Genomic DNA, 56,419 nt, shown 5'->3' with positions numbered 1-56,419 from the left:
TGCAGATGAACTTGTCCACCAAGCTGTTGACTCAGATAAACTTCAAGGTCATTTTTGTACGATGCTACGTCTGTTAAGACAAACCGTACACCAACGACTAATACCGCAAGGACAGCTATGCTGACCGTAAAAAGCCATAGCAGGGAATGCCCAAATAAGCGTACTTTACTCATTAGTTATTGCCCTAACACTACACCAGTACGACATCATATTGTTCTTGGGTATATTGGTTCTCCGCTCTAAATCGAATACGAATACCGACGAAGGACTCTAAATCAGCCAGTGTCGTAGACTCTTCATCGAGCAGCATTTCAACGACTTCATTGGACGCCAGCACTAATAGTTCTTTTGCCTCATATTGACGGGCATCGCGTATGATTTCTCGGAAAATTTCATAACATGTCGTTTCAGGTGTTCGCACCATGCCCCCCCCAGAACAAATAGAACATGGTTCACACATCACCCGCTCCAAACTTTCCCTAGTCCGCTTACGCGTCATTTCAACCAAGCCTAATTCAGAAACGCTACTAATCGTATATTTCGCATGATCGTTATTCATGGCCTTTTCTAACGCATTCAACACCGATTCTTTATGACCTTCATCCTGCATATCTATAAAGTCGATAATGATAATACCACCCAAGTTCCTCAGCCGTAACTGACGCGCCGTCGCTTGAGCCGCTTCCATATTGGTCTTAAAAACTGTTTGCTCTTGGTTGCTACGGCCCAAATAACTACCCGTATTCACATCAACGGTCGTCATTGCTTCTGTTTGATCGAACACCAAATGCCCACCGGACTTTAAGCTTACTTTTCTTTCTAACGCTGCTTTAATATCACTTTCAATGTTGTACATATCAAAAAGTGGCCGACCACCCTTATACAGTTCCAACAATGCTTCAACTTCTGGCATGAATTTCGTCGAAAAATCTATCATTCGATCAAAATTTGTTTTCGAATCAATCACTATTTTAGTCACCGAGGATTGATACCAATCCCTCAATATCCTTAACGCAAGCGGTAGATCTTCATAAATAAGCCCCAGCGGCACCTCCTTTATTTGCAGGCTTATCACGTCCCAAAGCTTATTAAGAAACAACATGTCGGCACGGATGCTATCTTCGCTAACGCCTTCTGAAGCCGTTCTTGCAATATACCCACCTGCATAACCTTGCTCTTTAAAAACCTCCATACACGCTAGTAGCCTTTCGCGTTCTGTCTCATCTTCTAATTGTTGAGATAGCGCGAGTTTTTCAGAGTAGGGTAAAAATACTTGGTAGCGAGAAGGAATAGAAATACTCATTGTTAATCGAGGCCCCTTGGTACCAATGGGTGCCTTTAATACCTGCACAACAACCTGCTGGCCCTGTTGTAAAAAACGTTCAATTCCTTTTTCATCGGATGGCGTTTCACCATTAATTAGGACGTCAGAGGCGTGTAAAAAGCCCGCTCTATCCATGCCAATCTCTACAAAAGCCGCTTGAATACCCGGCATCACACGACAGACTTCACCGCGGTATAAATTCCCAACAATATCGCGTTTACGTTGGCGCTCAATAATCAGCTCCTGCAATACGCCATTTTCCAAAATGGCCACCCTTGTTTCCGGCGGCGTAATGTTAATCAGAATTTCATCGCTCATTTTATTTCCAAACTATCCGTTATTTAGTTATGATAAATTAACTTTTTATCACGTAGATCACTCTACTATGAAAACACTTTTACCTGCTGCGATTTTACTCTTATTGCAAGGCTGTATTTATCAATCTGTTGATGAAATAGACATTAAAATTGCTAATGAGAAGTGCAAAAATAACCAAGGTGTTGCCAGTATCAATATCTATGCTGGGGTCAGTACCTCCGTGCTTTGCAAAGATGGCATCAACCAAAGTTTTTCGCCAATAGCCAAAGATCTTTATATAAAAAACAAAGTCGAGAATTTAGCTCCTCAAAAGTAAATACAGAAAACCATTCAAATTTACACCCAAAGGGCATAAGTCTCATGGAATCCGTAGGCTTAATTCGACTTTATACCCAAAGGGCATAAGTCTCATGGAATCCGTAGGCTTAATTCGACTTTAAAGTGTGAAAAAACCATGTTGCTGAAGCATTTGCCTTGTTTCATACAAAGGCAGGCCCATAACACCTGAAAAACTACCCTCTAGGCGACTGATAAATACTGCCGCGTTGCCCTGTATCGCGTAGGCACCCGCCTTATCTTTCGGCTCACCCGTTGCCCAATACCATTCGAGCTCTTGTTCACTAATGTTTGCAAACCTCACCTCACTTTCGCTCACAGTACAGAGCTCCTGCTGACCTAGAATCGCAACCGATGTCAGCACCTTATGGCACTTCCCCGATAATTTTTTTAGCATCGTAAAAGCGTGTTCTTTACTATCTGGTTTCCCTAAGATTTCTCCATCCAGTACAACCGTCGTGTCAGAACCCAAGATCAAAACATCACTTTGCGGATAAAACACTTTTGCCGTTCTCGCTTTCTCAATAGCTAAACGTTTGACATAGTCATATGCCAGTTCGCCAGCTAAAGGAGTTTCGTCTATGTCGACTGATTTTGTATCAAACTCAACACCTATTTGGTGAAGTAATTCTGCCCGTCGAGGTGAAGCAGAGGCCAGTATTAACCGCATAATCAACTCTACTCTCTGTGATAAGGGTGGTTATTCATTAAACTCCACCCTCTATATAACTGTTCGGCCAAAACAACCCTCACCAAGGGGTGAGGGAATGTTAATAACGATAAACACCACTGTTCATTTGCTCTTTTTAGACAGGCCTCAGATAAACCATCTGGGCCACCGATGATAAAAACAATGGATGGGTGGATACCTTGCCAACTGGCAAGCTTCTTCGCTACATCTCCAGTTGACCATTGCTTCCCTTTCACCTCTAGTGCAACCACATGATCAGTATCTTTTATCGACGATAAAATTTTCTTACCTTCATCTTCCACTACTTTCAGCAGATTGCTTTGTTTGGTTCTTTTAGCCGGGGCTATTTCAATCAGCTCAAGTGAACATTCACGGGGCATACGCTTCGCGTACTCTTGATAACCAGTACTCACCCAGCTCGGCATTTTTAACCCTACCGCTAAGATCTTCAGCTTCATTTAAATCCTTTTTTATAAAAAAGGCGACTCAATTGAGTCGCCTTTAATGTTGTTTTTAGTTACAGCAACGGTGGTTTATTCCGCTTGTTATAAGCCTCATTAATCGAAACTCTATAACCTATCGATGTCAGTCAGCGTTATCTAACATTGATCGGTGTTAAGGTTATTTCAACACGTCTGTTTTGTGCGCGCCCCTCTTTCGTTGCATTGCTTGCAACTGGGCTTTGCTCACCATAACCCATCGTATTAAAACGTTGGCCAGCCACACCTTGTGAACGTAAATATCCAGCAACACTTTGCGCCCGTTGCTCAGACAGCCCTTGGTTATACATCGCATCGCCAACACTATCGGTATGCCCAACAACCGTCACCGTGGTGTCTGAGTACTCTTTAAGAATAATAGCCACAGAGTCTAGCACTTGGTAGAAGCCCGCATTAATATTCGAACTAGCGGTCTTAAAAGTAACATTGCCAGGCATATTCAAAATCAGGTTATTGCCTACACGACTGACGCTAACCCCTGTTCCCCTGAGCCGTTGACGTAATTTCGCTTCTTGAACATCCATGTAGTAGCCAATGCCACCACCTGCTGCCGCACCCAATACCGCACCTTTCAACGCTGTTTTTCTATCACCTTTCATTGCACCAATGATCGCGCCCGTTACCGCACCAATACCTGCGCCTTTTGCGACATTGCTGGTTTGTTGCTCTTCCGTGTATGGGTTAATGGTTGTACAACCCGCTAATGTGAACAGTAAACCTGCTGTAATCCCAGTTACTAGTTTTCTATTATTCATCATATTCTCCCTGTTATTAGCCTTCACCGTCATTCAGTACCAAGCCGGTGAGCTTAATTATAAAATAATTTAAATCCAATCAATTTGTTTCACATCTTAAATGACTTAGATGAACAAACAATGAACTTATTAAGCCGTTAAACCTCCGCGTCAACAGCCCATAACTTTTCGAGCTGGTAAAACTCGCGAATGCTGGCTTGCATGACATGAACAACCGTATCACCCAAATCAATAAGCACCCACTCTCCGGCATCCATACCCTCAACACCCAACGGAATTAAGCCACTTCTTTTCGACAACATGGAGACTTCGTTCGCCAATGATTTAACATGTCGACTCGATGAACCTGTTGCAATCACAATGTGATCTGCAAACGAGCACTTATCTCGTACATCAATCACGTCAATGTGCTGAGCTTTTTTATCGTCAAGCGTTTCTGTGATCTTTGTTAGCAACTGCTCAGCCATATCTTTTATACCTTATGTTCTATTAAAATTTAATTATGTGTAATAACCGGATTTACTGATTGCATCCAAGCACTCATTCGTCAGCATATGCTTTACGGTTTTTTTAGCCTTAATCCGTTGCCTAATCTGGGTTGCAGAAATATCGACCGCGGTAACAGGCTGAATGTAGATTTTACCATGTGTTTGCTGCTTTAGCTGTGACTTATCCAAGGTTAAAAAAGGAGCCATGTAGTCAGCCACTTCTTGTTCAAAGCGATTATCAAACCCTGCGCGGTCGGTCACCACAATATGCGCGAGACCAATAATTTCTTGCCAGCGATACCATGATGGTAATCCATTAAAAGCCTCCATGCCTAAAATCAACACAAGCGAGCTAGTAGGGCTTCGCTGGCGAAAATCAAGCAAGGTATCTACCATATAGCTAGGGCCCTTTCTTGCCATTTCACAGTCATCCGCCACTAACGCATGAAAGTCATTAACCGCTAGTGCCAACAAGGAAAATCGCTCAGCCGCCGAAAGAGTCGGCACAGATCTATGCGGAGGGCTTGCGGACAACACCATTCTAACTTCATCCAAGCCGATTTTTTGCTGAACGTCGCTCGCAGCGGTTAAATGCCCAAGATGAATCGGATCAAACGTACCACCGTACAAGCCAACAAATTTTGCTTTCATTATCAGCTACATGCGAAAAATAATGGGGTCAGCGATTTGCCGCTATTGACGAATATGCCCTTCGCCTAACACAATGTATTTTTGTGTCGTCAAGCCGATCAAGCCAACAGGACCGCGGGCGTGTAACTTATTGGTACTGATACCAATTTCACCACCCAAACCATATTCAAAACCATCTGCAAAGCGTGTCGATGCATTCACCATAACAGAGCTGGAATCCACCTCACGCAAAAAACGCATGGCTTTTGAATAATCACTCGTTACAATCGACTCGGTGTGTCCAGAACCGTGATGATGGATGTGATCCATAGCTGCTTCCATATCATCAACAACACGAATTGATAAAATTGGCGCTAAGTATTCTTCATCCCAATCCGCATCTACCGCTTTAACGCAGTCAGGTAATATTTGGCAGGTTCTTGCACAGCCGCGCAACTCAACTTGTTTTGTGCCATATAATTCGGCCAGTTCTGGCAGAATATCCGCAGCAACCGCTTCAGCAACCAGCAATGTTTCCATCGTATTACAGGTTCCATAACGCTGTGTTTTAGCATTAAATGCAATTGATTTTGCCATTTCTTTATCGGCTAAATCATCGATATAAACGTGACAAACACCATGCAAATGCTTAATAACAGGAACACGCGCTTCTTTGCTGATGCGTTCAATTAAACCTTTGCCGCCCCGTGGAATAATGACATCCACAAAGCTTTCCATACGAATCAATTCACCCACTGCATTACGGTCGGTTGTTTCGATCACTTGCACCACCTCAGCAGGTAGGTTCGCTTCTTCTAAACCTTTAGTAATACAATCGGCAATCGCTTGATTAGAGTGCTTTGCTTCAGAACCACCACGCAGAATGCTTGCATTGCCGGATTTAAGGCACAAAGCCGCCGCATCAGCCGTTACATTAGGGCGAGATTCGTAAATGATCCCAATAACGCCTAAAGGAACCCGCATTTGACCAACTTTAATGCCCGATGGGCGTGAATTAATTTGACTGATTTCGCCAGCGGGGTCTGGTAAGGCCACTATCTGCCGCAACCCTTCAGCCATCGCAACGACCCGTTCTTCATTCAGTTCTAGACGGTCTAATAACGCTGCATCAAGACCGTTTTCACGACCCGCTTTCATATCCAGCTCATTCGCTTTCAAAATAGCCGCTTGCTGCGCTTCAATTTCTTCCGCTATCGCCTCTAGTGCTTTATTTTTAACGCCGGTATCAGCATTCGCAATAACACGAGCTGCACTTTTAGCGCGCTCACCCAAGCCTTGCATGTATTCGATTAATTCACTCATTCTCTTACCTGTAAAAAAGTCTATGTTTATAACGTTGCGTTAACCGGTGGCGTTCGTCTTCCGGTTCAATAAAGCTTATACCCAAGAGGTATAAATGGATTATACCGCGATCAAACCATATTGTTTTAATCGTCTTGGCTCACAAAAAGCCAAACAGATCTGCTCAATAATCAGTATTTCATTACCCGCTTCAACGCCTTTAGTAACCCGCTCTGCTTTCGCGCAAGCTTGTACCAACGCCTGCCATTGTTTCAAACTTCCACGAGAAAGCGCTTTTAAATAGGCACTTTTTTTTGAATCCCAAACTCGATGTTTCTTGAATGTCATCTCAGTTCGACCCGTTGTTTTTTTTTCAAAACTTAACCCAGCTAGAATGCGCAGTTCACGCATTAACGCCCACAAAAGAACGGGGGCTGCCAACTTCTCACCCACCAAGCCCTTCAATACGTGAACGGCTCTAGTTGAATTGCCAGCCAACAAGCTATCGGTCAGCTTGAAAACGTCATACCGCGCATTATCGGCGACAGCATTTAAAATATCATCCTCAGATAGCTCTACAGGGCCAAAAAGTATATGCAGCTTTTCAATCTCTTGATCGGCCGCCAGCAAGTTACCCTCTACGCTATCAGCCAACAACTTGATGCCTTGTTGACTACTACTTAAGCCTTTTCGTTGAAGGCGATGCTTTAACCACTGTAATAATTTTCCACCTAGCAGCGGCCAAACTTGCACCACAACGCCGTGTTGGTCTATCGACTTAAACCACTTTGTGTTTTTTGCCTTTGCGTCTAATTTGCCTGCAATAATAATCAGCACATTATCTTGCGACAACTGTGCAATCACTTTTTCAATCGCTTGAGAACCCTCCCGACCCGGCTTTGCCGTCGGTAGGTTTAGTTCTATTAAGTTCTTCTCGGCAAATAACGACTGACTTAAGCAAGCAGCAAACAACTGATTCCAATCGAACTGCCCTTCTACGTGGAAAACCTCCCGATTGAGGAAACCAGCATCTCGAGCTTGTTGACGAATTAAATCGACGGCCTCACCTTGCTGCAAAGGCTCATCGCCTGACACCAAATACACTGAAGCCAGTTCTTTCTCGATGGAGGAAGATAATTGTTGAGCGTCTAATTGCATGCGTTCCAGCTCTATACAAGCTAGCTATATTGAATTAATTGGCAGCGGGGCTTATTTTTAACGCTTGTATGCGTCTTAAAATTTGCTGTGCAGCGTCGCGCTTTAAGTCACGCGCAATAACCGCCGACTCGTTGGTACGACCAATAATGTCATTTTCATCATTGATAAAATCTCGAACAAGCAATAAGCCTTCTTGATCTAATAAAATTTCACCATCAGATGTGACTAAACTATAAACAACTGAATACTGCATCTCAGATTCACGAACTTTACCTCTAGAATCCACACTCAAGGTTCTGTCTTCCGACTCTTCCTTATTAATCATCAACACAGCATCAGCCTGCGAACGTTTGCTAACTAGATCGGCTGAGTAGGCGATAATTGCCTTCAACTCTTTCACCAAATCACTACCTTGTGAACCAGCAACATAGATTTTTTGCAATTGATCTGGCAGCTCCAATGAGCCGCGTAATTTAAAGCCACAAGCCGTCAATACAGCAGCCAGCAGACAAAGCATAGCTATTACGCGCAATCTAGCAAAAGAGTGATTTCGATTTTTTATCATGTTTAAATCCGTTAAATAACGATGTTAACCAGTTTTTTGGGAACAATAATAACCTTTCGGACAGTCTTACCGTCAATAAATTTACCCACATTCTCTTCTGATAGAGCCTGTTTTTCTATGCTTTCTTTATCTGCGTCTGCTGCTACGGTTATTTTAGACCTTAGTTTACCGTTCACTTGTATCACCATTTGGATTTCATCCAATACCAGTGCAGTCGCATCAAAGTCTGGCCAAGTTGCGTGTATAAGTTCTTCTTTATGGCCTAACGCTTGCCACATCTCGTCACAAACATGTGGAATTATCGGCGATAACATCAACACAATACTATCCAGGCACTCTTGCCGTAAACCTTTAGCTTGCTCTGTTTCCAACTTAAATTTAGACACTGCATTAAGCAATTCCATATTCGCTGCAATCGCTGTATTAAAGGTTAAGCGACGCCCAAAATCATCATTCACTTTACTCAGCGTTTCGTGAATTTGGCGTCGGAGCACTTTTTCTTCGCTTGATAATGCATCAATTGAATAACTACCCACCAAGCCTCCGTCCACATGCTCTTTAACCTGACGCCATAAACGACGAATAAACCGGAAAGAACCTTCCACTGCACTATCAGACCATTCTAATGATTGCTCAGGTGGCGCGGCAAACATAGTGAATAGGCGGACGGTGTCGGCGCCATATTTTTTTATCAAACCTTGCGGATCAACCGTATTGCCTTTTGATTTTGACATTTTTGTGCCGTCTTTTAGCACCATGCCTTGCGTTAACAAGTTTTTAAACGGCTCATCACACGTTAGCAAACCCACATCGCGCAGTAATTTAGTGTAAAACCGTGAATACAAAAGGTGCAAAATAGCGTGTTCAATGCCGCCCACGTACTGATCAACAGGCAACCAATAATTTGCCCGCTCATCGAGCATCGCTTGATCGTTATCTGCGCAGCAATAGCGCGCAAAATACCACGATGATTCCATAAACGTATCAAACGTATCGGTTTCTCTTTGTGCCTTGCCACCACAGCTTGGACAATCGGTATGAATGAATGCATCATGCCTCGCTAACGGCGAACCCACACCTTTTAATGACACGTCTTTCGGTAATATAACCGGTAACTGTTCATCCGGCACGGGTACTGTGCCACAACTGTCACAATAGATAACCGGCACTGGTGTACCCCAATAACGTTGTCGAGAAATACCCCAATCACGTAACCGGTAGTTAATTTTCTTCTCGCCTTTGCCTTTAGCATTCAATGCCTTCGCTATCGCATCAAAGGCAGGTTGAAACTCGAGCCCATCAAACTCAGCTGAGTTAATCAACTGACCCTTGCCGGTATAGGCGCGTTCAGCAATATTAATCTCGTCCTTGTCTGATGTGATGACCTGTCTAATATCCAGCCCATATTTTGTTGCAAACTCGAAGTCTCGTTGATCGTGAGCAGGCACCGACATCACCGCACCGGTTCCATAATGCATCAACACAAAGTTGGCTATCCATACCGGCACCACATCACCCGTTATCGGGTGGATCGCTTTAACACCAGAATCTACGCCTTTCTTTTCCATGGTTTCCATCGCGGCTTCAGATGTTTCCATGGTTTTACACTCATCTAAGAATGCTGCAATACCCGCATCGTTTTCGGCTGCTTGTATTGCCAACGGGTGTTCCGCAGCCACCGCGACATAAGTCGCACCCATCAAAGTATCAGGGCGAGTCGTGTAAACGGACAAGCTTGCATCATTGCCTTCTATATCAAACGATAGCTCCAAACCTTCAGAGCGACCAATCCAGTTTTGTTGCATGGTACGAACTTGCTCAGGCCAGCCTTCCAACTCTTTTAGTGACGTTAATAACTCCTCTGCATAATTCGTAATTCGCATAAACCACTGCGAAATTTCACGTTTTTCAACAACGTTATCGCAGCGCCAGCAACAGCCATCAATCACCTGTTCATTCGCCAGCACCGTATTACAATCTGGACACCAATTCAGTGGCGCTGTTTTTTTATACACCAGGTCTTTTTCGAGCAAACGCGTGAAAAACCATTGTTCCCAACGGTAATAGTCGTCATTACAGGTCGCTAATTCGCGTTTCCAGTCATACCCAAAGCCTAATTGCTTTAACTGGTCGCGCATATAATCAATATTATCAGCCGTCCAATTACCTGGGTGTACATCATGCTTCATCGCCGCATTTTCAGCCGGCAAGCCAAACGCGTCCCAACCCATTGGCTGCATCACATTTTTGCCTTTCATTCGCTGGTAACGGCTGATCACATCGCCGATAGTGTAGTTACGCACGTGCCCCATATGCAAGCGTCCGCTAGGATAGGGAAACATAGACAAGCAATAGTACTTTTCCTTAGTGGAATCTTCAGACACTTCAAAAGCACCTGTGGTTTGCCATTTTTCTTGAACACTCTTTTCAATAAGAGAAGGTTGATATTCTTCTTGCATTTTTCTACCGTCGGACACACTATTTGATAAGGTGGGTAGAATACCTTAGCTACCCCTAAATCTAAAGTTGAATTGAGAACAACAGGCCTTAACCCTTTTCCTCGAGACATTTATACTTTTTCGAGCAGACACAGGCTTTACGGAAGGAGATTAGATGAGCAACCCCATACAAGACAAATTATTGCACGCCTATGACACGATGGTTAAACGTCTTCATGACGCCGTGGAACGGGCTGAAAAGCTAGCCATTCCAACTATCGACGACAATCTAAAGCAGGCGCAAGAGAAGGCTATTGAATTAGGCGAACTCACACGTGAGGAAGCGAGCAAAGTCGCTGGCTATTTAAAGCGAGATTTAGAAGATGTCTCTGCTTATTTGCAAGAAACCCAAGAGGAATTCTCTGAATGGCTGTCATTTGAATCCGTCTTGGTAGAAGGGAAAATTGGCGACTGGATCAACTCGGTTGCCGACAAAACCAAATTAGAATGGGACAAGCTAAGCTTAGACGCTATCAAGAGCCAACTGTATCACTCCGGCGAGGTCACTGGGCCCGGAACGTTGGATTGCGTTAATTGTGAGCAAACATTACATTTTAAAAAGACTGGCCACATCCCTCCTTGCCCAAAATGTCACAAAACAGAATTTAAACGTCATAGTAAGAAGGCAACTAAAAAATGAATCGAGTTATTTTTAATAGAAAAGGCGGCGTGGGAAAATCTACTATTACCTGTAATTTAGCGGCTATTAGTGCCTCGAAAGGCAAAAAAACCTTAGTTATTGACCTTGATACGCAGGGTAATTCAACCCATTATTTATTAGGCTATCGAACAGATGAGCTCGAATCGACTCTGGCCGATTTTTACACCGACACACTCAGCGTTAGTTTATTCCCAAAGGACTTTAACGAATTCATTTACGAAACCGAGGTACCTAATTTATACGTGATGCCCTCTCACGCCGAGATGGACAACCTACATGCAAAGTTAGAATCGCGTTACAAAATCTACAAGTTAAAAGAAGCCATAGATGCCATGGATGATTTTGATAACATTTTCATAGACACGCCACCCGCTTTGAATTTCTACACACGATCGGCGCTGATAGCCGCAGATAAATGCATTATACCGTTTGATTGCGATATCTTCTCCAAGCAAGCCTTATACTCTTTGCTCGACACGGTCGATGAAGTAAAGGCTGACCATAATCCTGAGCTATCGATTGAAGGAATCGTCGTAAACCAATTCCAACAACGCGCGAAGTTACCAACACAACTCGTTGATGAACTCATCGACGATAAACTAAAACTCTTTAAAACGAAGATTTCATCGTCTGTGAAAATTAGAGAATCACACAGTGCTAGCCAACCAATGATCCAATATGCACCAACACACAAAGTCACAGAAGAATTCAAAAACCTTTATAAAGAATTAAAGACAACATAATTGCATTTATATATTAGACTAGGCTAATTCTTTTAATGGCATCAAGTTAGCTTGAAAGAAAAACTCGATAAACCGATAGCTAGCTAGACACTAAAATATTATATAAATCACCATGAAAAAACTATTTGGACTATTTGGCAAATCAAAGAAAGAGCCATTAACGGCGACGATTCAGCCAATAGGCACGTCATTTGAAGTTCCAAAAAACAATACTTTACTGCAAACTGCTCTAAGTGAAGGTGTTAACTTCCCTTATCATTGCACCGTCGGCACCTGCGGAAATTGTCGCTGCAAATTGGTAGAAGGTGACGTTAAAGCCATTATGGACTTTTCATATACCTTATCCGAATCAGAAATAGACGATGGCTACATCCTCGCTTGCCAAAGCTTGTTGAAATCAAACGTTGTCATTGAGCTTGAAGCCGATACAAACCAGCCGGATCACCCCGTCGATACCTTTAAAGGCACTATCACCGGTACCCATATGCACACGCACGACATTATGGAGGTTACCGTTGAGCTTGACCGCGCCATTACCTTTAGTGCCGGTCAATTTGCTGATATTGGCTTAGAAGGCTTTACCCGCCACCGTAGTTACTCATTTGCCAGCGCACCTAATACTGATGGCCAAAAGACGCTGAGTTTCCACGTGAGGAACGTACCCGGTGGTGATTACACGCAGTGGCTGTTTGAGAAAGACCGTGTAGGTGAAGCGTTTGAATTACACGGTCCCAGTGGCGCATTTTGGTTACGGACAGCCGACGCAGCAATTCTTGCTGTGGCCGGCGGTAGCGGCATGGCACCCCTTAAGTCCATTTTGGACGACGCGCTAGCTAAGGGCATTAATAGGCCTGTAACGTACTTATTTGGTGCTCGCGCCCAACGCGACTTATATTGCTTGGATGAAATGAAAACGCTTGAAGAAAAGTGGCCAAATATCTTTAAATTCGTCCCCGTGTTATCGGAAGAGCCGGAAGGCTCTGATTGGGTAGGGAAACGTGGTTTAGTGACCGATTACCTTAACGATGAAACAGCCGGCTTCTCTATTTCTGATAGCCATGCATATTTGTGCGGCCCACCAGGAATGATCGACGCGACGTTGCTAAAACTTGAAGAATCCAATATCAGCCTAGATAACATTCATTACGATAAATTTTTAGATTCTAGGCAACTAGATAACTAATTCCTACAGATCCCTTAACTGGTCAACATCGAAGTACTCATCCGTCACTTTATCGCCACGGTCTTCCCAGTCTGGGGTCACGGTTATGATATTCAGGCGTTTATTAAATTCATTGTGCACAGTAATGTGGTCCCATTGCGCATCCCCGTCAAAGGGTCGCCAAGCTCGGCTGTCATCCCATGTTCTATAGGGCTCACCACGTTTATCCGACATTTCCTGATATTGTGCATAATACATTTCTTGGTCGATATAAATTGTTCGCTTTTTATACTGATATAAGCCTTTTTTGTCCTCCACCTCGAGCACCCAGACCGGCCTTAGCTCCATTTCCATATTAAGCCAAGCACATTGGCTCTCATCCATGGTCGCCGATCGGTATATATAGCCTGTTTCTGGTGACGCCAATATTAATCGTTCACCCACCAAGCGATAGTCAAACGTTTCCAGATCCGTCTTAGCCCAATAAGCCCGCCAATCATCCCAGGTTACTTCTAAGCCATAATACATTGGGTCTTGCGCATCATTGCCTGATAGTATTCGCGTACGTCGCAAACTGGGAATAAAGACCTTAAAATCATCCCTATCATTACCTCTCGCGGCGCGCTGCCTAACCGCCGCTATGCCCGCCACATCAGCTGGTGAAACGACTAATAAAGAGCCTCCTTCAATAAACTTCTCTTTGTCGTCTAGGCTACCTAACGGTTTAATGGTTTGACGGCCATGAAATTTTTGCCACCAAATAAATCCTCTGTACTGCACGTCTAATCGACCCTCTCCGTCACAAGAATTCGAAATCATTGGGTCAAATATTAATGTTTCTGTGCCAACCCCGTTGGCGATAAAAGACCAATTCAACTCCAAGCCATTCTTAGGGTGAAGATAGGGGATGGCGCTTGCCGTTTCATCATTCAGTAAGGTGACGCTACCGTCTGGGTTAACCAAGGTACTATTCTCATCCGTCGTTGGGGTTAAATTCTTCCCTTGAATAGCCAGCGTGGCATTCAACACGCCCTCATTCATATAATAGGTATTAGTGGGCACAATGTTAATTTCTCGCACAAAGCCATTATCATCCTTTAGGCCATTAAGGTAGTCTCTAGGCAGGTACTCTTCTAACCAAGGGAATTGATCGATATTAGCTTTATTAATGACCAGCCCCGGTTTTAGCTCCTTGGGCAACTGGTATTTATCCAACACATCATAGGCATCAAAGCCGCGCAACTCTTTCCAACGTTTCGCTAGTGCAATAGCCCGTGGATCGCTAATAGCTTCCAACCATTTTTTATGTTCAACCTTCCCAGAACTTTCGGCAAACAGCGCCCAGTTCTCTATGCCGCGATTTGTCTCCGCATTTGCAAACACAGCGAAAAACAATAAAAACCCAACAATACACGCTCTTAAGCTGATCATTCCTCGCCTTTTCTTTTAACGTCACGTTTTAAAAAACTGATCAGCACCATAGTAAACGTCAAAACAAAGATCAGCCACCAGCCTCCTCGTACAAAAGGCGTTGCACCCGTTAAGGGTGTTATTTCACCGGTTAAAGAAAACCGTTTAAACATGGGGGCTATTCCAGTTATATGACCTTTCGGATCCACGATAGCAGTTAAACCGGTGTTAGTGGAACGCAGTAAGTAGCGACCACTTTCTAACGCTCTCATTCTAGCCATCTGAAGGTGTTGATACGGCGCAATGGTGTCGCCAAACCAAGTATCGTTACTCACATTCACCAAATAGGCAGCTTCCGGCAAACCATCTATGGACGTTTGCTGGAAGACATCTTCATAACAGATCGACGATGCAAACGGGTAACCCGCGCCTTTTAACAGCGGCTGTTCACCATCACCCGCTGAGAAGTCAGACATGGGGATCTTTAAAAAATCCAAAATAATAGTCGACATAGGCTTCAGCGGCAGATACTCACCCAAAGGCACTAAATGGCGTTTTAGGTAAAAGTCATTAGAATATCGAACACTGTGCAACCCATTATAATAATTGCTCTCTCCTTCCGGCATCACCGGCAAGCCAAGAACAACATCTATATGCCGAGTTTCCGCCTCGCGCTTTAACGCAGAGATTAGCGTGTTTTCCACCCGATGAAAAAAGGCAGGAACGGCTGTTTCAGGCCATACAACCAAATCGACATCACGTTGCTGTCTCGTCATTTGCATATAAATATCGTTATTCGTTTGGCGAAAGGACCTTAACCACTTTATCTCTTGCGGAACATTGCCTTGTAATAGGGCGACTTTAATCGTCTCGCCAATCGGTTTAGTCCAACTGACCTCAGCCAGCAATAAGGCGCTAGGCCAAACTAAAAGCATCACAACAGCTGCCAGTAATTTATGCTTTTTTTCTACGGCACTTATGAAGCATAAAATCGCCCCTGTCGTTAACACCACTAACCAAGAAACACCCAACACACCAACAATAGGTGCCCAACCCGCCAACCAAGTGTCTACCTGACTATAGCCCAGCGATAGCCAAGGGAACCCAGTAAATAATATACCCCGCAACGCTTCTAACCCGACCCACATACTAGGAAAAGCGAGCAAGTAGCGAACCGCAATATGTTGATTGAAAAACCGATTTAATAGGTATGCAAACAGCGCTACGTAAAGCGCAAGAATCGCCACCATACCGAGCATAATAATAATGGCTAACCATAAAGGCGCGTGACCAAAATGATGAATACTGAAATAAACCCAATACACACCATGGGCAAAATAGCCCCAACCAAACGCATAGCCAACGGCGGCGGCTCTTGGTGCGCTCAATGGACGCAGTATCAGTAGAAAAAGCGCCAGCGATAATAACGCTATAAAAGGTAAATCGTAAGGTGCAAATGCCAAGGGAAGAAGTGCACCTAGGAAACCCCCCAAGACAAGCGTTGTTACCGGCTGATACTTCTCGGCTGCCATTTGAAGGTGTAGCTACACAGACGTCTCTTCATAAGAAGCCGGAATTGTCATCCGAAGCAAGTGCACACGTCGCTTATCGGCTCTTAGCACCTCAAAAAGAAACTTGTCTATTTGTGTTTTTTCACCGTGCTGCGGCACGTGTCCAAAGCTTTTTACGACCAAACCGCCAACCGTATCGACCTCATCGCCCGAAAAACTTGTTTCAAAACGTTCGTTAAAGTCATCTATGTCGGTTAACGCTTTAATATTGTATTCGCGCTCATTACGTTGAAGAATAAACGCCTCTTCTTCAAAGTCATGCTCGTCTTCAATCTCGCCGACTATTTGTTCCAGCACGTCCTCAATCGTAATCAGGCCGGCAACAGAGCCATATTCATCAATCACAATGGCCATATGATTTCGGTTTGCACGAAACTCGTGCAGCATCACGTTTAAGCGTTTGCTTTCAGGTACAAAAATCGCCTGACGCATCACGTCTTTAACATCAAATTTGGGGCTTTTCTCCGCAACAACATAACTCAACAGGTCTTTAGCTAGCAAAATACCCGCTACTTGCGAGGTTTCTTCATCTTGGACCGGAAAGCGTGAGTGGGCCGACTGGGTGACACGCGGAAAGATATCTTTTAGCTCCGCATCTTTCGGGATAAAAACAATTTTCGAGCGAGGAATCATAATATCTCGCACCTGCAACTCCGATACCTGCAGCACGCCTTCAATCATCGCCAACGCATCATGCCCCAACAGGTCTCTTTTTTCGGCGTCTCGCATCAATTGCACAAGGTCTTCACGATCTTTTGGCTCGCCCATCAGCGCTTGGCCTAGTCGCTCTATCCACGAACGGTTTTCTACTTTATCAACGTGCGATGGAGTCATGTTAGTGCTTGTCCTTCATAAGGGTTATTAATCCCGATACTCTTCAATAGTTTTATCTCTAACGCTTCCATCACCTGTGCCTCTTGCGCCTCAATATGATCGTACCCTTGTAAATGCAAACAGCCGTGGATCACCATATGCGCCCAATGTGCCAAAGAGTCCTTACCTTGCTCGGCAGCTTCCTTTAGAACAACGGGGGCACAAATAACTAAATCACCTAAGGTATCAACCGATAACGCTTCTTCTGGCAAACCCTCCGGCATTTCAAACGGGAAACTCAATACATTCGTTGGCCCATTCTTTTTACGATACGTCTTATTTAATTCCGCAGATTCTGCTTCGTCAACCACCCTAATAACCACTTCAGCGCCTTCATGAGCCGACTCAATCGCCAGTTCAACCCACAAACTCAACGAGTTACTGTCGGGCAACTCAATACAATCTGTTGCAATTTGCACATCAAGCGTCATGATTTATCGTATTTCTCATACGCTGAAACGATTTTCTGCACAATTGGGTGCCGCACAACATCGCTTCCTGTGAAATGTGTAAAGCTTATATCTGGAATATTTTTTAGAATTTTTGTCACTAACTTCAATCCTGACTCGGTATGGCCGGGTAAATCTATCTGCGTGATATCACCGGTAACAACTACCGTTGAACCATAACCGATCCGTGTTAAGAACATTTTTATTTGTTCTGGCGTTGTATTCTGCGCTTCATCCAAAATGATAAAAGCCTCACTCAACGTTCTGCCTCGCATAAAAGCAAGCGGAGCAATCTCAATGATATTTTTCTCAATCAGTTTTTCTACCCGTTCAACACCCAACATTTCATACAGGGCATCGTACAAAGGCCGCAAATACGGATTGATTTTTTCACTCAAGTCACCGGGTAGAAAACCCAAACGCTCTCCGGCCTCAACGGCTGGTCGTGCCAAAATTATCCGCGCCACCTTTTCAGACTCTAACGCCTCTACCGCACAAGCCACCGCAAGATAGGTTTTACCCGTACCCGCCGGTCCTATACCAAAAACAATATCATTATCAGGAATGCTTTTAACATAAGCCTGCTGATTGCCACCTCTCGGTTTAATGATTTTTTTTCGCGTGTGAATAACAGCAAAATCTTCCATATCAACCGGTTGATTTACCTGCATTTGAGTCTCCTGCATTAATAGATGCACCTTTTCAGGCGTTAATTGATCACTTTCTGTGCTTTTATACAAATTTTTAAGCGCTGCAATCGCTGTAGTAACGCGATCACCTTCACCACTAACACTAAAGTGGTTGCCACGATTCTTTATCTCTACCTTTAAACGCCGCTCTAATTGCGCAAGGTGCTCGTTAAATTGGCCACACAAACTCGCCAAGCGCCTATTGTTGGCGGGTTCTAAACTAACATCAACGGTTATCATCAGACTACTCAATTTAGGAAACTGACTGCCTCACGTTAGGCGCTACAGCTGTCGCCAACTTTGCTTTGACCATTCGTCCACGCAGCGAGTACGGTAATGCTTCGGTAATTAACACATCAACGAATTGACCTGCTAAGCGTGATGGACCGGCAAAATTCACCACCCGGTTATTTTCAGTACGCCCGGTCATTTGCAAGGAGTTCTTCTTTGACTCACCTTCAACTAATAACCTTTGGGTAGTACCGACCATTTTTTCTGATATCTCGGCCGTTTGCTGGGTGATGATGTTTTGTAGCCGCTCGAGACGTCGTTTTTTAACCGCCATGTCGACATCATCTGCCATGTCTGCCGCTGGCGTTCCAGGTCGCGCACTAAAAATAAAACTAAATGAAAAGTCAAAGCCAATCTTTTCGATCAAGCCGATGGTCTCTTCAAATTCTTCATCGGTTTCTTGCGGAAAACCAATAATGAAATCCGATGAAAAACTCATATTTGGACGAATCTTTTTAAGTCGCGCCAGTTTTTCAATATACATATCAATCTCATGCCCGCGCTTCATTCTCGCCAGCACGCTATTACTGCCACTTTGTACTGGCAAATGCAGGTGGTCAACTAATTCAGGAATATCTTCATAGGCTTGAATCAAGCTTTCTGAAAACTCTTTTGGGTGCGATGTGGTGTAACGAATACGGTCAATACCGTCAATAGCCGCCACGTAATGCAGCAATAAAGCAAAATCTGCAACGTCTCCATCGGCCAGTTCACCACGATAGGCATTAACATTTTGGCCCAACAAGTTGACCTCTCGCACGCCCTGAGCCGCCAAACTTGACACCTCAGCGATCACATCGTCCAAAGGTCGACTGACTTCCTCTCCACGTGTGTACGGCACCACACAGAAAGTGCAATACTTACTGCACCCTTCCATTACCGAGACAAACGCTTTTGGCCCTTCGGCGCGAGGTTCTGGTAAATTATCGAATTTTTCAATCTCTGGAAAAGAGATATCCATCACCAATTTCTTTTTCGTTTGCGCCTCTTTCAACATCGCTGGTAGACGGTGCAATGTCTGCGGACCGAATACCACATCAACATACGGCGCTCTGCGGCGAATAACTTTACCTTCTTGACTGGCAACACAACCGCCCACGCCAATGAGCAGTTCGGGGTTCTTTTCTTTTAATGGACGCCAACGACCCAGCTGATGAAAAACGCGTTCTTGCGCTTTTTCACGAATCGAACAGGTGTTGAGCAGCAACACGTCCGCTTCCTTCTCATTATCGGTTAACTCTAGATCATGGGAGGCGGCAAGCACGTCAGCCATCTTCTCAGAATCATATTCATTCATCTGACAACCATGCGTGCGTATAAAAAGTTTCTTAGTCATATATCGCGTATTTTATACCCAAAGAGCACAAGTTTCATAAAACTGAAAGAAAACTCTTTCAACTTTAACGCACGGCGAGGGGTGTTGACTCAACTCGGCCCACCACCTTTTCTCACCATCATGCCTTTTGAAGGGTTATAGCCCCACACAGCAATCGCCATAAACACAATAAATGCCGCTAGCGTGTAAAGAAATGCGTATAAATTAAACTGCCCATACAGTGCAAAACGCAGTAGCTCCACCGCTTGTGAAAATGGGTTATAACTCGCTAAGTTATACAACAACTCACTTGATTCTTTGATTTTCCATAATGGATACAAGGCTGTAGACATAAAAAACATTGGAAAAATGACGAAGTTCATCACACCGGCAAAATTTTCTAACTGTTTAATAAACGACGATAACAGCATCCCTAACGCCCCCAGCATAAGCCCCGCCAATATTAATGCGGGGAATAATGTTACGTAACCCAACCACGGCGCTTGAATATCATAAAACCAGGCCACCAACAAAAACACGTACGCTTGGAGAATTGAAACAAACGTTCCCGCCATCAATTTACCCATCAATAAAAACCAACGCGGTAATGGGCTGACCAATAATGTTTTCATACTGCCCATTTCACGGTCGTACACCATCGATAAAGAGCTTTGCATGCCGTTAAATAATTGAATCATGCCAATCAAACCAGCGGCAATATACACTTCATACAAGATATACGTTTCGTACGGCGGAATTATCGCAATACCCAGTGTTGAGCGAAAACCTGCCGCAAATACAAATAGCCACACCAACGGCCTAACTAACGCCGCGACAAAACGCTCACGCTGAAGCAAAAAACGCCATAGTTCACGTTTTATAATGCCTTTCAACGCAATCGCCGCATGTGCTAGCTTCATGATGACTTGGCCTGAGTTAGTTGCTTAAAGGCTCTTGAAATATCATCTGCCGACTCGCCCCCACACACACTACTCACCGAGCCTTGCGCTTGGATCGCGCCTTGATGTAACACAAGTAACTTATCGTTCGGATGGATTTCATCGATAAGATGGGTCGCCCATAACACCGATAAATTATCGCTCTCACATAGAGAATGAACGTGATCCACTATGCCTTGGCGGCTCGGCACATCTAAGCCGACCGTTGGCTCATCCAACAGCAATAATGAGGGCTTATGCAGCAACGCTCTGGCTATTTCAACACGCCGGCGATGACCCCCATTGAGCTGACGTACCTTCTCATCTTTACGGGCCAACATACCTTGCCTTTCCAGCTCTTCTACAATACGAATTGACGCTTGCTTCCTCGTCATACCGTGTAAGGACGCGTGATAATGCAGGTTTTGCAAAACGCTTAAATCCATATCCAGTGTCGTTTGTTGAAACACAACGCCCAAGTTAGCTAACGACCGAAAAGGGTCTTTTTTAAGCTCTACGCCTTTGATCAATATTTCACCATCGCGGCTATCGTACAAGTGCGTAATCAACGAAAAAAGCGTCGATTTTCCCGCACCGTTAGGCCCTAGCAAGATCGTACATTCACCAGCTGCTATCGAAAAATTAATGTCCGTTAGCGCCGCTTTTTTGCCATACGCATAACTGAGTGCTTTAACCGTTAAAGAAAAATCGGATAACGGGTTCATTCCTTTACCGCTATGCCCCACGGATAATGACCCACGCGCACAGATTTTTTGACTTTTAGGTCGGCCACATCGATGATTGAAACATCATTGCTGACACCGTTAGTTGTATATAGTCGCGTCAAATCAGGTGAAAAGGCTAGGTTCCAAACACGCTGCCCAACCAATAAGTACTTTATGACTGTCATCGTTTCAATATCCACCACCGCCACTCGATTAGCAGGCCCTAGCGCGACAAATAGAATTTTATTATTCGGGTGAACTAATATGCCAACCGGTTGGATAAGTTCTTGACCAACCCCTGGTATTTTAAAACTCATCGTCGTTTCAATTTGTTTAGTTGCCGTGTCCAATCTGGATAAGGAACCTGCGATTTCTGACGTCACATACAAAGCACCTCCATCGGGGGAAAAAGCGGCGGCTCTGGGACGCGCACCCACTAACGTGTTGGCTTTGATTGTTTGAGTAACAGGGTCTATCCAATGCACCATATTCGTCGTTTCAGACGTATTCACCACCCACTTTCCATCACGGCTAATCGCAATACCCTCTGGCTCAACACCCACAGAAATCTTAGCAATCGCCTTTTTACTGTGTAAATCAACCACCGTCACTTCGTTGTCATCTTCGTTGGAGGCATATAACAGACGACCATTTGGGTGGATTCTAAACAACTCAGGGTCTTCACCTGATGGCAAGTTCCCTACTATCTCTAACGTTGCCACCTCTAGGATTTGGATCGTATCGTCATCACTGGCAGCAACATACAACAGTGTTTGATCTTTGTTTAACTCAATGCCTCTCGGGCGCTGACCCAGTGGCACGGTTTTCAAAAGCTTCCCTGTTTCTCCGTCAACGACGGCTAACGCATTATCTTTTTCTAACGTGATATACAACGTATCGGCCAAACTCGTTGTGGAAAAAGCCGTCAATAGCAGCAGTAAAAAGTATTTATTCATCATTTTAGTTGTCTATGTATTTGATTAAAACTGGCATTTAGATTCGGGCTTATCATACCCCAGCGTATCTAAATAAGTACGCGGATGTAGAAACTCTTTATGTGGCATCACCGACACAATAGACCGTGGCATTGCTAATAATATAGGCTGTCGTAACTGATGATTCCAGCCTCTAAACGTCAGCTTTACCCCTTTAAAACCCGCTAAACTAAATTCGTCGCCCAGCAAAAAAGCCTTCACCTCTTTTGGGGTTGTATTCTCCGTCCGTGTTACAGCTTCACCCACCGCGCGTACCGCGAGCCAAGACGAATAATCCACATCGTTCATCCAACGGCCGGCTTGCTCATAAAACCTATTTTGCATTTGCACAGCGCCCCAACGTTCGTGTGTTCTGTGCCACGCTCTCGGCACCAAGCCCTGCGTGCCAATAATAGGTCTCGGTAGCCAAGTGTTCATCGCCAAATACTCACCAAACAGCCCTTTCACATCTGCTACTACTAAAACATCATAATCGCTACCTTGGGTAAAAACCGGAATGTCTGCCTGAGCCGTTCGCCGAGCATCATGATCAAAATTCCAGACCTTTTCTTCTACAACGTTAATGCCAAAACGTTTTGCGGCTCGTTTAATAGCACGGGTAAAGTTGAGATCCTTTTCATCTTTTCCTCTCACCATGTACCACTTCTTCCAGCGTTTTTTGAACATAAATTGCGCGAGCGCATCAGCCTTCATCGCATCACTTGGAATCATATGAAAAGTATTTGCGCCACAACTGGCATTTCTCAGTTCAACGTCCGTAGATGACGCATTAAATAATAAGACCTTGTTCGCCAGTGCAATCGGCGATAACTTTTTCAACGTTGACGCCCGCACATCAGCAATCACGTATTGATAGCCCTCTCTTAGTAGTCGATCAAATGCCTGTAAGACATTTCCACCAACCGGCACCGATTCGTGCTTCAAATGATAGTCGTGCCCAGTAAACTGCCCTGTTCTATTGTTATCGCTAATGCCTAAAACAGCGCCCTGAATACCTTCATCGGTTAGAATTGAATCAAGATTAGATAGCGCAGGTGGCGTTGGTGTTTGCTCGGTTAAGAAACCCATTTTAACGCTAACGCTGTCCGCAAAAACACCGCTAGAGTAGCCTGTTATCAACCAACATGAGCACAAAACCAAACGTTGTACTATTAAAATACCTTTCATCTCTTAAACATACCCTCTAATCTATTAACTCATGATGAATCACATAAAAAAGATAACGCCCTTCAAAAGCTCATCTTAATTCATTTCTAATATTATTTAGATTAAAACACAGCCTTAAGTGAGTTTAGAGTTTAGAATACAAGGCAAAAAAAAGCGACCCATAAAGAGTCGCCAAGAGGAGGAGAACATTATTACATTGCGCAATAAACTGAGAACAGTATTGCAGTAACAATGAAACCACATGATATATTGCTCCGCACCATTTGTCAAGACTCATTCTAAAGATTTCAATCAACATCTATCCAACTCATTGAAATTAATAAAATAAAAATAATCCATTTAAAAGAGAAAATCAAAACAGCCAATGAAAATTAAATATTCAGCAGCCAACCCTGCACTAGAAGTCATCGAGCGACACCCTAATAAAGCAACTCGCAAGCCTATTTTATTTATTCATGGCGCCAATATGTCTGCTTGGTGCTGGAATGAATACTTTATGCCTTTCTTCGCTGACCTTGGGCACCCTACCTATGCCATTAACTTACGTGGGCATGGCCAAAGTGGCGGCAGCGCCATGCTTGCTTCAAACAGCATTGCTGACTATGTTACTGACATTCAACGAGTTATTGATGAAATTGGCGAACCACCTATTCTTGTCGGTCATTCATTGGGCGGGCTCATCATTCAAAAGTATATTGAAAATAAAACTGTCCCCGCATGCATACTCATGGCTAGCGTACCCGTTGATGGCCTGATCCCATCTATCATCGATTTGGCGTTAACCCCTACTTTTTATATGCAAATGAACCTGAGCGAACTCATGGGCACCTGGTTTTCACCCGTTGACGTTACTCGTAAATCTGTTTTTTCTGGCCATGTTAACGATGAAGTCGTCATTCGTTATTGCGCAGAAATGCAGCAAGGTTCGCCCAAAGCCTTGTTGGACACCCTGTGGCTTGGCCTACCCACTTACAAAAATCCTTTTGAGATTCCGATGTTGGCCCTCAGTGCGGATGAAGATACCTTCTTTAGACCGGCGCACATCAAAAAAACAGCCAAAGCTTATAACGCTGATTACATCAATATGAAAAAAACCGGCCACACGATGATGATTGACGCACATTGGCACGAAAGTGCCGACACTATTAATAACTGGCTTGAAGAACAGGCATTAACACCTAATTAGCCAAACGAAACCAATAAAAAGGGCGAGTTACTCGCCCTTTTTATTGGTATTTAAAGCACGCCTTAACTAATTTACGTCGCTTTACTCTTCTCCACAACCCTATGAAGTTCTTTCAAAATAACAGACAGCTGCTCAATCTCCATTTCATTTTCAGATTGGATCAACAAGACTAAACGCAAATAGCGGTCCACCTCAATGCGATTTTTATCGCACCAATCACTCACAAGATTGTCTGGCGTTGATTGATCACTTGATTGCTGAAGGATCAATGATAAAAGTTCCCGAACTTCCGCGTGCAAATCATCTCGCAAAGCTGCACGAGCCAATGACTGCCAATAATTCTTACGTGACAACTTGCTTATCCACTCATATAACCAGTTCAGTTTAAGCTCTTCGGTCACAGCAAAATACACCGGTAACACATCGTCCTTGCCTTGTTTCACGACACCGTGAACGGCAATAATATCAAGCCCGATAAACTCTTGCTCAAGGCTACTGATTTTTAATGCTAGCGCCTCACCTACACCGGCTGATTGAAACCTCAACCGACGCTCATTAATGCGCTCTTTTTCAGTAACCGATACAAAACGTAGCATTTGCTTGTTGATATAAACAAGGCTGCTAGAAAATTCGCTAATAACCTCTTCAATGGAGGTCATATGTGAGCGATTACGTTGTAACCAATACATTGTGCGTTCAATAAGTTTGCGCACACCCATCAACATGTCTCTTTGAATATCGGGTGACACTATATTATCCAACGCCTCGATTTCATCCCAAGTTGTCGCCGCATTAAAGATTTCACAGGCAATTTTATAGTTCTTTATCACCTCATCAATACTTGCCCCAGTCTCGTCCCTCATTCGAAATGCAAACGATGGGCCTACGCGGTTCACCATGCTGTTAACAATCTGGTTGATAATAATATCATCGCTTAACCGATGCTCTTCAATGGGTTTTACGAATTTACGATTCAGCGCAGATGGAAAGTAAGCTAACAAGTCTTGCTTAAAACCTTTGTCTTTAATAAGTGAGGAACCACTCATCAAATCCTTCAGCCGCAGTTTACTGTACGCAAAGACCACGGCTAACTCAGGTCTATACAAGCCAATCCCTTTGACTTTGCGTTCATCTATTTCTTCTTGACTAGGCAAAAACTCAACCACCCTGTCTAGGCGACCTTCTTGTTCGAGCTGGTTAATTAACCGTGCATGAACTTCTAGCATAGCGGCTGATTGACCCTCAACCATGGTAATGGCCTGTGTTTGTAAGTAGTTATTTCGAAGGACTAACTCACCCACTTCATTGGTCATTTCTGCTAACAGAGCATCTCGTTGCTTGTCTGTCATGTCGCCTTGCTCAACCAGTTTATTGAGCAAAATTTTGATATTTACCTCGTGATCAGAACAGTCCACACCCGCCGCATTGTCAATAGCATCTGTATTAATGCGCCCTTTCGCGGCATATTCAATTCGGCCTAATTGCGTAAAGCCCAAATTACCGCCCTCACCCATCACCTTACAACGTAAATCAACACTATTAATCCTCACCGAGTCGTTTGCCCTATCACCCACATCGGCATCCGTTTCACTATTCGACTTTACGTACGTTCCAATACCACCGTTCCAAAGCAAATCAACTGGCGCCTTTAACATCGCACGAATAAGTTCATTCGGTGTTAACGCTTCATCGGTGATATCTAGCATCTGCTGAACTTGAGACGTCAAGCTGATCGATTTGTCAGCCCTTGAGAAAATACCACCGCCTTTTGAAATAAGCTCCTTTTGATAATCACCCCAAGTTGAGCGAGGTAGATTAAATAATCGTTCACGCTCTTTAAATGATTTGTCTGTATCGGGGTTAGGATCTAAAAAGATGTGCATATGGTTGAATGCACCCACTAAACGAATCTTTTCAGATAACAGCATACCGTTGCCAAATACATCACCCGCCATATCGCCAATGCCCATCACATCGAAAGGAGTCGTTTGAGTATCAACGCCAATTTCCCTAAAGTGACGTTTAACCGACTCCCATGCACCTTTTGCGGTAATCCCCATTTTCTTATGGTCATAGCCCACTGAGCCGCCTGATGCAAATGCATCTCCTAACCAAAAACCGTGATCAATCGCAATGCCATTAGCAATATCAGAGAACGTTGCTGTCCCTTTATCCGCCGCCACTACCAAATAAGGGTCATCAGCGTCATAACGGACAACATTAGCTGGCGGAATGACTTTTTCAGCTTTTAAGTTATCCGTAATATCCAAGAGGGCACCAATAAAAATGCTATAGCATTCAATCACCTCTTCCATCATCTCATCACGAGACAAGCCTTCAAGAGAACGTTTCACAATGAAACCGCCTTTCGCTCCCGTTGGAACAATCACCGCATTTTTCGACATTTGCGCCTTCATTAAGCCCAAAATCTCTGTTCTGAAGTCTTCTTTTCGATCTGACCAGCGTAAACCACCACGCGCAACCGAGCCACCTCTTAAATGCACACCTTCAATACGAGGCGAATAAACAAAGATTTCAAACTTTGGTCTAGGCGAAGGAAGCCCTGTAATCTCCTCAGGATTTAGTTTAAAGGCCAGGTAAGGTATGCCTTTCGCATCAACGCTTGATTGGTAGTAATTGGTACGCAAAGTGGCTTGAATTAAATTTAAGTAGCGACGCAAAATTCGATCTTCGTCTAACGACACCACTTTCTCAATGCCTGCAATAATTTCTACTTCTTGCTGCGCCAACCGGGTTGTTTTCGCTTTAACAGATGGGTCAAATTTAAGTTCAAATAAACGCACCAATTGACCGACAATAATGGGGTTAGCTTGCAGCGTTTGTTCAACATACGTCTGGCTAAATGTTGCGCCCGCTTGACGCAAATATAGATAATAGGCACGAAGCAACATGATTTTCTTCCAATCAAGGTTTGCTTTTATGACGAGCTGATTAAAGCCATCATTTTCTACCTGCCCGAGCCATACTTTTTCAAACACCGATTGAAAATTTTCTTTAATGCTTTCAACGCCAGGCAGTTCGGCGTTATAAACCAAACCAAAATCATGAACCCAATACGTTGCACCTGATGCAGTGTCAGTTATTTCGAATGGGTGCTCATCAAAAACGGTGACCCCCATATTTTCTAATACTGGCAATGTTTGCGACAAAGGCGCTGGAACACATTTATTAATAAGCTTAAATTGCAAGCCTTTACCGTGTGACTCTAGGGGTTGATACAGCGACATCTGTATATCTTGCTCGACACTCGCTTTTAACAGCTCTGCCTTTTCTATATCCGCCACCGCAAATCTCGCCGGATAACTATCTTTGTAGGCCGCTGTAAAACCATCGCCATAGCAATTATATAACTCCGTCCCCGCTGCTTCTCCATACTGGTGAACTAAGGCCGACAATAAATCGTCTTTCCAGTCCCTAAGGATTTCAACGATTTCATTTTCCACATCACAGGCATCGAACTCACCATCCCAATCGCTGCGGGTGTGCACCATAAAATGAACACGTGCAAAAATAGACTCACTGAATTGAACATTAAAATCAACGCTATCGGCCTGTAGCTTGTGATATATAACGCCTTCCATCTTCTTTCTAACGCCGGTGTTATAGTGATCCCTCGGCACGTAGATGAGCATGGAGACGAACTGCCCATACGCATCACTTCTTGCAAACACACATATACGTTGGCGCTCTCTTAACTTCAAAACCCCCATCGCTAAATTCAGTAGCTGCTCATCATTTGAGTGGAACAGCTCATCACGTGGCAAGCCCTCCAATACATTCATCAACAATTTACCGTTATGGCTGTTTTCCTTAAAGTTTGATTGAGCAAAAACCTTACTCACTTTTTTACGTATTAGCGGTAGTTCATCGACTCGAACAAGGTATGCTGATGACGTATACAAGCCAAGGAAACGGTATTCACCAACCACCTCCCCTTTCGTATTAAATTTCTTTACCCCCACATAATCCATATAAGCGGGTCGATGAACAAGTGACTTCGTTGTGGCTTTCGTCACGATTAGGGGACACGGCTCACTCATAAAGTCGCATGCTTTATCCGTCATCGGTATAACATCAATATGAGGGATAGTTGCTAGCTCATCCCTTAAAACACCCTGGCCAGAGCCCTCTACAATTTTAAAACCATCCGATTCTTTTCCTTTAACCAGCTCATATTCTCTACAGCCAAGAAAAAGAAAATTATCATCTCCAAGCCAACTTAAAAAAGCGGTCGCTTCTGTAATATCTTGGTTTTTATCTTTTGGTGAATGTTTTTTTAGCGCTGTCACAGATTGATGCAATTTATTAATGCACCCCTTCCAGTCTGCCGTCACTGCAGTGTTGTACTCAATGACCTTGGCCATTTGTTCGCCTAACATCTTCAGCGCAGCACCATCTGAGGGTTGTCGATCAACTTCTAAACGGATCATCGACTCACTTATCAGCTTGGTTTTACTGCCTAGCTGCTGCAAGGTACCGCGACCATCACGCCCAACATCGATAACCGGGTGTACAACTAAGTGATACGTTAAGCCCCTTTCATTTAAATTCATCGTTAACGAACCCAGCAAAAAAGGCATGTCCGTTGTAACAATTTCTATAACGCTATACGCTGATTGCCAGCCATGTGTTTCGAAATCGGGGTTATAGACATTGATTTTAGATTCTTCTGGCTGCCTACATTGCGCTAAATTCCAATGTGCAATAGCGGCACCATAGATATCCTCTATCTCCCTTTCAGCAAGGCTTTCCCATGTAACATCACGGTAATATTCTTGAATAAAAGCATTAATAATGGGCGCTTCTTTTTCCTCAAAGCGATCATTAATAATCTTTTCGAGCTGTGTGAAAATTTGCTCTTTTTCCTTTGATTCAAGCGCCATCGAAACTCCCTATTTAAATGTCTAAAAAGAGTATAGGGGATATTTCTAGTTTTGTTTTGTTTGCTTTGCCAAACCCGCTCCGCTCGCGGGCGTTAACACTCGCTTACATCTGCCACAAATCCCTGTCCAAGAAACCAGCCCAAGCATAATGCTTTAGGCTCACAACGCCGGACAAAAAGACCACGCCTTCTGCCTCCAACGATTCTTTTTGCTCTTGCGCTTTGATCCCTCCTGCGGGAAATGATAGTTTACCTTGAGCGTTAATAACTCGATACCAAGGCAAGTTCAACGAAGCCGGCGCTGCACGTAATGCAGCGCCGACCAGTCGAGCACAACTTGGGTAGCCGGCAAACTTTGCAACATCGCCGTATGTTGAAACAGACCCTCTTGGAATACGACCGACGACCGACCAAATTTTTTGGTGCTTAGGGTTAACGCTCATACATCAAATTTTTGCTTCTTCATAAAGTTGTCTAAGCATTGCTGACTGTTTTTTTCAAACGCTATAAACTTTAAATTAAAACAAAACGAATTTTCGGCTGAACGGTAACTATTTTTTATACCACAAGTTGCTTCTAACTTAGCGTCATCCAAGCAAAGCTCAATCGATAATAGCAGCGGATTACTAGGGTTTAACTGGTAGCCCAACGGCATCATCGCTGCGGCGGTTATTTGATCACACCTGATACTCAGACCACCGGCAGAAATATTTTCACAATGCACTATTAACTTGAGATTATCAGCTGTTGTCAGCTGAACCTCTCGAGGATACTCAACTCTTACATATTGTCGTTCATATGTGCGCATAAACGCATTCTAACGGCCTTGCTAACTCTCGTTATACGAATCACGCGTTAACATCCACAACAACGCGACCACGAATATTCCCTGTCACAATTTGTTCAGCTAATGCAGGGATCGTAGACATTGGTTCTACTCGACTTATATTATTGATTTTTTCTTTCGGTAAATCAGTTGCCAACCTTGCCCACGCTTGAACGCGTAGATCCATACTCGCCATCACAGAATCAATACCCGCTAAAATTACACCCCGCAAAATAAAGGGGAAAACGGATGATGGCAAATCAAAACCACTCGCAAGACCACAAGCAGCAACACAACCACCTCGACGAGTTTGCGCGATAACATTTGCTAACGTTTGCGAACCTACTGTATCCACTGCGCCCGCCCATCTTTCTGCTGCTAATGGCTCGCCTTTCACAGATAAGGCCTCGCGGTCTATAAAACTACTCGCACCCAAATCACTCAAATAGGCATGTGTTTCAGGTCGACCAGTTGACGCAACAACCTCATACCCTAAACCAGATAATAACGTTATAGCAACCGAGCCGACGCCGCCCGCTGCGCCAGTAACCAGTACTTCGCCATCACTGGGTTTAATACCCTGTCTTTCAAGCATCAACACCGATAACATTGCTGTATAGCCCGCCGTCCCAATCGCCATCGTTTCTTGCAACGTAAACTCTGCGGGTACTTTAACGAGAAAATTAGAATTAACGCGTGCCTTTTGACTATAACCACCCCAATGCTTTTCACCGAGTCCATAGCCATTCGCCAACACTAAATCGCCCACTGCGTATTTATCAGATGTCGACTCCAGTACCGTACCAGCTAAATCTATGCCACATACCATTGGCAAGCGCTTGCAAATAGGGCTTTTACCGGACACGGCCAAACCATCTTTGAAATTTAAGGACGAATAGGCTACGTCAATTAACACATCTTCATCGGGTAAATCCGCCAGCGTTAACTGTTGTAATTGACCTTTCGTTTTGCCCTCAACCTTAGTCGCTACTATTGCATTAAATCTTTCAGACATTGCCTTATTCTCCTTTAAATTTTTTCTATTATTGTACACTCATCCTTATACAGGATAAGTTTCATCGAACAAGCCACACCGCTTAATAACTCGGCTATAAAAGAAGGCTTTTTGCTTGCTCGTTAAGCGGCTCAACGTTAACATTAATTTTTTCAATATGAATAGTATTTTAGTGAAAACACAGCTTTTATTTACCGCCCTGCTATCGCTAGTGCTTAGCACCTCAATTCATGCCGATGAGCCCTTACGACTTGCCACCACGACCAGTACCGAAAATAGCGGCTTATTAGCCGAACTGTTGCCGGCCTTCAGCAAACACACGGGGATTAATGTCGACGTTATTGCCGTTGGTACAGGCAAGGCATTACAAATAGCAAGAAGTGGTGATACCGATGTCGTGATGGTTCATGCAAGACAAGCCGAAGATGTTTTTATTGCGGAAGGCTTTGGTGTTAACCGGCGTGACGTCATGGAAAATGACTTCGTCATCATCGGTCCGGCAAACGATCCTGCCAACATTAACGGTAAAAAAAGCACACTCGGCGCACTTAAAAAGATTGCAGCTCATCAAGCGACCTTTATTTCTCGTGGCGACAATTCTGGCACCCACAAAAAAGAACGGTCAATTTGGAAACATGCCAACATACAACCTAGTGGTGACTGGTACAAAGAAGTAGGCCAAGGCATGGGTAAAGTATTATTAATGGCTAACGAGCTAGGCGCCTACACGTTAACTGACCGCGGCACATGGTTAGCCTATAAAGACAAACTATCGCTTAAAATTCTTAATGATGGCGGCGTACTACTAAAAAACCCTTATGGCATTATTGCTGTTAACCCAGCCTTGCATAAAGACATTCAGTACATTAAAGCCATGGCTTTAATCGCTTGGATAACCTCACCTGTTGGGCAGTCTCTAATCGATACTTTCCAAAAGAGTGGGCAACGCCTGTTTTACCCAACGGCCATTAAAGACGTCATAAGCAATGAATGACCTAAGCCAGGCCAGCGTATCCGCCTTTCAATTATTGCTCAGTGGTAATAGTGATATTTGGGAAATCATCTCGTTATCTTTTGGCGTCTCGTTTTCGGCCATTTTAATAGCGACACCGATTGCCTTGATCATTGCTTTTTTTCTCGCTTTTTTCCAATTCCCATTTCGCAGGGCCATCATTTCTTTATTCAATACATTTATGTCAATCCCAGCCGTGATCATCGGCTTAACGCTGTACCTGATTTTATCTCGCAGTGGCCCGCTGGGGGATTTAAGACTTTTATTTACCAGCAAAGCCATGATCATTGGACAAGTTATGCTGAGTTTCCCCTTATTGGTTGCCATGGCCCACGCCTCTTTTCAAGCAGCCGATCGACGCGCATGGGAGACCGCCATTACCTTAGGTGCGAAGCCTTGGAGAGCCTTTTTTACGCTGATGCATGAAGTGCGCTTTGGGTTAATTGCCGCTGTTGTTGCGGGTTTTGGGCGAGTAGTGGCTGAAATCGGCTCGTCTATGATGGTTGGTGGAAATATCCTTCACGCAACGCGCAACATTCCCACCGCCATTGCCTTAGAAACAAGCAAAGGCGAGTTTGCTCAAGGCATTGCTCTGGGCATGGTCTTACTCGTGCTATCCTTAAGTTTGAATGCCGGTGTATCCATCTTTCAAGGTAAGGGCGAACTGTAAGCATGAGCAACTTAATCGACTATAAGAACATCACGATTACTTTGTCAGGAAAATCGATTCTAGACATCGACCACCTAACCGTGCAGGCCCATCAATGCACCTTGCTAACAGGTAAAAATGGCTCGGGCAAAACCACCTTATTCAAGATTATGAGCGGCCTATTAAAGCCGAAATCTACCCACATTCATTACCAGGGTTTGGATATGTCTTGGCAACAAGCTAAACCCTATATCCAAAAAGATATTATTTATTTACATCAACAACCCTATTTGTTTGATGCCAGTGTCGCCGATAACATTGCTTACGGCTTATACCGGTCGGGTGAAAACAAAGCGAACGCTCACCAAAAAGTGATGCAAGCCTTAGATTGGGCCGACCTATCGCACCTTGCCCACCGTCCAGCAAAAAAATTATCGGGCGGTGAAAAGCAACGCGTTGCGCTCACTCGCGCGCGTATTTTATCGCCGCGGCTCTTATTACTTGACGAGCCAACCGCTAGCATGGATACCGATGCAAAACAGCAAACTAGCCTCTTATTACAACGACTCAAAGCCGAAGGCATTACGATTATGATCAGCAGTCACGAAACACATACTGTGGAGCATATTGCCGACCGCCACTTGCACATTGAAAATGGCCAAATCAACGTCATTAAACGCCCTACTCATTCAGATAAAGTGACCATATTAAATCCAGCAAAGAACAACTCATAAGATGACCACCTTAAACGTACAAAACAGTTGCGACGATGAAAATGAGCAAGGCACATTAACGGTCGAAAACGCCCTACACCATATGTTAAGCGCCGTATCAGAACGAACCGGCGGTGAACAGGTTCACTTAACAACTGCCGTTGATAGAGTTCTCGACAAATCCATCGTTTCACCCATCAACGTCCCTTCGCATCGTAATGCAGCGGTTGATGGATATGCCATGATGCAAGCAGACCTACCGGCGAGCGGCGAAATAGCTAGGCTGAGCATTGTTGGCCGCGTCGTTGCTGGCCACCCCCATAAAGGCGATTTACAAGCAGGCGATTGTATTCAGATAATGACCGGTGCCCAAATGCCCGACTTGGCCGATACGGTCATTATGCAAGAACACGTGGAAGTTCACGGCAACAAAATTCATATCGATGCTCGTCATAATGCCGGTCAAAACGTTCGGCAAGCAGGTGAAGATATCCAAAGCGGTCAAACAATTTTACAAGCCGGCACCAAATTAACGCCACCGCAAATTGGCTTAATAGCATCACTGGGTATCGCAGAATTTCAGGTGAAAACACCCTTAGTCGTCGCCGTCTTTTCAACCGGCGATGAAGTGCTGAGTATTGGTGATGCGCCACGCGAAGGTTGTATCTACGACAGTAATCGCTACAGCATCATGTCGGCATTAAAGAAAATAGGTTGCAGCGTTTTAGACATGGGGGTCATCGCTGATGAGCCTGATAAATTACGCAACGCATTTGAGCTGGCATCAAAAAGCGCCGATGTCATTTTTACCTCTGGTGGGGTCTCGGTTGGTGAAGCTGATTACACCAAACAAGTGCTGTCAGAGGCCGGCTCAATTAACTTTTGGAAAGTTGCGATGAAACCGGGACGGCCCATCGCCTTTGGCAACATTGGCGACGCAATATTCTTTGGTTTACCCGGCAACCCGGTTGCCGTCATGGTCACCTTTTATCAGTTTGCTTTGCCGTGCTTACAAAAAATGATGGGGCTAACAACACCTTTGATAGCGCCAATGATTAAGGCTAAGTGTACTCAGTCGATTCGTAAAATTTCAGGTCGCACAGAATTTCAACGCGGCATTTTATCAAAAGGGATTGACGACGAATGGCAAGTTAGCACAACTGGCCAACAGGGCTCGGGAATTTTAAAATCCATGAGTGACGCCAACGCCTTTATCATTCTCGAACACGAACGATCATCCATCAAAGAAGGTGAATGGGTGCAAGTACAACCCTTTTCCGCACTCTTCTGATACCGCCAACTCACGCAGTTACTTTGATTCAAGCTTGACTAGCCTGCTTTAAGGTTTTATCAATAATTGACTTGAATGAATGGCGCTGATTGACCAATTCTTTCCCCTCTTTCTTGGCCAGCCCCGAATTTCAACCCGCCGCCCTTTATAACGGGCAAGTTCAGGAAAATACCGCTTATTAGCCACACTAATCCAAACATATGTTGTTGTATTCAGCCACAGTTTACTGCCTTTCTTTGAGTGCGATACTTTCTGAACTCGCGCATAAAACCGCCCCCATGTTGTTAGTTTCTTATCTGCAATAAGCTCCACTTTCTTAGCCTGATAAGCCTCTAGCGCCCAAAGCCCTAGCCGACTTTCTTCAGCTTGATGTTGAGCGAACTGGAGACTCTTTGCGTATTTAAGGTTTGGCGGGTGAAGACTTAAGGTAGCCACACCACGACGAACCAGCGCTAAATTAATATTTAGCCCATCTTCTAAAAAGATATATGCCAGCGTTCGCCCATAATGGTCTTCTCTTTCAATATCTCGCTCTATATAAACCTTTTTATGTAGAACTAGTGTCTTTAAGTACTCTTTTGCAGTCACTGCTCCGGCTTCACTTGGCTTACCGCGATAACCTATTTCCGGCGTATTAATACCCAAGAAACGAACTTTCTGTCCACCCAATAAAACGACGGTATCACCATCAATAACGCTAACAACTTTAATTAATTTTTTAGCATATGCATTGGAGTTATGCCCAAAAGCCAACAATAAAAACATCAGGAGCAAGAATCCATTTACGTGAGTTCGATCACTCTGCCTTACTATTATTTGTTTTTTAACCTGATCAATTAACATGTTGCGCCATTCGTTAGCCTATAATTAACGCCGCTATAGTGGTATCCATAGCCATTATTTTTTACGCTTAATCATAACAGGTAGGTTTACGTTGTACTCGCGCATACGAAACAGGCTCAAAAACTTCATAAATAACCAACAAAGCAGCGTACTGTGCGGTGGTTTAAAAGGTATTGAAAAGGAAAGTTTACGCGTAAACCCTCAAGGAAAAATTTCTCAAACACCCCACCCTAAAGGGCTTGGTTCGGCACTAACAAACCCCTACATCACCACCGATTACTCAGAAGCATTACTTGAGTTTATTACACCGCCTTTTAGTAAGGCAGCTGAAACATTAAATTTCATGGAAGCCGTGCATTCTTATACCTATCAACATTTGGGTGATGAAATGCTTTGGGGAACGAGCATGCCGTGCCTTGTTGACGGCGACATGAGTATCCCAATCGCGAATTACGGTGATTCAAATATCGGAAAGATGAAACACGTATATCGCATTGGCTTATGGCACCGCTATGGCAGAAGTATGCAAGCGATTGCTGGTATACATTTTAATTATTCCTTACCGGAAAAATTTTGGCCAATTTATCAGTCAATTGAACAAGATACACAGACTGAACAAGATTTCATTTCTCAATCCTACATGGATATGACCCGCAACCTACACCGTTATGGCTGGTTGGTTTTATACCTGTTTGGAGCATCACCTGCAATTTGTAAATCATTCGTTAAAGGGCAGAGCCACTTATTTGAGGAATTTGACCAAGGAACGCTCTATAAGCCCTACTGCACGTCTTTAAGAATGAGCGATATTGGCTATAAGAACGACAGTCAATCCGACATCAATATTTCATATAACAGCCTTGATGATTATCTCAGCCGATTAGTGGCCGCAACACAAACACCTACCGCTGACTATGAAAAATTAGGCATCAAAGATAATGCTGGGCAACACCAACAGCTTAACGCCAATATTTTACAAATTGAAAACGAGTATTACAGCAACGTACGACCAAAACAGCTGACTAAATCAGGTGAACGCCCTAGTGAAGCATTAAAAAAACGAGGCGTTCGTTATGTTGAATTACGCTCAGTTGACTTAAACCCTTTTGACCCTGCCGGCATCAGTGAACAACAACTGTGCTTTTTAGAAGCCTTTATGATTTTCTGTTTATTAACAGACAGCCCGTCACTATCAGCTGAGGATAAAGCCTGCGTTGATAAAAATCTAACACTGGTCGCATCAGAAGGACGTAAAGATGGTTTATTACTGCGTCGTCAAGGAGAGTCTGCTAGTTTGAAAACTTGGGGCTTAGAGATCTGCCAAGAAATGCTAGATCTCTGCAATATTCTTGATGCAGACGATACATCGAAACCCTACACAGCATCCCTTAATGCGCAAATAGCCAAATTAAATAATGTAGAACTCACCCCATCTGCAATGGTTTTAAAATCCATGAAGGAACAGAACCTGCCCTTCTTCAAGTTCGCTATGCAGCAAGCAAATAAGCATCATGAACTCTTTAACAAAAGAAACTTAGCGGATGAACAACAGCGGTGTTTTGAACAAGCTAGCCAACAATCAATCAAAGAACAACGCCTTATAGAAGAAAGCGACACGATAGACTTTGATCAGTTCCTACAACACTACTTCTCTCAAACCTAACAATTACCGAGTAATTAACACATCCACTTTACTACTGCTGAGCACCATTACTTCTATTGATATCTCAATTTAGAATTTTTGAAATATACGATGTTTGTTACACTTAATCCAACAAAAATACTGTAATCAATGGCATGAACATTCAAACACTGCAAGATCAACTCGATAATAAACAACCCCGAGAGATTCTTAAGACAATTTACGCTAGTAATAACAACCTAGCTATTTCATTCAGTGGCGCCGAAGATGTCGTACTAATAGATATGGCGTGTAAACTTGGGCTAGAGCCAAGTGTCTTCACCTTAGATACAGGGCGCCTACACCCAGAAACATACCAGTTCATTCAAACTGTGATGGATCATTACAAGATTCAAATAACCGTACTATCGCCAAACCAAGTTAGCTTAGAAAAGATGACCGCAGAGAAAGGTTTATTTAGCTTTTATCAAGACGGCCATAAGGAATGTTGTGGCATTAGAAAGGTAGAACCTCTAAAGCGGCATCTAACGACTTTATCCGGTTGGATTACAGGGCAACGCCGAGATCAAAGTAAGGCTACTCGTGATAGCCTCCCTATTGTAGAAATAGATTCTGCGTTTGAAGGCATAGAAGGTGAACTACTAAAGTTTAACCCCTTGTGTCACTGGAGTTCTGAAGAGGTATGGTCGTATATCCGTGCACTTGAAGTACCATTTAACCCATTACACAACAAGGGATTTATTAGCATTGGTTGCGAGCCATGCACGCGCCCAACTCTGCCCCACCAAGATCCCAGAGAAGGTCGCTGGTGGTGGGAAGAAGCCGATAGTAAAGAATGCGGCCTACATTCTAGTTTAACAAAACCAAGTTAATGACTAGTAATGCGGCAAGCTAACGTCATCAAATAACGCATTAATCGCCGTTTGCTCTTTTAGTTGCATTGCCGTATTAATGACATCTTGTGTTAAATGAGGCGCAAATAAACGAATAAATTCATACATATAGCCCCTTAAAAAGGTATCTTTACGGATACCTATCTTGGTCACGCTTTTACCAAATAAGTGGCTCGCATCAAGGGCTACCAAATCTTCATCCAATTTCTCGTCATATGCCATACGAGCAACAATTCCCACACCCAATCCAAGCCGCACATAGGTTTTAATCACATCAGCATCAACGGCTGTTAACGCGACATTTGGGCTAAGGTTTTCAGCCTTAAATGCATCATCAAGTTTAGAGCGGCCGGTAAAACCAAATACATAAGTAATTAAAGGGTGCTGGGCAACCTCCCGTAGAGATAAACGATTAATTTTTGTGAGTTCATGCCCTTTTGGCACCAAAATACAACGATCCCACGAATAACAAGGAAGCATAATCAAGTTATCAAAAAGCTCGATAGCCTCTGTCGCAATAGCTAAATCAACTTTACCTTGTGACACCATTTCTGATATCTGCACAGGCGTGCCCTGTTGAATATCTAAACTAACTTCAGGCATGTCCTGCATAAAAGATTTTATGATCGATGGCAAAGCATAACGGGCTTGCGTATGCGTTGTAGCAATCGATAATAAACCTTTGCTTTCATCACGATATTCTTTAGCAATATTCTTTATATTTTCCACTTGCATCAGCATTTCACCAGCAATAGAAATAATTTTTTTACCTGCCGGCGTCATATCCGTCAGATGTTTGCCATTACGAGTGAAAATAGGTATTCCTAATTCGTCTTCCAAAATACGAATTTGTTTACTTATTCCGGGTTGAGATGTATAAATCGATTCGGCTGTTGCAGAAACATTTAAGTTGTTTTTTGATACTTCCCAAATATAGCGTAATTGCTGTAATTTCATAGTTTCTTATCTTATCTGGTTATAAATATAGAAATATATATTCCTTTTTATTATAAGACGATTGGATTATATTTCAAGCTTATATTCTTATACGGTTTTAATTTGGACTTTCTATACATATTCGCAGGCGCCGCAGTCGGCTTTGTTATTGGCTTAACAGGGGTTGGTGGCGGTTCACTTATGACACCATTACTAGTGCTTGGGTTCAATGTACAACCGGCCATTGCGGTTGGTACTGACTTATTATATGCCGCAATTACCAAAGCAAGTGGAGTTTGGTCACACCAAAGACTCAAAAACATAAATTGGTCTATTGTTAAAAACCTTTGTTTAGGGAGTTTACCGGGCTCTATAGCCTGCATATACATTATTCAATATTTTGAATTATCTGGTGAAGCGTTTGAACATATTATCTCTATAACGCTTGGCTTTATGTTGATACTGACATCCATTGTCATCATCTTTAAAGATACGATAAACAAATACTTCAAAAAACCAGTTAATTACAGCCCAAGCCCCCTTGTAATCATTTGCTTAGGTTTGGTTCTGGGCGTTCTGGTCACCCTATCTTCTGTCGGCGCAGGCGCTATAGGCGGCGCGATACTCTTGTTATTGTACCCTGGCCTACGTACCAGAACTATCATTGGAACTGACATCGCCCATGCCGTTCCATTAACCGCTGTTGCTGGCTTAGGACATTTGCAACTAGGTAATATTGATTTTAATTTACTTTTAAGCCTACTTGTTGGCTCATTACCTGCGATCTATATAGGTGCAATCGTAGGCGAGAAACTTCCCGAGAAGACATTGAAATATATAGTAGCCAGTATTTTACTTATAATTGGTATTAAGTTCGCCATTTAACAATCAAACTTCAAATGCAATAAAGCATTAAATCCCTCCCAAGATTGAATATAATATCAACAGTAACTAAATCAACAAGGAATACAAAATGACATTTGTCGTAACCGAAGCATGCATAAAATGTAAATACACTGATTGTGTAGACGTCTGCCCAGTGGATTGCTTTCATGAAGGGCCAAACTTTCTAGTCATCGATCCAGATGAATGCATTGATTGCACACTGTGTGAACCAGAATGCCCTGTAGAAGCCATTTATTCAGAAGATGAACTTCCAGAAGGACAAGAAGAGTTTATTAAGATAAATGCTGACTTATCATTAGAGTGGCCAGTAATAACCGATGTTAAAGATGCACCAGAAGATGCCGATGACTGGGCAGACAAGGAAAATAAGCTCGACCACCTTGAAAGATAAAACTTAATCATTGAACATAAAAAAACCGGGTTAAACCCGGTTTTTTTATTTAAGCTTGTAAATGCAATTAAGCTTGTAAATGCAATTAAGCTTCAGAACTCTGCTCACTATCCACAGAATCACGATCAACTAATTCAACAAAAGCCATTGGCGCAGCATCACCTGTTCTGAAACCGCATTTTAAAATCCGTAGGTAGCCACCAGGACGATCTTTATAACGTGGTGCAAGATCATTGAATAGTTTCGTTACGCTATCACGGTCTCTTAAACGAGCGAATATCAAACGACGCTTAGCAACTGAGTCAGTCTTCGAAGCCGTTATAAGAGGCTCAATAAAACGACGTAGTTCCTTTGCTTTAGGTAATGTTGTACGAATGACTTCGTGATCAATTAATGAATTAGCCATATTTTTGAACATGGCCTTACGGTGACTGCTGTTACGATTAAGCTGTCTGCCTGATTTACGATGACGCATAGTTAAATCCTTAAATTAAATTGAAGATACAGCTCTGTCACTAGTAATTAAACTAGATGGCGGCCAATTTTCAAGACGAATACCTAAAGACATACCTTTTGAAGCCAATACATCTTTAATTTCAGTTAGTGATTTCTTACCTAAGTTAGGTGCTTTAAGCAACTCAACTTCAGTACGTTGAATCAAGTCACCAATATAAAATATTTGCTCAGCTTTTAGACAATTTGCAGAACGTACTGTCAACTCAAGGTCATCAACTGGGCGTAAAAGAATTGGATCAAACTCAGGTTCTTTTGGAAGCTCAGGTTCATCAACGATATCTTTTAAATCAACAAAGACAGCAATATGATGATGAAGGATAGTAGCCGCAGCTCTAATCGTTTCTTCAGGATCAATCGTTCCGTTGGTCTCAAGTTCAATAATTAACTTATCTAAGTTTGTACGTTGCTCAACACGGGCTGTATCAACATTGTATGAGATTCTTTTAATAGGACTAAAAGAAGCATCCAGCAATAATGTACCAACCGGTAGGTCTTCATCTTCTTGTTTGCGAGAAGCGGCTGTTTGATAGCCAGATCCACGCTCTACTTTGATAGACATTGATAATTTGCCCTTAGCAGTCAAATTAGCAATAACCAATTCAGGATTGATAATTTCAACATCATGATCAATTTGTATATCAGCAGCCGTTACCTGGCCTTCACCTGATTGCTCGATGGTAAGGTAAGCTTCATCTTTAGCGTTCAAAATGACAGCTAAATTCTTTAAATTTAGAATAATGTCAATAACATCTTCTTGTACACCATCAATTGTTGAGTATTCGTGCAATACACCATCAATCTTAATTTCTGTAACGGCACAACCAGAAATTGATGACAACAACACACGCCTTAAGGCATTACCAAGTGTATGGCCGTAGCCACGCTCCATAGGTTCAATAGTGACTTTTGAACAAGTAGGAGAAATTGACTGAACTCCTGTAACTTTAGGTTGTAGAAACCCTGAAAGTAGATTTTGCATTATATTTCCTCTTTAAAGATTACTTAGAGTACAGCTCAACAACAAGATGTTCGTTGATTTCAGCAGGCAAGTCAGATCTTTCTGGCTTAGTCTTAAATGTACCTTGCATCTTTTTAATATCAAGTTCGATCCACTCAGGGATTCCACGTTGCTCAACAAATTCTAGAGCTGATTTGATACGATTTTGGTTTTTTGCACTTTCTTTCACTTCAATCACATCGTCTGAATTAACTTGAAATGAAGGAATATTTACACGAACACCGTTAACTACGATTCCGTTATGTCTAACAAGTTGTCTTGCCTCAGATCTAGAAGAAGAGAAACCCATACGGTAGACAACGTTATCTAAACGACATTCTAAAAGTTGTAATAAGTTTTCACCTGTTGAACCTTTAATACGTGCAGCTTCAGCATAATAACCACGGAATTGCTTTTCAAGAACACCATAAGTACGGCGTAACTTTTGCTTTTCACGTAGTTGCAAAGCATAGTCTGAAAGACGTGTACGACGTTGTCCATGCTGCCCAGGTGGATATGCTCTTTTTTCAATAGCACACTTAGCTGTGTAGCATTTTTCGCCTTTTAGATAAAGCTTTTCGCCTTCACGACGACATAAACGACATTTTGAATCAGTATATTTAGCCATAATAATTTCCTAGTTATACACGTCGTTTTTTAGGTGGACGACAACCATTGTGTGGAATAGGTGTCACATCTTCGATAAAAGTAATGTTAAAACCAATGTTGTTAAGCGCACGAACCGCAGACTCACGACCAGGTCCTGGACCTTTAATTTTCACTTCAAGGTTTTTCATGCCAAATTCTTTGACTACTTCACCAGCACGTTCAGCAGCTACTTGAGCGGCAAAAGGTGTGCTTTTACGTGAACCCCTGAATCCAGATCCACCGGCAGTAGCCCATGCAAGAGTATTACCTTTACGGTCTGTGATAGTCACGATTGTATTATTAAATGTAGCGTGAACATGCACTATGCCATCGACTACACTCTTTTTTACTTTCTTTTTACTACGACTTGGTTTAGCCATACTTAAAATATCCTTTAATTAAATCTTATTTTCTAATTGGTTTACGAGGACCTTTACGTGTTCTAGCGTTTGTTTTAGTACGCTGCCCACGAACAGGTAAGCTTCTACGGTGACGAATCCCACGGAAGCAACCCAGATCTAATAATCGTTTAATATTCATTGATACTTCACGACGCAGGTCGCCTTCAATTAAATATTTACCAACTTCTGTACGCAGAAGTTCTAATTGATCTTCTGAAAGTTCTCTTACTTTTGTTGCTGCATCAATTCCAGCTGCAACACATATAGCTTTCGATCTTGTAAGACCGATTCCATAAATAGAAGTCAGTGAAATAACAATGTGCTTATTATCAGGTATATTAATACCAGCAATACGTGCCATTAATTCTCTCCGTTATTTTAGCCAGTAGAAAACCGGCAATTTTAATCTTTATTGTGAATAACTACAAGCTAAACTATTAGCCTTGACGTTGTTTATGCCGTCCGTCTTTACAAATAATACGTACAACTCTATTACGTCTAACGACTTTACAGTTACGACATATTTTTTTAACTGATGCTCTTACTTTCATAATTAACTCCTACTAGAACCCTAATCTATTTGTTTTTAAGGTTTGCTTTTTTCATTAAACCATCATATTGCTGCGACATTAAATGTGACTGCATCTGTGCAATAAAGTCCATGACCACAACAACAATAATCAATAAGGAAGTGCCACCGAAGTAAAAGGGGACATTCCAATAAACAATCAAAAACTCTGGCAACAGGCACACTGCAGTAATGTACATAGCGCCTAATAAAGTCAATTTCGTTATAACTGCGTCAATATATTTAGTCGTTTGCTCACCTGGTCTTATACCTGGAATAAATGCACCTGATTTCTTTAAATTATCAGACGTATCTCTTGAATTAAAGACTAACGCAGTATAGAAAAAACAAAAGAAGATAATGGCAGCCGCATATAACATCACATAGATTGGCTGCCCTGGTGACAACATACTAGATATATCTTGCAGCCACCCCATTCCTTCACTATTTCCAAACCAACCGGCTATGGTTGATGGGAATAAAATAATACTAGAAGCAAAAATGGGAGGAATAACACCTGCCATATTAAGCTTAAGTGGTAAAAAGCTAGATTGACCCGCCATCATTTTATTACCTTGCTGACGTTTTGCATAATTGATTGAAATGCGCCGTTGGGCACGCTCAACAAAAATAACAAACGCTGTCACAGCTATCGCAACAAGGAACAGCATGATCACCATAAAGGCATTCATTTCGCCTGTTCTAACGAGTTCTAGTGTTCCACCAATTGCACTTGGTAGCCCTGCAACAATGCCACCAAAGATAATAATTGAAATACCATTCCCAATTCCTCTCTCAGTAACCTGCTCGCCAAGCCACATCAAGAACAATGTACCACTAACTAGAGTAACCACTGCGGTAAACATAAACGCCATGCCTGGATTAAATACTACAGGTAAACCGCCGGCTGACTGCCCTTGTATCGCTGTTGCCACACCAAAGGCCTGAAAAGTAGCTAGTACCACAGTAAAATACCGCGTGTACTGAGTTATTTTCCTTTTTCCTGATTCACCTTCTTTTTTAAGTTGTTCGAACTTTGGAACAACAGATGTCATCAACTGAATGATAATTGAAGCAGAAATGTAAGGCATAATGCCTAAAGCAAAAATACTCAACCTTTTTAAAGCACCACCAGAGAACATGTTAAACATGTCTAAAATTGTACCCGCCTGTTGCTCAAACATAAGCGACAGTGCTTTTGGATCAATCCCAGGAACAGGAACATGCGCTCCAATTCGAAAAACGAATAAAGCACCTAATACGAAAAATAGTCTTTGACGTAATTCAGGCATATTACTGAGACCGCCACCTTTTTGGGTAGCTAAGGATCCTCTCGCAGACATAGCTTAAGCTAAGCTTCCGCCAGCTGCTTCAATTGCTTTAGCAGCTCCGGCTGTAGCAGCAATACCTTTAAGCTTCACGGCAGATTTAATTTCACCAGAAAGAATAACCTTAACTCGTTTTGTAAAAACAGGAACGATATCCGCAGCAATAAGGGTTTCTACAGTAATAACATCATCCTTAAGATTTAACAACTCGTTAAGCCTTACTTCAGAAGTCAGTTTCTTTTTTGCTGAAGTAAAACCAACTTTAGGAAGTCTGCGCTGAATTGGCATTTGACCACCTTCAAAACCAACTTTACTATAGCCGCCTGAACGTGATTTTTGACCTTTATGTCCACGTCCACAAGTTTTACCAAAACCAGACCCAATGCCTCTACCAACTCGTTTAGCAGACTTTTTGCTGCCCGCAGCAGGCTTAATTGTATTTAATAACATTATTTAAACCTCTTCTACTTGAAGCATGTAGTGAACTTTATTGATCATACCTCTATTTTCTGGTGTATCAATAACTTCAACTGTTTGATGAATTTTACGTAAACCTAGACCAGCAACACATGCTTTATGAGATGCTAAGCGGCCATTTTTGCTACGAATCATAGTTACTTTTATTTTTTTATCACTCATTATAATTACCCGATGATATCTGCTACTGATTTGCCACGTTTCATTGCAACTAATTCAGCATTGGTCATATCTGACAAGCCTTTAATAGTTGCCCGAACAACATTAGCAGGGTTGTTACTACCAACACATTTTGCTAGAACGTCATGAACCCCTACAACTTCAAAAACAGCTCGCATTGCACCACCAGCAATAATACCAGTACCTTCAGAGGCTGGTTTCATAAACACTTCAGCAGCACCATATTTTGATGTAATTGGGTATTGAAGCGTATTGCCACTCAGATTAACAGTGGTCATATTCTTGCGTGCTTGCTCCATCGCCTTTTGAATAGCAACAGGAACCTCACGTGCTTTACTAATCCCAAAGCCGACACGGCCTTTACCGTCACCTACTACGGCAAGCGCAGAGAATCTAAATTGACGACCACCTTTAACAACTTTTGAAATTCTTCTTACTGTAATTAATTTTTCTTGTAAGTCGTCTTGTTGATTATTTTGTCCAGGTATTGATGCCATAATTGCCTCTAAAATTCCAATCCGTTTTCACGTGCAGCTTCCGCAAGAGCTTTGACACGACCATGATATTTAAAGCCAGAGCGATCAAAAGCAACTTGAGTTATCCCTGCTTCAACAGCACGCTCAGCAATAATCTTACCAACAACGCTGGCCGCTTCAATATTGCCACAGTTCTTTACCGATGATTTAATATCAGCTAACAAAGTCGATGCGCTAACAATAACTTTGGAGCCATCGCCACTTGTAACTTGTGCGTAAATATGACGAGGAGAGCGGTGAACGCTTAAACGCATTTTACCACTTTCTTTTATTCGAGATCTTGTTTTAGTTGCTCTACGCAAACGTGAACTTTTCTTATCCATTATCCTGCCTATTTCTTCTTAGCTTCTTTCATAACTACATGCTCACCAACGTATCTAATTCCTTTACCTTTATACGGCTCAGGTGATCGATAAGCCCGAATGTTAGCTGCTACTTGACCAACTAATTGTTTATCACAACCTTTAACGGTTATCTCAGTTTGAGATGGCGCCTCAATGGTTATGCCATCGGGAATTTTATATTCAACTGGATGAGAAAAACCTAAGGTTAAATTTAATACTTTACCTTTAACTTGTGTTCTATAACCAACACCGCGTAACTCCAATTTCTTTTCGAAACCTGTCGTCACACCAACAACCATATTATTAACGAGGGAACGTTGAGTACCTGTTAATGCGATTGAGCCTTTTACAGTATTGTTAGTTTTAAAGGAAATAACATTGTCATTCACTTCAATATCTACACAATTAAATAGCTTGCAATTTAGCTCACCATTTTTACCTTTTACCGTTAATTGACCATCAGAGTTCTTAAACTCAACACCTGTAGGCAATTCAATCGGACTATTTGCAATTCTTGACATAATAAACCCTAATTTAACTAACGTAACAAAGGACTTCACCACCATGACCTTCAGCACGTGCCGCACGGTCGGTCAATAAGCCTTTTGACGTTGAAATAATAGCTACACCTAAGCCACCTTTAACTTTAGGAAGCTCGTTTTTAGATTTATAGATGCGCAACCCTGGTTTACTAACACGATCTATTGATTCGATTACCGGCTTTCCCTGGAAATATTTTAATGTTATTTCTAGTTCAGGTTTGGTTTCTGAATCTTCAATTTTGCTAGAACCAGCAACAAAGCCTTCTTGCTCTAAAATATTCGCTAAGGCTAATTTTTTAGTTGAAAACGGCATTCTTACACTTGTTTTTTCAGCAGACTGCGCATTACGAATGCGAGTTAACATATCTGCAATAGGATCACTCATGCTCATATAAATATTCCTCTTTTACCAGCTAGCTTTAGACAAACCAGGCACGTCACCGCGCATAGTTGCTTCGCGTAATTTATTACGTCCAAGGCCAAATTTTCTGTAATAACCGTGTGGACGACCCGTGATATTGCATCGGTTACGTACACGTGATGGGCTAGAATCTCTAGGCAATGAAACTAATTTAGCTTGCGCTTCTGACACTTGATCAAAAGTTGACTTTGGATTTCTAATAATTTCTTTAAGCTCTGTTCTTTTTGCAGCATATTTAGCGACTAAACGAATACGTTTATTCTCTCTAGCTATCATTGATTTCTTAGCCATTTTCTAACCTTGTTTTTTAATAGGGAAATTGAAAGCCTTCAATAAAGCACGGCCTTCTTCATCATTTCTAGCAGTCGTCGTAATTGCAATATCTAAACCACGAAGCGTATCAATTTTATCGTAATCAATTTCAGGGAAGATAATTTGCTCAGTAACACCTAAAGAGTAATTACCACGTCCGTCAAATGACTTGTCACTCAAACCACGGAAGTCCCGAATTCTTGGAATAGCAATCGAGATTAAACGCTGTAAGAAATCATACATGCGATCATTTCTTAGCGTTACCTTACAACCAATTGGCATATCATCACGGATTTTAAAGCCGGCGATAGATTTTTTTGATATTGTAATGACTGGTTTCTGACTGGAAATCTTTTCGAGATCTCCAACTGCGTTCTGAATAACCTTCTTATCCGCAACTGCTTCACCAACACCCATATTAAGAGTGATTTTGGTGATTTTAGGAACTTCCATCACAGACTTAAGATTAAGCTCCTTGAATAAAGCCGGAACCATTTCTTTTTTATAACGTTCTTCTAAAATTGACATAACTTTTCTCTATTCGCTTAAGCGTCAAGCACTTCATTGGTTGATTTGAAGAATCGGACTTTCTTTCCGTCTTCAAGCACTCTAAAGCCTATTCTGTCCGCTTTTTTAGTCTGAGTATTAAATATTGCCACGTTTGAAATATTGATTGGCATTTGCTTTTCAACAATACCACCCTCAATACCCTTATTCGGATTAGGTTTTTGGTGTTTTTTAACAGAATTGATTCCCTCTACTAAAACTTTATCAGCAGAAACAACAGATAAAATAAGACCTCTTTTACCCTTATCCTTTCCGGTTAAAACAATAACCTCATCACCTTTTTTAATTTTATTCATAATTAACTTAAACCATTAAATGACTTCAGGAGCCAATGAGATAATTTTCATAAATTTCTCATTTCTTAACTCACGAGTAACAGGGCCAAAAATACGCGTACCAATCGGCTGCAAGTTTGCGTTTAAAAGTACCGCAGCATTACCATCAAAACGGATAGCTGAGCCATCAGGGCGTCGAATTGCTTTTCTAGTTCTTACAACCACAGCATTTACAACGTCACCTTTTTTGACTTTACCCCGAGGAATAGCATCTTTAATACTGACCTTGATAATGTCACCAATCTTTGCATAGCGCTTATGAGAACCACCCAGCACCTTAATACACATAACATTACGTGCGCCGCTGTTATCGGCTACATCAAGCCTTGTCTGCATTTGAATCATTACTTACTCCAACTAACTCTATTTTGTTTTTTCGATGATTTCGTGAAGTTTCCATGTTTTTGACTTTGAAATCGGTCGACATGAAACTAAAGAAACGATATCACCTTCTGAACACTCATTACTTTCGTCATGAGCGTTATATTTGGTCGTACGTTTAATCACTTTGCCATACAAAGGATGCTTTACTTGACGTGTAACTGCTACAGTAATAGATTTATTGCCTTTATTACTGGTCACAACACCAGAAATGGTTCTTAGAGTTTGCTCTTCTACACTCATTTAGATTCACCTGTTTGATCGTTCAAGATGGTTTTAATACGCGCGATATCACCACGCACTACACCAAATTGATGTACTTGGTTCAATTGACCCGTAGCACTTTGCATACGTAAATTAAACTGCTCTTTTCTTAACTCAAGAAGTAATTCATTTAACTCTTGAGCTGTTTTTTCTCTTAATTCAGATGCTTTCATTACATTATGGTCCGTTCAGCAAATTTTGTTTTGAAAGGTAGCTTTGCAGCAGCTAATTTAAAAGCTTCAACAGCTATCTCTTTAGATACACCTTGCAACTCAAACAACATAGTGCCAGGTTTAATTTGAGCAACCCAGAATTCTACACTACCTTTACCCTTACCCATACGTACTTCTAATGGTTTCTTTGTAATCGGCTTATCTGGAAACACTCGAATCCAAACTTTACCACCACGTTTAATATGACGTGTAATTGTGCGTCGACCAGCTTCAATTTGACGAGCAGTCATTCTTCCACGCTCAATGGACTTTAAACCGAACTCACCAAAACTTACACTGCTGCCACGATGAGCTAGTCCAGTGTTTCTGTTTTTATGAGCTTTTCTAAATTTTGTTCTTTTTGGTTGTAACATCGTAGATACCTATTCTCCAGCCGCTTCCTTAGAACCCACAATAGGAAGAGCATTTTTTTCTTCAAAGACTTCGCCTTTGAATATCCAAACCTTAATTCCTAAAATACCATAAGTCGTTAAAGCTTCAGTAAAGCCATAATCGATATCAGCACGAAGAGTATGCAAAGGAACACGACCTTCTCTGTACCATTCGTTTCTAGCGATATCCGCACCATTTAAACGACCACTAACTTTAATCTTAATGCCTTCAGCACCTAAACGCATCGTATTAGTAACAGCACGCTTCATAGCACGTCTGAACATGATTCTACGCTCTAATTGCTGAGCAACACTTTCTGCTACTAACAACGCATCAAGTTCGGGCTTGCGAATTTCTTCAACATTGATCTGAACCGGCACACCCATTATTTTGCTAACTTCAGCACGTAACGAATCAACGTCACCACCTTTTTTACCAATAACAATCCCTGGTCTAGCAGTATGAATTGTAATCTGTGCATTTCCGGCAGGGCGGTTAATTTGAATCTTGCTAACAGAAGCTGACATTAATTTCTTTTTCAGGAAATCTCTAGCAATTAAGTCTTGTCTCAACATCTCAGGATAAGCCTGAGTACTTGCGTACCAACGCGAATTCCAGTCTTTAACGATTCCGAGACGTATACCAGTAGGATGTACTTTTTGACCCATATCTATTTACTCTTTATTTAGTATCACTAACTTCAACAGTTAGATGGCAGTTTCTTTTAAGGATTTTATTGCCACGGCCTTTAGCACGCGCTTTAAAACGTTTATATGTTGGCGCCTCGTCAACAAATACTGTTGACACGTATAACGCATCAACGTCTGCACCTTCATTATGCTCGGCATTTGCAATCGCTGAGTTGAGTAGTTTCTTAAAACTATCTGCCGCTTTACGGGTACTAAAACCCAAAAGATCTAATGCAGCCTCAACATTCATACCTCTTATCTGATTCGCAACAAGACGACCTTTTTGAGCAGAAAAATTTGCGTTTTTTAATTTAGCTTTAACTTCCATCACTACACCAGTTGTTATCTTGATTTCTTGTCAACGATATGACCACGATAAGTACGCGTTAACGCGAACTCACCCAATTTATGTCCGACCATATTTTCAGTAATCAATACTGGCATATGCTGTCTTCCATTATGGATAGCAATCGTTAACCCAACCATTGTTGGCGAAATCATTGAACGTCTAGACCAAGTTTTAATTGGTCGGCGATTGTTACTTTCTATGGCTGCTTCAACTTTCTTCAGCAAATGAAGATCAGCGAAAGGGCCTTTTTTAATGGATCTTGGCACAATATATCCTTAACGTTTTGTTCTGTTTCTTACGATTAACTTATCAGTGCGTTTGTTCTTACGCGTCTTATAACCCTTTGTTGGCATACCCCAAGGCGACACTGGGTGGCGACCACCTGATGTACGACCTTCACCACCACCATGCGGGTGATCTACTGGGTTCATAGCAACACCACGAACGGTTGGCCTAACACCTCTCCAACGTTTCGCGCCGGCTTTCCCAAGAGAAATAAGGCTATGCTCTGAATTACCCACTTCACCAATAACAGCACGACACTCAGATAACACTTTACGCATCTCACCAGAGCGCAATCTTAGCGTTACATGATCACCGTCACGAGCAACGATTTGAACTACTGTTCCAGCGCTACGAGCGATTTGAGCACCCTTGCTTGGCTTTAATTCAACACAATGGACTTGCGTACCAACGGGAATATTCCTCATTGGTAAACAGTTACCTATTGTAATTGGGGCTACTTCAGAAGAAACTATTTCATCACCAACTTTCAAATCCTTTGGTGCAATAATGTATCGTCTTTCGCCATCATTATATAGTATTAGAGCGATATTGGCAGTTCTATTTGGGTCATATTGCAGACTTTCTACTTTGCCCGGCACATCATACTTATTTCTTTTGAAATCAATAATTCTATAATGTTGTTTATGACCCCCACCACGGTGCCTAGTCGTAATTCGACCATTATTATTTCTACCACCCGATTTAGTCTTCTTCGCTAAAAGGGGAGCATGAGGTGCTGACTTACTTAGCTCAGTATTTCTGACTCTAACGACGAAGCGTGAGCCAGGTGAAGTTGGTTTAGATTTTACAATTGCCATAAGATTATTTATCTTCCAATTAAGCAGAAATGAACTCTATTTCTTGCCCTGATTTAATACGAACATACGCTTTTTTAACATCTGATCTTTTACCAAAACCTTTACCAAAGCGTTTGACTTTACCTTTTACATTCAATGTTTTTACAGATTCAACATTGACGTCAAATAGTTTTTCAACAGCTGCTTTGATTTCAGTTTTATTTGCGCTGTTATTTACTTTAAATACATACTGATTACTTTTGTCAGCTGCAATTGAGCTTTTTTCAGTAACGACAGGTGCAGTAATTAATTGCAATAAAAATTCTTGGTTCATTTCAAACGCTCCTCTATTAGCGAAACCGCATCAGCAGTCATGCAAATTTTTTCATAAGCCAAGAGTGAAACTGGATCAATTTCATAAGCTGTGCAAACATCCACCTTATGAATGTTTCTACTGGCAAGCTGAAGATTTACATCTTCCGCAGCTAAAACAAACAACGTACTCGTTAACCCTTGCTCAGCTAGCATTGCATTCAATAATTTAGTTTTTGGCTCTTCAATTGACAAACCATCAACAATAACTAATCTTTCTTGACGAATTAGTTCAGACAAAATAGATCTCATGCCTACGGCATACATCTTTTTGTTGAGCTTTTTACTGTGATCTTGTGGTTTAGCAGCAAATGTTACACCACCGGTACGCCAAATTGGACTTCTAATTGTTCCAGCACGAGCACGGCCGGTTCCTTTTTGTTTCCAAGGTTTGACTCCACCACCACTAACTTCAGAACGAGTTTTCTGAGCACGTGTACCAGATCTAGCATTTGCCATATATGTGACAACAAGCTGATGAATTATTCCTTCGTTGTAATCCTGACCAAAAACGGCCTCAGAAACATCTTTACCTACGACAGGCGTTTGAGTATTCATATTTATGCCTATTTATTTGATTTGATAGCAGGTGTAATCACGATATCGCCGTTCTTTGAACCTGGAATCGCACCTTTAATTAGCACGACAGATTTCTCAGCATCAATTCGCACTATTTCTAAGTTTTGGGTCGTCACTCTTTCATTACCCATGTGACCGGCCATTTTCTTACCTTTAATGACTCGACCAGGTGTTTGGCACTGACCAATTGAACCAGGCGCACGATGAGAAAGAGAGTTACCGTGAGTGGCATCTTGCATTTGGAAGTTATACCTTTTAATAACACCTGCAAAACCTTTACCGATGCTTTGTCCACGCACATCAATTTTTTGACCAGCTTCAAATATGTCCAATGGCAGATCAGAACCTACCTCAAGGTCAGAATCGTTATCAAGCCTAAACTCCCACAATCCTCTTCCAGCTTCAACACCTGCTTTTGTAAATTGACCTGCTTCAGCCTTATTTACACGAGAGTTTTTAACGTCACCTGTAGTTACCTGCACAGCAGAATAACCATCGGATTCTTGACTTAATACACGTGTAATACGATTCGGCAAAATTTGCACAACAGAAACAGGAATTGAAACACCTTCTTCTGTAAACAATCTTGTCATACCGCACTTACGGCCAACTAAACCTAAAGACATGATTTATCCTTTATTTTGTATTTTACAGCTGAATTAATTCAGCTTAATTTGAACGTCAACACCAGCCGATAAATCAAGTTTCATCAGCGCATCAACCGTTTTATCTGTTGGTTCAACAATATCCATCATACGTTTGTGCGTACGAAGTTCATATTGATCCCTTGCATCTTTATTAACATGCGGAGAAATCAGAACAGTAAAGCGTTCTTTTTTTGTAGGCAATGGAATAGGACCCATTACTTGAGCACCTGTCCTTTTTGCAGTTTCGACAATTTCTCGTGCAGCGTGATCTATTAAACGATGATCAAAGCCTTTTAAACGTATTCTTATAGATTGTTTTGACATTTTAATTACTCAATTATTTTAGCAACAACACCGGCACCAACTGTACGGCCACCTTCACGAATAGCAAAGCGTAATCCTTCTTCCATCGCAATCGGGTTGATTAGTTTTACTGTCATTTGCACGTTATCACCTGGCATAACCATTTCTACGCCTTCTGGTAAGTCACATGCACCTGTTACGTCGGTTGTTCTGAAGTAGAACTGTGGACGGTAACCGTTGAAGAATGGTGTATGACGACCACCTTCATCTTTACCCAATACATATACTTCAGCTTCGAAGTGTGTATGCGGGTTGATTGATCCTGGCTTTGCCAATACTTGGCCACGCTCTACGTCTTCACGTTTTGTGCCACGTAGTAGGATACCTACGTTATCGCCTGCTTCACCTTGGTCAAGCAATTTACGGAACATTTCAACACCTGTACAAGTTGTTGTTACTGTGTCTTTAATTCCAACGATTTCAATTTCTTCACCAACGTTGATCACACCGCGTTCGATACGACCCGTAACAACTGTGCCACGACCTGAGATTGAGAACACGTCTTCTACTGGCATAATGAAGTCGCCATCAATTGCACGTTCTGGTAACGGGATGTATGTGTCTAATGCTTCTACTAATTTAAGCACTGAAGGTACGCCGATTTCTGATGTATCGCCTTCTAGGGCTTTAAGAGCAGAACCGGTGATAACTGGTGTGTCGTCACCTGGGAATTCATACATGTCTAATAGTTCACGTATTTCCATTTCTACTAATTCTAGTAGCTCATCATCATCAACCATATCGGCTTTGTTCATGAACACGACGATATAAGGAACACCAACTTGGCGTGATAACAGGATATGCTCACGTGTTTGTGGCATTGGACCATCAGCAGCTGAACAAACTAGAATAGCGCCGTCCATTTGAGCAGCACCGGTAATCATGTTTTTAACGTAATCGGCGTGACCTGGGCAATCTACGTGTGCGTAGTGACGGTTTGCTGACTCATATTCAACATGCGATGTTGCGATGGTAATACCACGCTCACGCTCTTCTGGTGCGTTATCAATCTCGTCAAAGGCTTTAACTTCTCCACCCATGGCTTCTGCCATGACTTTCGTTAACGCTGCTGTTAAAGTTGTTTTACCGTGATCAACGTGTCCAATCGTGCCGACGTTGACATGGGGCTTATTTCTTTCAAATTTTTCTTTAGACATTACTCAATACCCGTCATTACTTAATATTAATAAAAAATTCTGCTCTTAATCTTTTCTTCTAACGCTTTAGGTACTTCAGCGTACTTATTAAACATCATGCTATAAGTCGCTCTTCCCTGTGTTGCCGATCTTAAATCAGTTGCATAGCCAAACATTTCTGCCAGCGGTACTTCTGCATCAATCAACTTTCCAGCGGGGCCATCATTCATACCAAGAATAATTCCTCTTCGCTTATTCAGATCACCAACAACATGACCCATATAGTCTTCTGGTGTAACCACCTCGACCTTCATCATCGGCTCAAGGACAGCAGGATTGGCATTTGCCGCCCCATCCTTGAAACAAATTGAACCCGCTATTTTAAACGCCATTTCATTTGAGTCAACATCATGATACGAACCATCATATAAAGTTACCTTTATATTGATCATGGGATAACCCGCTAAAACACCATTTTTCATCTGTTCTTTCACACCGGTCTCAACCGCACCAATGTATTCTTTGGGTACGGAGCCACCAACAACAGCGTCTACAAACTCGAACTCACTACCATCTAGTGGCTCTATTTTAAGCCACACATGCCCATATTGACCGCGACCACCTGATTGCCTAATAAACTTGGCTTCTTGTTCAACACTTTTACGTATCGTCTCTCGATAAGCAACTTGTGGTGTACCAACATTCGCCACAACACTAAATTCTCTTCGTAATCTATCAACAATAATTTCTAAATGTAACTCACCCATTCCAGAAATAATCGTTTGTCCTGACTCTTCATCAGTATGCACTTTAAACGACGGGTCTTCTTGTGCAAGCTTACCCAACGCTAAAGCCATTTTATCTTGATCCTGTATGGTTCTAGGCTCAACCGCAATCGAAATCACAGGATCCGGGAACTCCATACGCTCAAGCGTAATTGGTTCATTTATTGCGCATAAGGTATCACCCGTAGTGACATCTTTAAGCCCAATAGCTGCAGCAATATCGCCTGCATATACT

70 protein-coding genes (2 of these 70 cut by a window edge) are annotated in these 56,419 nt (G+C 42.4%); 13 read left to right on the top strand and 57 right to left on the bottom strand.

From position 1 onward, the window contains the following. Positions 1-173, bottom strand: the beginning of a protein-coding gene (locus AB1Y31_01485; GenBank protein MEW4981836.1) for a YhdP family protein. Its footprint begins 3,727 nt before the window's first position; only the first 173 of its 3,900 coding nucleotides appear in the window; the start codon lies at positions 171-173; its stop codon lies off the left edge, out of view. A gap of 17 nt (positions 174-190) precedes the next feature. Next, on the bottom strand, positions 191-1,642 hold the full coding sequence (gene rng, locus AB1Y31_01480; GenBank protein ID MEW4981835.1) for a ribonuclease G: 1,452 nt from the start codon (positions 1,640-1,642) through the stop codon (positions 191-193). A gap of 67 nt (positions 1,643-1,709) precedes the next feature. Between rng and AB1Y31_01475 the strand changes: the two genes are divergently transcribed. Continuing rightward, entirely contained in the window at positions 1,710-1,958 is a 249-nt protein-coding gene (locus AB1Y31_01475) for a hypothetical protein (protein ID MEW4981834.1), read from the top strand. Positions 1,959-2,078: 120 nt separating this feature from the next. On the opposite strand, the gene AB1Y31_01470 is transcribed toward AB1Y31_01475, so the two are convergent. The 9 genes from AB1Y31_01470 to leuS all read right to left on the bottom strand — a co-directional run bounded on the left by AB1Y31_01470 (position 2,079) and on the right by leuS (position 10,526). Next, positions 2,079-2,648, bottom strand: a complete 570-nt coding sequence (locus AB1Y31_01470; protein MEW4981833.1) for a nucleoside triphosphate pyrophosphatase — start codon at positions 2,646-2,648, stop codon at positions 2,079-2,081. A gap of 8 nt (positions 2,649-2,656) precedes the next feature. Continuing rightward, complete coding sequence (rlmH, locus tag AB1Y31_01465; protein ID MEW4981832.1) at positions 2,657-3,127, bottom strand: 23S rRNA (pseudouridine(1915)-N(3))-methyltransferase RlmH; 471 nt, start codon at positions 3,125-3,127, stop codon at positions 2,657-2,659. Positions 3,128-3,264: 137 nt separating this feature from the next. Beyond that, positions 3,265-3,924: an OmpA family protein gene (locus AB1Y31_01460; protein MEW4981831.1), complete on the bottom strand. Its 660-nt coding sequence runs from the start codon at positions 3,922-3,924 to the stop codon at positions 3,265-3,267. A 137-nt stretch (positions 3,925-4,061) separates the two neighbouring features. After that, on the bottom strand, positions 4,062-4,391 hold the full coding sequence (gene rsfS, locus AB1Y31_01455; protein ID MEW4981830.1) for a ribosome silencing factor: 330 nt from the start codon (positions 4,389-4,391) through the stop codon (positions 4,062-4,064). Positions 4,392-4,424: 33 nt separating this feature from the next. Continuing rightward, positions 4,425-5,063 carry a nicotinate-nucleotide adenylyltransferase gene (gene nadD / locus AB1Y31_01450; protein MEW4981829.1) on the bottom strand — a complete coding sequence of 213 codons (639 nt, stop codon included), beginning with the start codon at positions 5,061-5,063 and terminating at the stop codon, positions 4,425-4,427. A gap of 42 nt (positions 5,064-5,105) precedes the next feature. Further along, on the bottom strand, positions 5,106-6,365 hold the full coding sequence (locus tag AB1Y31_01445; GenBank protein ID MEW4981828.1) for a glutamate-5-semialdehyde dehydrogenase: 1,260 nt from the start codon (positions 6,363-6,365) through the stop codon (positions 5,106-5,108). Between the two features lie 99 nt (positions 6,366-6,464). Continuing rightward, on the bottom strand, positions 6,465-7,502 hold the full coding sequence (gene holA, locus AB1Y31_01440) for a DNA polymerase III subunit delta (GenBank protein ID MEW4981827.1): 1,038 nt from the start codon (positions 7,500-7,502) through the stop codon (positions 6,465-6,467). A 34-nt stretch (positions 7,503-7,536) separates the two neighbouring features. Continuing rightward, positions 7,537-8,067: an LPS assembly lipoprotein LptE gene (lptE, locus tag AB1Y31_01435; protein ID MEW4981826.1), complete on the bottom strand. Its 531-nt coding sequence runs from the start codon at positions 8,065-8,067 to the stop codon at positions 7,537-7,539. Positions 8,068-8,078: 11 nt separating this feature from the next. Next, on the bottom strand, positions 8,079-10,526 hold the full coding sequence (leuS, locus tag AB1Y31_01430) for a leucine--tRNA ligase (protein ID MEW4981825.1): 2,448 nt from the start codon (positions 10,524-10,526) through the stop codon (positions 8,079-8,081). Between the two features lie 154 nt (positions 10,527-10,680). On the opposite strand from leuS, the gene AB1Y31_01425 reads away from it, so the two are divergent. The 3 genes from AB1Y31_01425 to AB1Y31_01415 all read left to right on the top strand — a co-directional run bounded on the left by AB1Y31_01425 (position 10,681) and on the right by AB1Y31_01415 (position 13,152). After that, the gene (locus AB1Y31_01425; protein MEW4981824.1) at positions 10,681-11,205 is read left to right on the top strand and encodes a zinc ribbon-containing protein; all 525 of its coding nucleotides are present in this window, start codon (positions 10,681-10,683) and stop codon (positions 11,203-11,205) included. Further along, positions 11,202-11,969: a ParA family protein gene (locus AB1Y31_01420; protein ID MEW4981823.1), complete on the top strand. Its 768-nt coding sequence runs from the start codon at positions 11,202-11,204 to the stop codon at positions 11,967-11,969. The genes AB1Y31_01425 and AB1Y31_01420 overlap by 4 nt, the downstream gene beginning before the upstream one ends. Before the next feature lie 112 nt (positions 11,970-12,081). Then, positions 12,082-13,152 (top strand): 2Fe-2S iron-sulfur cluster binding domain-containing protein, encoded by a 1,071-nt coding sequence (locus AB1Y31_01415; protein MEW4981822.1) that lies wholly within the window; start codon positions 12,082-12,084, stop codon positions 13,150-13,152. A 3-nt stretch (positions 13,153-13,155) separates the two neighbouring features. On the opposite strand, the gene AB1Y31_01410 is transcribed toward AB1Y31_01415, so the two are convergent. From AB1Y31_01410 to AB1Y31_01365, 10 genes are all read right to left on the bottom strand, one after another. Beyond that, positions 13,156-14,562, bottom strand: coding sequence for an outer membrane lipoprotein-sorting protein (locus tag AB1Y31_01410; GenBank protein ID MEW4981821.1), 1,407 nt, complete (start codon positions 14,560-14,562; stop codon positions 13,156-13,158). Beyond that, positions 14,559-16,073 carry an apolipoprotein N-acyltransferase gene (gene lnt / locus AB1Y31_01405; GenBank protein ID MEW4981820.1) on the bottom strand — a complete coding sequence of 505 codons (1,515 nt, stop codon included), beginning with the start codon at positions 16,071-16,073 and terminating at the stop codon, positions 14,559-14,561. The genes AB1Y31_01410 and lnt overlap by 4 nt, the downstream gene beginning before the upstream one ends. Before the next feature lie 12 nt (positions 16,074-16,085). After that, positions 16,086-16,946 carry a transporter associated domain-containing protein gene (locus tag AB1Y31_01400; GenBank protein ID MEW4981819.1) on the bottom strand — a complete coding sequence of 287 codons (861 nt, stop codon included), beginning with the start codon at positions 16,944-16,946 and terminating at the stop codon, positions 16,086-16,088. Beyond that, entirely contained in the window at positions 16,943-17,416 is a 474-nt protein-coding gene (gene ybeY / locus AB1Y31_01395; GenBank protein MEW4981818.1) for an rRNA maturation RNase YbeY, read from the bottom strand. Before ybeY ends, AB1Y31_01400 begins: the two co-directional genes overlap by 4 nt. After that, positions 17,413-18,363, bottom strand: a complete 951-nt coding sequence (locus AB1Y31_01390; GenBank protein MEW4981817.1) for a PhoH family protein — start codon at positions 18,361-18,363, stop codon at positions 17,413-17,415. The genes ybeY and AB1Y31_01390 overlap by 4 nt, the downstream gene beginning before the upstream one ends. A gap of 13 nt (positions 18,364-18,376) precedes the next feature. After that, positions 18,377-19,750 carry a tRNA (N6-isopentenyl adenosine(37)-C2)-methylthiotransferase MiaB gene (miaB, locus tag AB1Y31_01385; protein MEW4981816.1) on the bottom strand — a complete coding sequence of 458 codons (1,374 nt, stop codon included), beginning with the start codon at positions 19,748-19,750 and terminating at the stop codon, positions 18,377-18,379. Positions 19,751-19,839: 89 nt separating this feature from the next. Continuing rightward, on the bottom strand, positions 19,840-20,649 hold the full coding sequence (locus AB1Y31_01380) for an ABC transporter permease (GenBank protein ID MEW4981815.1): 810 nt from the start codon (positions 20,647-20,649) through the stop codon (positions 19,840-19,842). Next, positions 20,646-21,392 (bottom strand): ABC transporter ATP-binding protein, encoded by a 747-nt coding sequence (locus AB1Y31_01375; GenBank protein ID MEW4981814.1) that lies wholly within the window; start codon positions 21,390-21,392, stop codon positions 20,646-20,648. Before AB1Y31_01375 ends, AB1Y31_01380 begins: the two co-directional genes overlap by 4 nt. Further along, a complete protein-coding gene (locus tag AB1Y31_01370) occupies positions 21,389-22,351 on the bottom strand; it encodes a PQQ-dependent catabolism-associated beta-propeller protein (GenBank protein ID MEW4981813.1) in 963 nt (320 codons plus the stop codon). Before AB1Y31_01370 ends, AB1Y31_01375 begins: the two co-directional genes overlap by 4 nt. Positions 22,352-22,372: 21 nt before the next feature. After that, positions 22,373-23,554 carry an ABC transporter substrate-binding protein gene (locus AB1Y31_01365; protein MEW4981812.1) on the bottom strand — a complete coding sequence of 394 codons (1,182 nt, stop codon included), beginning with the start codon at positions 23,552-23,554 and terminating at the stop codon, positions 22,373-22,375. A 364-nt stretch (positions 23,555-23,918) separates the two neighbouring features. On the opposite strand from AB1Y31_01365, the gene AB1Y31_01360 reads away from it, so the two are divergent. Beyond that, positions 23,919-24,740, top strand: a complete 822-nt coding sequence (locus tag AB1Y31_01360; GenBank protein MEW4981811.1) for an alpha/beta fold hydrolase — start codon at positions 23,919-23,921, stop codon at positions 24,738-24,740. 71 nt (positions 24,741-24,811) lie between these two features. Here AB1Y31_01360 and AB1Y31_01355 read toward each other — a convergent pair whose 3' ends face one another. The 4 genes from AB1Y31_01355 to AB1Y31_01340 all read right to left on the bottom strand — a co-directional run bounded on the left by AB1Y31_01355 (position 24,812) and on the right by AB1Y31_01340 (position 31,484). Beyond that, positions 24,812-29,644, bottom strand: a complete 4,833-nt coding sequence (locus tag AB1Y31_01355; protein MEW4981810.1) for an NAD-glutamate dehydrogenase — start codon at positions 29,642-29,644, stop codon at positions 24,812-24,814. Between the two features lie 103 nt (positions 29,645-29,747). Continuing rightward, entirely contained in the window at positions 29,748-30,086 is a 339-nt protein-coding gene (locus AB1Y31_01350; GenBank protein MEW4981809.1) for a methylated-DNA--[protein]-cysteine S-methyltransferase, read from the bottom strand. Further along, on the bottom strand, positions 30,083-30,451 hold the full coding sequence (locus AB1Y31_01345; GenBank protein MEW4981808.1) for a PilZ domain-containing protein: 369 nt from the start codon (positions 30,449-30,451) through the stop codon (positions 30,083-30,085). Before AB1Y31_01345 ends, AB1Y31_01350 begins: the two co-directional genes overlap by 4 nt. Positions 30,452-30,491: 40 nt before the next feature. Then, positions 30,492-31,484, bottom strand: a complete 993-nt coding sequence (locus AB1Y31_01340; GenBank protein MEW4981807.1) for an MDR family oxidoreductase — start codon at positions 31,482-31,484, stop codon at positions 30,492-30,494. A gap of 172 nt (positions 31,485-31,656) precedes the next feature. Here AB1Y31_01340 and AB1Y31_01335 point away from each other — a divergent pair, with 172 nt between their 5' ends. Genes AB1Y31_01335 through glp form a run of 4 tightly spaced genes read left to right on the top strand, consistent with a single transcriptional unit; the run spans position 31,657 to position 35,149 of the window. Beyond that, entirely contained in the window at positions 31,657-32,478 is an 822-nt protein-coding gene (locus AB1Y31_01335; GenBank protein MEW4981806.1) for a substrate-binding domain-containing protein, read from the top strand. Next, positions 32,471-33,166, top strand: coding sequence for an ABC transporter permease (locus tag AB1Y31_01330; GenBank protein ID MEW4981805.1), 696 nt, complete (start codon positions 32,471-32,473; stop codon positions 33,164-33,166). Before AB1Y31_01335 ends, AB1Y31_01330 begins: the two co-directional genes overlap by 8 nt. A 2-nt stretch (positions 33,167-33,168) precedes the next feature. After that, the gene (locus AB1Y31_01325) at positions 33,169-33,879 is read left to right on the top strand and encodes an ABC transporter ATP-binding protein (protein ID MEW4981804.1); all 711 of its coding nucleotides are present in this window, start codon (positions 33,169-33,171) and stop codon (positions 33,877-33,879) included. A gap of 1 nt (position 33,880) precedes the next feature. Then, positions 33,881-35,149: a gephyrin-like molybdotransferase Glp gene (gene glp, locus AB1Y31_01320; protein ID MEW4981803.1), complete on the top strand. Its 1,269-nt coding sequence runs from the start codon at positions 33,881-33,883 to the stop codon at positions 35,147-35,149. Positions 35,150-35,197: 48 nt separating this feature from the next. Here glp and AB1Y31_01315 read toward each other — a convergent pair whose 3' ends face one another. Next, positions 35,198-35,992 carry a thermonuclease family protein gene (locus AB1Y31_01315; protein MEW4981802.1) on the bottom strand — a complete coding sequence of 265 codons (795 nt, stop codon included), beginning with the start codon at positions 35,990-35,992 and terminating at the stop codon, positions 35,198-35,200. A 91-nt stretch (positions 35,993-36,083) separates the two neighbouring features. Between AB1Y31_01315 and gshA the strand changes: the two genes are divergently transcribed. After that, on the top strand, positions 36,084-37,655 hold the full coding sequence (gene gshA / locus AB1Y31_01310) for a glutamate--cysteine ligase (protein ID MEW4981801.1): 1,572 nt from the start codon (positions 36,084-36,086) through the stop codon (positions 37,653-37,655). 134 nt (positions 37,656-37,789) lie between these two features. Further along, positions 37,790-38,506, top strand: a complete 717-nt coding sequence (locus tag AB1Y31_01305) for a phosphoadenylyl-sulfate reductase (GenBank protein MEW4981800.1) — start codon at positions 37,790-37,792, stop codon at positions 38,504-38,506. Positions 38,507-38,509: 3 nt separating this feature from the next. Here AB1Y31_01305 and cysB read toward each other — a convergent pair whose 3' ends face one another. Beyond that, positions 38,510-39,484, bottom strand: coding sequence for an HTH-type transcriptional regulator CysB (gene cysB, locus AB1Y31_01300; protein MEW4981799.1), 975 nt, complete (start codon positions 39,482-39,484; stop codon positions 38,510-38,512). A 102-nt stretch (positions 39,485-39,586) separates the two neighbouring features. Here cysB and AB1Y31_01295 point away from each other — a divergent pair, with 102 nt between their 5' ends. Both AB1Y31_01295 and fdxA read left to right on the top strand, forming a co-directional pair. Beyond that, the gene (locus tag AB1Y31_01295) at positions 39,587-40,348 is read left to right on the top strand and encodes a sulfite exporter TauE/SafE family protein (GenBank protein MEW4981798.1); all 762 of its coding nucleotides are present in this window, start codon (positions 39,587-39,589) and stop codon (positions 40,346-40,348) included. Between the two features lie 88 nt (positions 40,349-40,436). Beyond that, positions 40,437-40,760, top strand: coding sequence for a ferredoxin FdxA (gene fdxA, locus AB1Y31_01290; protein ID MEW4981797.1), 324 nt, complete (start codon positions 40,437-40,439; stop codon positions 40,758-40,760). A gap of 85 nt (positions 40,761-40,845) precedes the next feature. Here the strand turns inward: fdxA and rplQ are convergent, their stop codons facing one another. From rplQ to fusA, 30 genes are all read right to left on the bottom strand, one after another. After that, entirely contained in the window at positions 40,846-41,235 is a 390-nt protein-coding gene (gene rplQ, locus AB1Y31_01285; GenBank protein ID MEW4981796.1) for a 50S ribosomal protein L17, read from the bottom strand. A 15-nt stretch (positions 41,236-41,250) separates the two neighbouring features. Continuing rightward, positions 41,251-42,255: a DNA-directed RNA polymerase subunit alpha gene (rpoA, locus tag AB1Y31_01280; GenBank protein ID MEW4981795.1), complete on the bottom strand. Its 1,005-nt coding sequence runs from the start codon at positions 42,253-42,255 to the stop codon at positions 41,251-41,253. A 19-nt stretch (positions 42,256-42,274) separates the two neighbouring features. Beyond that, a complete protein-coding gene (gene rpsD / locus AB1Y31_01275) occupies positions 42,275-42,901 on the bottom strand; it encodes a 30S ribosomal protein S4 (protein ID MEW4981794.1) in 627 nt (208 codons plus the stop codon). Positions 42,902-42,914: 13 nt separating this feature from the next. Then, positions 42,915-43,301, bottom strand: a complete 387-nt coding sequence (gene rpsK, locus AB1Y31_01270) for a 30S ribosomal protein S11 (GenBank protein MEW4981793.1) — start codon at positions 43,299-43,301, stop codon at positions 42,915-42,917. 25 nt (positions 43,302-43,326) lie between these two features. Continuing rightward, positions 43,327-43,683 (bottom strand): 30S ribosomal protein S13, encoded by a 357-nt coding sequence (gene rpsM / locus AB1Y31_01265; protein ID MEW4981792.1) that lies wholly within the window; start codon positions 43,681-43,683, stop codon positions 43,327-43,329. A gap of 76 nt (positions 43,684-43,759) precedes the next feature. Further along, positions 43,760-43,873: a 50S ribosomal protein L36 gene (gene rpmJ / locus AB1Y31_01260; GenBank protein ID MEW4981791.1), complete on the bottom strand. Its 114-nt coding sequence runs from the start codon at positions 43,871-43,873 to the stop codon at positions 43,760-43,762. Between the two features lie 25 nt (positions 43,874-43,898). Beyond that, entirely contained in the window at positions 43,899-45,233 is a 1,335-nt protein-coding gene (secY, locus tag AB1Y31_01255) for a preprotein translocase subunit SecY (GenBank protein ID MEW4981790.1), read from the bottom strand. 3 nt (positions 45,234-45,236) lie between these two features. After that, positions 45,237-45,668, bottom strand: coding sequence for a 50S ribosomal protein L15 (rplO, locus tag AB1Y31_01250; GenBank protein ID MEW4981789.1), 432 nt, complete (start codon positions 45,666-45,668; stop codon positions 45,237-45,239). 3 nt (positions 45,669-45,671) lie between these two features. Beyond that, a complete protein-coding gene (gene rpmD, locus AB1Y31_01245; protein MEW4981788.1) occupies positions 45,672-45,857 on the bottom strand; it encodes a 50S ribosomal protein L30 in 186 nt (61 codons plus the stop codon). A gap of 5 nt (positions 45,858-45,862) precedes the next feature. Next, positions 45,863-46,372, bottom strand: coding sequence for a 30S ribosomal protein S5 (gene rpsE / locus AB1Y31_01240; GenBank protein MEW4981787.1), 510 nt, complete (start codon positions 46,370-46,372; stop codon positions 45,863-45,865). Between the two features lie 8 nt (positions 46,373-46,380). Continuing rightward, on the bottom strand, positions 46,381-46,734 hold the full coding sequence (gene rplR, locus AB1Y31_01235; protein ID MEW4981786.1) for a 50S ribosomal protein L18: 354 nt from the start codon (positions 46,732-46,734) through the stop codon (positions 46,381-46,383). 8 nt (positions 46,735-46,742) lie between these two features. Further along, entirely contained in the window at positions 46,743-47,276 is a 534-nt protein-coding gene (gene rplF, locus AB1Y31_01230; GenBank protein MEW4981785.1) for a 50S ribosomal protein L6, read from the bottom strand. A gap of 13 nt (positions 47,277-47,289) precedes the next feature. Further along, positions 47,290-47,688 carry a 30S ribosomal protein S8 gene (gene rpsH / locus AB1Y31_01225; protein MEW4981784.1) on the bottom strand — a complete coding sequence of 133 codons (399 nt, stop codon included), beginning with the start codon at positions 47,686-47,688 and terminating at the stop codon, positions 47,290-47,292. A gap of 15 nt (positions 47,689-47,703) precedes the next feature. Further along, on the bottom strand, positions 47,704-48,009 hold the full coding sequence (gene rpsN, locus AB1Y31_01220) for a 30S ribosomal protein S14 (GenBank protein ID MEW4981783.1): 306 nt from the start codon (positions 48,007-48,009) through the stop codon (positions 47,704-47,706). Positions 48,010-48,012: 3 nt separating this feature from the next. Further along, positions 48,013-48,558 (bottom strand): 50S ribosomal protein L5, encoded by a 546-nt coding sequence (gene rplE / locus AB1Y31_01215; protein MEW4981782.1) that lies wholly within the window; start codon positions 48,556-48,558, stop codon positions 48,013-48,015. A gap of 17 nt (positions 48,559-48,575) precedes the next feature. Beyond that, complete coding sequence (rplX, locus tag AB1Y31_01210) at positions 48,576-48,893, bottom strand: 50S ribosomal protein L24 (protein MEW4981781.1); 318 nt, start codon at positions 48,891-48,893, stop codon at positions 48,576-48,578. A 15-nt stretch (positions 48,894-48,908) separates the two neighbouring features. Then, positions 48,909-49,277 carry a 50S ribosomal protein L14 gene (gene rplN / locus AB1Y31_01205; GenBank protein MEW4981780.1) on the bottom strand — a complete coding sequence of 123 codons (369 nt, stop codon included), beginning with the start codon at positions 49,275-49,277 and terminating at the stop codon, positions 48,909-48,911. A gap of 18 nt (positions 49,278-49,295) precedes the next feature. Continuing rightward, a complete protein-coding gene (rpsQ, locus tag AB1Y31_01200; GenBank protein MEW4981779.1) occupies positions 49,296-49,556 on the bottom strand; it encodes a 30S ribosomal protein S17 in 261 nt (86 codons plus the stop codon). Beyond that, positions 49,553-49,750, bottom strand: coding sequence for a 50S ribosomal protein L29 (rpmC, locus tag AB1Y31_01195; protein MEW4981778.1), 198 nt, complete (start codon positions 49,748-49,750; stop codon positions 49,553-49,555). Before rpmC ends, rpsQ begins: the two co-directional genes overlap by 4 nt. Continuing rightward, a complete protein-coding gene (rplP, locus tag AB1Y31_01190; protein ID MEW4981777.1) occupies positions 49,750-50,163 on the bottom strand; it encodes a 50S ribosomal protein L16 in 414 nt (137 codons plus the stop codon). Before rplP ends, rpmC begins: the two co-directional genes overlap by 1 nt. Before the next feature lie 9 nt (positions 50,164-50,172). After that, positions 50,173-50,850: a 30S ribosomal protein S3 gene (gene rpsC, locus AB1Y31_01185; GenBank protein ID MEW4981776.1), complete on the bottom strand. Its 678-nt coding sequence runs from the start codon at positions 50,848-50,850 to the stop codon at positions 50,173-50,175. Between the two features lie 13 nt (positions 50,851-50,863). Continuing rightward, entirely contained in the window at positions 50,864-51,199 is a 336-nt protein-coding gene (gene rplV / locus AB1Y31_01180) for a 50S ribosomal protein L22 (protein MEW4981775.1), read from the bottom strand. 14 nt (positions 51,200-51,213) lie between these two features. Beyond that, complete coding sequence (gene rpsS, locus AB1Y31_01175; GenBank protein ID MEW4981774.1) at positions 51,214-51,486, bottom strand: 30S ribosomal protein S19; 273 nt, start codon at positions 51,484-51,486, stop codon at positions 51,214-51,216. A 9-nt stretch (positions 51,487-51,495) separates the two neighbouring features. Continuing rightward, positions 51,496-52,323, bottom strand: a complete 828-nt coding sequence (gene rplB, locus AB1Y31_01170; GenBank protein MEW4981773.1) for a 50S ribosomal protein L2 — start codon at positions 52,321-52,323, stop codon at positions 51,496-51,498. Between the two features lie 19 nt (positions 52,324-52,342). Further along, the gene (gene rplW / locus AB1Y31_01165) at positions 52,343-52,636 is read right to left on the bottom strand and encodes a 50S ribosomal protein L23 (GenBank protein MEW4981772.1); all 294 of its coding nucleotides are present in this window, start codon (positions 52,634-52,636) and stop codon (positions 52,343-52,345) included. Further along, on the bottom strand, positions 52,633-53,232 hold the full coding sequence (gene rplD / locus AB1Y31_01160) for a 50S ribosomal protein L4 (protein MEW4981771.1): 600 nt from the start codon (positions 53,230-53,232) through the stop codon (positions 52,633-52,635). The genes rplW and rplD overlap by 4 nt, the downstream gene beginning before the upstream one ends. An 8-nt stretch (positions 53,233-53,240) precedes the next feature. Further along, a complete protein-coding gene (gene rplC / locus AB1Y31_01155; protein ID MEW4981770.1) occupies positions 53,241-53,879 on the bottom strand; it encodes a 50S ribosomal protein L3 in 639 nt (212 codons plus the stop codon). A gap of 33 nt (positions 53,880-53,912) precedes the next feature. Continuing rightward, entirely contained in the window at positions 53,913-54,224 is a 312-nt protein-coding gene (rpsJ, locus tag AB1Y31_01150; GenBank protein ID MEW4981769.1) for a 30S ribosomal protein S10, read from the bottom strand. Between the two features lie 5 nt (positions 54,225-54,229). Further along, positions 54,230-55,420, bottom strand: coding sequence for an elongation factor Tu (gene tuf, locus AB1Y31_01145; GenBank protein MEW4981768.1), 1,191 nt, complete (start codon positions 55,418-55,420; stop codon positions 54,230-54,232). Between the two features lie 26 nt (positions 55,421-55,446). Beyond that, positions 55,447-56,419 carry the 3' portion of an elongation factor G gene (gene fusA, locus AB1Y31_01140; protein MEW4981767.1) on the bottom strand. It continues 1,124 nt past the right edge of the window, so the window shows 973 of its 2,097 coding nt (coding positions 1,125-2,097); the start codon falls outside the window, past its right edge — the gene reads right to left on this strand; the stop codon is at positions 55,447-55,449.

Source organism: Cycloclasticus sp., assembly GCA_040743155.1.
Taxonomy (GTDB): domain Bacteria; phylum Pseudomonadota; class Gammaproteobacteria; order Methylococcales; family Cycloclasticaceae; genus Cycloclasticus.
The sequence above is the reverse complement of the archived record's forward strand: the minus strand, read 5'-3'. Positions and strand labels throughout refer to the sequence as shown.

Coding starts and splice junctions, on each gene's coding strand:
- holA (MEW4981827.1), bottom strand. CDS start 7,502: ATGCAATTAGACGCTCAACAATTATCTTCCTCCATCGAGAAAGAACTG.
- rplO (MEW4981789.1), bottom strand. CDS start 45,668: ATGTTATTAAATACAATTAAGCCTGCTGCGGGCAGCAAAAAGTCTGCT.
- tuf (MEW4981768.1), bottom strand. CDS start 55,420: ATGTCTAAAGAAAAATTTGAAAGAAATAAGCCCCATGTCAACGTCGGC.
- rplC (MEW4981770.1), bottom strand. CDS start 53,879: ATGTCTTTAGGTTTAGTTGGCCGTAAGTGCGGTATGACAAGATTGTTT.
- rpsQ (MEW4981779.1), bottom strand. CDS start 49,556: ATGAGTGTAGAAGAGCAAACTCTAAGAACCATTTCTGGTGTTGTGACC.
- rplF (MEW4981785.1), bottom strand. CDS start 47,276: ATGTCAAGAATTGCAAATAGTCCGATTGAATTGCCTACAGGTGTTGAG.
- AB1Y31_01315 (MEW4981802.1), bottom strand. CDS start 35,992: ATGTTAATTGATCAGGTTAAAAAACAAATAATAGTAAGGCAGAGTGAT.
- rplB (MEW4981773.1), bottom strand. CDS start 52,323: ATGGCAATTGTAAAATCTAAACCAACTTCACCTGGCTCACGCTTCGTC.
- rpsJ (MEW4981769.1), bottom strand. CDS start 54,224: ATGTCAAAACAATCTATAAGAATACGTTTAAAAGGCTTTGATCATCGT.
- rlmH (MEW4981832.1), bottom strand. CDS start 3,127: ATGAAGCTGAAGATCTTAGCGGTAGGGTTAAAAATGCCGAGCTGGGTG.
- rplX (MEW4981781.1), bottom strand. CDS start 48,893: ATGAATAAAATTAAAAAAGGTGATGAGGTTATTGTTTTAACCGGAAAG.
- AB1Y31_01410 (MEW4981821.1), bottom strand. CDS start 14,562: ATGATCAGCTTAAGAGCGTGTATTGTTGGGTTTTTATTGTTTTTCGCT.
- glp (MEW4981803.1), top strand. CDS start 33,881: ATGACCACCTTAAACGTACAAAACAGTTGCGACGATGAAAATGAGCAA.
- nadD (MEW4981829.1), bottom strand. CDS start 5,063: ATGAAAGCAAAATTTGTTGGCTTGTACGGTGGTACGTTTGATCCGATT.
- AB1Y31_01375 (MEW4981814.1), bottom strand. CDS start 21,392: ATGAACCCGTTATCCGATTTTTCTTTAACGGTTAAAGCACTCAGTTAT.
- rng (MEW4981835.1), bottom strand. CDS start 1,642: ATGAGCGATGAAATTCTGATTAACATTACGCCGCCGGAAACAAGGGTG.
- fdxA (MEW4981797.1), top strand. CDS start 40,437: ATGACATTTGTCGTAACCGAAGCATGCATAAAATGTAAATACACTGAT.
- rpmD (MEW4981788.1), bottom strand. CDS start 45,857: ATGAGTGATAAAAAAATAAAAGTAACTATGATTCGTAGCAAAAATGGC.
- rplQ (MEW4981796.1), bottom strand. CDS start 41,235: ATGCGTCATCGTAAATCAGGCAGACAGCTTAATCGTAACAGCAGTCAC.
- AB1Y31_01305 (MEW4981800.1), top strand. CDS start 37,790: ATGAACATTCAAACACTGCAAGATCAACTCGATAATAAACAACCCCGA.
- cysB (MEW4981799.1), bottom strand. CDS start 39,484: ATGAAATTACAGCAATTACGCTATATTTGGGAAGTATCAAAAAACAAC.
- rpmC (MEW4981778.1), bottom strand. CDS start 49,750: ATGAAAGCATCTGAATTAAGAGAAAAAACAGCTCAAGAGTTAAATGAA.
- AB1Y31_01460 (MEW4981831.1), bottom strand. CDS start 3,924: ATGAATAATAGAAAACTAGTAACTGGGATTACAGCAGGTTTACTGTTC.
- AB1Y31_01360 (MEW4981811.1), top strand. CDS start 23,919: ATGAAAATTAAATATTCAGCAGCCAACCCTGCACTAGAAGTCATCGAG.
- rpsN (MEW4981783.1), bottom strand. CDS start 48,009: ATGGCTAAGAAATCAATGATAGCTAGAGAGAATAAACGTATTCGTTTA.
- AB1Y31_01370 (MEW4981813.1), bottom strand. CDS start 22,351: ATGATGAATAAATACTTTTTACTGCTGCTATTGACGGCTTTTTCCACA.
- AB1Y31_01400 (MEW4981819.1), bottom strand. CDS start 16,946: ATGACTCCATCGCACGTTGATAAAGTAGAAAACCGTTCGTGGATAGAG.
- rpsE (MEW4981787.1), bottom strand. CDS start 46,372: ATGGCATCAATACCTGGACAAAATAATCAACAAGACGACTTACAAGAA.
- AB1Y31_01345 (MEW4981808.1), bottom strand. CDS start 30,451: ATGCGCACATATGAACGACAATATGTAAGAGTTGAGTATCCTCGAGAG.
- AB1Y31_01365 (MEW4981812.1), bottom strand. CDS start 23,554: ATGAAAGGTATTTTAATAGTACAACGTTTGGTTTTGTGCTCATGTTGG.
- rsfS (MEW4981830.1), bottom strand. CDS start 4,391: ATGGCTGAGCAGTTGCTAACAAAGATCACAGAAACGCTTGACGATAAA.
- leuS (MEW4981825.1), bottom strand. CDS start 10,526: ATGCAAGAAGAATATCAACCTTCTCTTATTGAAAAGAGTGTTCAAGAA.
- AB1Y31_01475 (MEW4981834.1), top strand. CDS start 1,710: ATGAAAACACTTTTACCTGCTGCGATTTTACTCTTATTGCAAGGCTGT.
- ybeY (MEW4981818.1), bottom strand. CDS start 17,416: ATGACGCTTGATGTGCAAATTGCAACAGATTGTATTGAGTTGCCCGAC.
- AB1Y31_01350 (MEW4981809.1), bottom strand. CDS start 30,086: ATGAGCGTTAACCCTAAGCACCAAAAAATTTGGTCGGTCGTCGGTCGT.
- secY (MEW4981790.1), bottom strand. CDS start 45,233: ATGTCTGCGAGAGGATCCTTAGCTACCCAAAAAGGTGGCGGTCTCAGT.
- rplD (MEW4981771.1), bottom strand. CDS start 53,232: ATGAATACTCAAACGCCTGTCGTAGGTAAAGATGTTTCTGAGGCCGTT.
- rpsM (MEW4981792.1), bottom strand. CDS start 43,683: ATGGCACGTATTGCTGGTATTAATATACCTGATAATAAGCACATTGTT.
- rpmJ (MEW4981791.1), bottom strand. CDS start 43,873: ATGAAAGTAAGAGCATCAGTTAAAAAAATATGTCGTAACTGTAAAGTC.
- rplW (MEW4981772.1), bottom strand. CDS start 52,636: ATGAACCAAGAATTTTTATTGCAATTAATTACTGCACCTGTCGTTACT.
- AB1Y31_01330 (MEW4981805.1), top strand. CDS start 32,471: ATGAATGACCTAAGCCAGGCCAGCGTATCCGCCTTTCAATTATTGCTC.
- AB1Y31_01355 (MEW4981810.1), bottom strand. CDS start 29,644: ATGGCGCTTGAATCAAAGGAAAAAGAGCAAATTTTCACACAGCTCGAA.
- AB1Y31_01340 (MEW4981807.1), bottom strand. CDS start 31,484: ATGTCTGAAAGATTTAATGCAATAGTAGCGACTAAGGTTGAGGGCAAA.
- rplV (MEW4981775.1), bottom strand. CDS start 51,199: ATGGAAGTTAAAGCTAAATTAAAAAACGCAAATTTTTCTGCTCAAAAA.
- AB1Y31_01380 (MEW4981815.1), bottom strand. CDS start 20,649: ATGAAGCTAGCACATGCGGCGATTGCGTTGAAAGGCATTATAAAACGT.
- rpsC (MEW4981776.1), bottom strand. CDS start 50,850: ATGGGTCAAAAAGTACATCCTACTGGTATACGTCTCGGAATCGTTAAA.
- AB1Y31_01420 (MEW4981823.1), top strand. CDS start 11,202: ATGAATCGAGTTATTTTTAATAGAAAAGGCGGCGTGGGAAAATCTACT.
- rpoA (MEW4981795.1), bottom strand. CDS start 42,255: ATGCAAAATCTACTTTCAGGGTTTCTACAACCTAAAGTTACAGGAGTT.
- AB1Y31_01445 (MEW4981828.1), bottom strand. CDS start 6,365: ATGAGTGAATTAATCGAATACATGCAAGGCTTGGGTGAGCGCGCTAAA.
- AB1Y31_01415 (MEW4981822.1), top strand. CDS start 12,082: ATGAAAAAACTATTTGGACTATTTGGCAAATCAAAGAAAGAGCCATTA.
- rpsD (MEW4981794.1), bottom strand. CDS start 42,901: ATGGCTAAATATACTGATTCAAAATGTCGTTTATGTCGTCGTGAAGGC.
- rpsK (MEW4981793.1), bottom strand. CDS start 43,301: ATGGCTAAACCAAGTCGTAGTAAAAAGAAAGTAAAAAAGAGTGTAGTC.
- AB1Y31_01470 (MEW4981833.1), bottom strand. CDS start 2,648: ATGCGGTTAATACTGGCCTCTGCTTCACCTCGACGGGCAGAATTACTT.
- AB1Y31_01325 (MEW4981804.1), top strand. CDS start 33,169: ATGAGCAACTTAATCGACTATAAGAACATCACGATTACTTTGTCAGGA.
- rplE (MEW4981782.1), bottom strand. CDS start 48,558: ATGTCAATTTTAGAAGAACGTTATAAAAAAGAAATGGTTCCGGCTTTA.
- rpsH (MEW4981784.1), bottom strand. CDS start 47,688: ATGAGCATGAGTGATCCTATTGCAGATATGTTAACTCGCATTCGTAAT.
- AB1Y31_01425 (MEW4981824.1), top strand. CDS start 10,681: ATGAGCAACCCCATACAAGACAAATTATTGCACGCCTATGACACGATG.
- lptE (MEW4981826.1), bottom strand. CDS start 8,067: ATGATAAAAAATCGAAATCACTCTTTTGCTAGATTGCGCGTAATAGCT.
- miaB (MEW4981816.1), bottom strand. CDS start 19,750: ATGACTAAGAAACTTTTTATACGCACGCATGGTTGTCAGATGAATGAA.
- AB1Y31_01390 (MEW4981817.1), bottom strand. CDS start 18,363: ATGATAACCGTTGATGTTAGTTTAGAACCCGCCAACAATAGGCGCTTG.
- rplP (MEW4981777.1), bottom strand. CDS start 50,163: ATGTTACAACCAAAAAGAACAAAATTTAGAAAAGCTCATAAAAACAGA.
- rplR (MEW4981786.1), bottom strand. CDS start 46,734: ATGGATAAGAAAAGTTCACGTTTGCGTAGAGCAACTAAAACAAGATCT.
- rplN (MEW4981780.1), bottom strand. CDS start 49,277: ATGATTCAAATGCAGACAAGGCTTGATGTAGCCGATAACAGCGGCGCA.
- lnt (MEW4981820.1), bottom strand. CDS start 16,073: ATGGCAGCCGAGAAGTATCAGCCGGTAACAACGCTTGTCTTGGGGGGT.